Genomic DNA, 57,136 nt, shown 5'->3' with positions numbered 1-57,136 from the left:
GCGTACCAGCGCGCGGCCAGGGCCGTGTGGGAGAGCCCGCTGCCGATCATCGCTGCGGTGTCTGGAGTTGCCTACGGTGGTGCCTTCAACCTCGCTATCGCGTGTGACCTCGTCGTCTGTTCCAGGAGCGCCCGGTTCTGCCAGGTGTTCCTGCGGCGAGGGCTGGTGCCGGACTTCGGTGGGGCGTTCATACTTCCTCGCATCGTCGGGATGCAGCGCGCCAAGGAGCTGATACTGCTGGCGGACGAGATCGACGCGGTCGCGGCGTACGACCTGGGGTTCGTCAACGTCGTCGTCGACACACCCGACCAGGCGCGAAGTCACGCCCAAGGGCTGGCGCACCGGATCTCCGCCGAGTCGCGGTTGGCGGTTTCCCTGACGAAGAAGCTCCTTCACCAGAGCGCCAGCGGGTCGTTCCCGTCCGCGCTGGAGCTCGAGGCCTTGAGTCAGACGTTGGTGCTCGGCTCCGACAAGGCACGGTCGGCGTTCGAGGCCTTTCGGGAGCGCTGAGGGTGAGTCACAGCGTGACGTTGAGGATCCGCCGGCACATGATTTGCAGGTCCTGCTCGACCGAGCGGCGCCTGCGCAGGTGATCCGTACGAGTGACGTCGTTGACCACCGTGAGGACCGCGTGCACAAGGAAGCGGGCGCGTCGCTCCTCGATTTGGGGCCGGGTCTCGCGGACCAGTCGGATCCACTCCGCCACGTAGTCGTGCTGCGAGCGGCGCACCTGACGGCGGTGTTCCTCGGGCAGGTTGGTGACCTCTGCGACCAGGATGCCGACGAGGTCGTGGTGGACGAGAGCGAACTCGATGTAGGCGTCGAGCAGGTTCGTGACGCCCTCCGCGCTGTCGCGGGCCCGTCCGAGCGCCCGTGAAGCGCCGAGCTGGAGCGGTTCGGACGCACGTGCGATCACCGCGGAGAGCAGGTCTGACTTCTTGGCGAAGTACTTGTAGACCGCCGCACCGCTGATGCCCACGCTCTCTCCGACGTCCTCCATGGAGACGGCCTGGTAGCCGAACTGGTGGATGAGCGGGGTCGCCGCCGCCAGGATGGCCTCTCGCCGGCCATGCGGGCGCAGCCCGACGACTGTCGGGACGGGCTGCGGCTCCGCGCCATCGTCACTCCCGGTGAGGCTCGTGGTGCATACGGCGAGCGCCATGCGCTCGAGCATGTCGATGATGTCGTCCGGCTCCAGCTCCGTGCTGTGATAGGACGGACTGGTCAGCACGGCCAGGGCCGCCCAGGTGAGCAGGTCAGCCTGACCGGCGGACAGGTCGGGCCGGGCAGACCTGAGCTGTCGTGAGAACTCGTCGATGAAGGTGAAGAACCTGGCCCGCATGGCAGTACGGGCCTCGTCATCGAGGAAGCGCGCCTCGCGGTTCCACAGGACACCCATGTAGCGCCGCTCTCCAGCTGTGGTCGCAATGCCCGTGATGACCTCACCCAGGTCCTCGGGCGAGCCCTCGAGGACGAATCTCGTCGCCTGGTCGAACCCGTCGGTCAGCGCGTGGCTCAGCAGGTCCTGCTTGCCCTTGAAGTGTCGGTAGAGGGCACCTGCGGTGATGCCGACCTCCGCCGCGATCTGGCTGGTGCTCACATTGTGAAACCCATGTCGGTAGAAGAGATGGCCTGCCACCTCGACGATCCGTTGCTTGCGGTCCCGCGGCCGAGGGGTGCTCTTCAGTGGTGCACGTCGCAACTGCTCCGTCATCGCCCTCTCCCTGAGTGCTCCCGAGCCGCACTTTCCCACAGCATCAGGGTCGCTGACCTGATGGTTGCGCATGGTTTACTTATCCGCCAGTTTACGGCACATCCAAGGTGCTGAAGCCACCAGCCTAGACGATAGGCGTTTACTTGCTGTCGTCTTGGCGCCTGAGCGATGCAGTGTCTCGAGAGGTCGACGGGTGTCTCAGAGCAGACGGATCGAAGAGATCTTCCAGGTCCCGTCGGTGTTCCGCAGGTCAAGGGCGAACTGGGCCGGGCCGACGGCCGACTGGCCGGAGGGGGTTGAGGCTGCTTGGTCCGCGAAGACCAGGAGCTTGGCCCGTTCGTCTCTCAGCCACACGACTCCGACGTCGCGGACGGTGGTGGTGAGGGTGAGGCGCTGGGCCCCCGCGGCACGTAGATGTGATCCGTACAGCCGGTCGTACTGACCGACCGCGTCGCCCACGAGGGCCTCTTGTGCTCGTCGCCGGGTGGCGGCGACCTTTCCAGGTCGGATGGTGAAGACCTCGGCTGCCGTCGTTCTCCCGATCTCGAGGACCTCATCGGTGGCCGTACTGGAGACGAAGGCGACGTTGTGACCTGATGCCGGGGTGGAGCTGCCGGACTCGGTGGCCAAAGCGATGGCGACGCCGATGACGACGACCATCGTCAGCATCAGGACGGCGTGGGCGCGTCGTGGCCGAGGGACGGTGATCCTCATGTGCTGCTCACTGTCTCGAGATAGGTGATACGCCACGCCGAGTCGATGTGCTGCATCAGCATGCGGAGGCGTCGGACGGCGACGGTGGGCTTTCCATGGCGCGGCGTGGTGCGGACCTCGATGACGCTCAACACGGTCGCCCGGCCTGCGCTCGGGTCGAGAGCCGAGACGGCTGTCTCGAGGACCTTCGTGGCCGTCGCTGTGCCCTTGCGACGAATGTCTGCCGCGATCTGCGCGGGATGCCGCGCCAAGTCACGATGAAGCGCACCGCTCGACACCTCGAGCCAGTCGCCTACGGTCTGCTTGCTCTTCTGGGGATCAACCGTGTTGAGGGCGATGGCTGCCTCGGCGGCAGCCTCGATCGCGAGATCGCGGGCGCGAACGGCGTCGCTGTCGGCCTCGGTCATGCCGCTGCTGCTCCATGGGGACCATGCGAGCAGCCCGAGCACGACTGCGGTCGCGACGACCGCTGCCGTGACGGTCCTTCGGGCGAGGCCGAGCGTGTGCGGGTCGAAGTCGAGCCGCGGCGGATCCTCGGCCGGGTCGACCTGCTCCGCTGGCGGTGTCTCTCTCGTGCCCGTCACCAGTCCTCCTCGAGCCGTCCGCGTGCGTGTGTCCGGCGTGTCAATCCACTAAGTAAACCACGCATCACGTTCCGTAACCACGGCGTGATCCTTGCGGGGCGCCGAATACGTGGCTGGAATCGAGAGTTTCCCCCAGTTCAAGCATTCGAGGGCTTGACGAAACAATGTGGCGGACATCACTATGGGCTGCGAAGTAAATAGAGCGCAAGTTCCATCGACGTTGGGATGGAGATTCAAAGATGACTTCTGTGCGCTGCCCTGGCGCGAGTTCCGACCATTTGGGGGACGAGCTGGAAGAGCAACGGCGCGAGATCGCCGAGCGGCTCAGATCGCTGACCGCTGCTGCCGCGCTTTCTGCCTCGACTCCGGGCTTGGAGGCGCTGTCGGGCCCTGGCCTGCTGGGGCTGGACGGTTCTGTGCTCCAGCGACAGTCCAGTCTCTTCGCGGCCACCGAGGCCGCGTCTGCCGTCGTCGGTGAGCGCATTCGGCCGGCGCCGCTCTTGGCCGCCAGGCGGGTGAGCCTTGCTCTGGAACGCCTACAGGCGGGGACCGAGCTGGACGACGTCCTGCGCGCCGTCCCCTCCGAGCTCTGCTGGGCCGGTGACTTCGACCGCGTGCTCTTCTCGCGTGTGGAGAGTTCCTCGTGGTCGCCCCAGGCGTGGTTCACGGCCCATCCCGAGTCTGCCGTGGACGTGGCGTTCGGCAAGCTGGTCCGTGGTGCGACCTTCCCACTTGCCAGCGGGTCGATCGAGGCTGAGATCGTTCGCCGCCGTGTCACGGCCCTCGTGACGGATGCCGCCAGCGAGACGAGGACGTTCCCGCCACTCATCACGGTCGCCCACTGTGACTCATACGTGATCGCGCCGGTCGTCTCTGGGGGAGCGGTGGTCGGCTTGCTTCACGCGGATACCGGGGCCACCGGCACCCCCCTTGTGGAGGCGGACCGGGTGACCATGCGTGCGTTCGGTGACGGTTTCGGGTTGATCCTGGACTGTCTTGCGCTGCTCGGGGCGCTCGACGAGCAGCGCCGGCAGATCTCGGCCGCACTTGCCCGGGCCGGCCAGGCGGTGGGAGATCTGTGCGACGCTCCGCTCATCCTTGCGAGTGAGGCGACCGCGACCTTGCCGCCACCGCGCCAGCCGGCTGCCCGCGGGGCGATGAGCGGGCTCACCGCTCGCGAGCAGGACGTGTTCGCGTTGCTGGTCTCCGGAGCAACGAACCCTGAGATCGCCGATCGGCTGACGGTGTCGGAGACGACCGTGAAGTCGCACGTCAAACACATTCTGCGCAAGCTGCGGGTCAGCAACCGCGCGGAGGCGATCGCGAAGTATGTCCGCGGTGGCGGCCTCAACGGAGTTGCGTCATGAGCGAGCGCAAGCGAGCGACCGCGGGCCTCAGGCCGCCGGGTCCGTATTCTTCGCCCTTTCGTACGGAGGCGGTGGCATGAGTGTCGTCGCCCCCGCGAAGAGCGCCGTCTTCGCCTCCAGCGGACGGAGCGGGCGCCCACGGCTGAGCGGCTATCACCGAGCTCGTGCCAACGATCTGCGGAAGCTGGTGGCGGAGGCCCTCCGAGTCGAGCCCGACGTCCTCGTGGTCGGTGATCCTGGTGTCGACTACTCACCGGACCGGCTCACTGTGCTCGCACGGCTGTGCGTGGAGGAGGCCCAGGTCGAGGAGTCGGGGGACGAGAACCGAGCCCGCGATCTGTTCGGGCTCGCCCTGGAGCTGCAGGTCCTGGCACTTGATCTGCACGAGGAGAACCTGGTCCAGTGCAACCGGCGCCTGGCGGACTGTGCCGAGGGCCTTGCCCGGCTGAGGGGCCTTCCCACAGCACAAGACCTCGTGGCCGTGGTGTGCGAGGAGCTGGCTACGCGCTGCGGGTTCGGTCGGGCCACCATCTCCAGCGTGGAGAACAACGCGTGGAAGCCGCGCAAGGCGTTCTTCGCCGAGGCCGACGCGGCGTGGTTCGACGAGTGGGTGGGCCAAACGATCCCGCTTCACGGTCACACCCCTGAGGCCCGGCTGCTCACCGAACGGCGACTAGCCCTCGTCGTGGATACGGCCAGCACCCAGGTCCACGAGGACATCATCGTGGAGGCGGGCCAGTCCCGGTCCTACGTCGTGGCTCCCGTCTGCTCGCGCGGAACCGTCGTGGCCTTCATCCACTGCGACCACTTCCCGACCGCGCGGGCGTCGGACGAGGTGGACCGCGACCTCGTCTGGGCGTTCGCCGACGGCTTCGGCCGCCTCCATGAGCGGCTCGTACTCATGGAGCGGTTCCATGCGCAGCGCGCACAGGTCGGCACGATCCTGGATGCCGCGCTGCGCACCCTGCCGGAGTCCTTGGGTGTCGTCCCGCGCACCGGCTCGCTCGGCGCGGGCAACCACTTGGAGCTCCTGTCGGAGCTGACTGCTCGTGAGTCCGAAGTCCTGCAGCTCATGGTCGCGGGAGCGCCCAACCGAGTGATCGCCGAGCGCCTGGTCATTGCGGAGGACACCGTCAAGTCGCACGTCAAACAGATCCTCCGCAAGCTCGGCGTAGCCAACCGGGCACAGGCGATCGCCCGCGCTGCGGGCACCGCTCCCGCCTGAGGTGGATTGCCCCTGCGGGGGGTGGAGTAACCCCCCGCAGAGTGATGTGACGGATGCCACATCCTTCGTACGGTCGGAACCTGACTGCAGATTCCCCTACGGAGGCGCCATGTCCACCACAGATCGCCGTTCCAGCCACGCGTCGACCACGAAGGTGCCGAGGCATGTGGCCGCGCTGGTCCCACTGGTCGTCCTGTCGGTCGCATGGACCGCCCATGTGGCCAACCCGTACGCGTTCGTCAGCGGGAACGAGCCGCGGACCGCGCATCCCGAGGATGTCTCGGTGCCGACAGCGGCGCTCGAGGACCCGGCGAGCTACTCGCGACCCGCTGTCGTCGGGGTCGGTGTCCCGCAGAGGCGTGCTGCGCAGGTCGTGGCGGCTTCTTCGGCCAAGGGCATCCCGAGCGCCGCGCTCGCTGCCTATCAGCGCGCCGAGACGGTCATCAATGCCGCCGACGCGACGTGCAACCTCGACTGGCAGCTGCTCGCGGCGGTGGGCCACGTGGAGTCGGACCACGGCCGCTACAACGGCAACACGCTGGGCACCGACGGTGTCTCGCGTCCGGGCATCTACGGCATCCCTTTGGACGGGACGAACAAGACCCGGGCGATCGGGGACACCGATGCCGGGCAGTACGACCGTGACGAGGTCTGGGATCGTGCTGTCGGCCCGATGCAGTTCATCCCCACCACGTGGTCGTCCGTCGGCGTGGATGCCGACGGGGACGGGCGGCGGGACCCCCAGGACATCGATGACGCTGCGTTGGCGGCAGCGGTGTACCTGTGCTCGGGCCCCCGTGACCTTGGCGACGAGGCCGGTCGTCGTGCAGCGGTTCTTCGCTACAACCACTCGCAGTCCTACGCCGACATGGTGCTGCGCACTCGGGGGGCGTACGTCAAGGGCGGCTACACCGCTGTTCCCACCGACATCGCGCCTGCTGTGGCCGCCATGGACGGCTCGTACCAGTCGGGTCGCGGTGGGTCTGTTGATGGGCAGAAGGTGCCGAGCCCAAGGCGGCCGGCCCGCCACGGCGCCGGTTCCACCGATCACCCGAGCTCTGCTCCGGCGGATGCTGGTGACCAGACGGGCACGGAAGGCCAGCCTGAGGCCAAGCCGGAGCCGTCGGCTCCGCAGGAGGCTCCGGAATCGCCGCCCGAGCAGGTGCAGGAAGAGGTCGAGGGGACTCTCGAGAAGGTCGCCGAGCCGCTCCCGAGCCCTGTCGACGAACCGGTCGATCAGGTCTTGACCCTCACCCAGGCCATCACCCGGTGCACGGCGGAGGGTGTGAGCCGGCTCGACCTGCTGGCCTGGAACCAGTGCATCGACGACCTGGTGCAGTGAGGCGGCCACGCGGCGACCTGGGACCGGCCATGGGCTCCGGCACCGGCCGGGTGCTGCGCGAGACGGTGGCATGGCTGCTCGTCGCAGCCGGCGTCGCGGCCCTTGTCCTCCCAGGTCCCGGGCTGCTGATGACGTGCGCCGGCCTGACGCTGCTGGCTCGAGACCACGCCTGGGCCGAGCGCTGGCTCGCCCCGGTGCGACGACGCGCTCTCCAGGGTGCCGCCCACAGCGTCGCGACGTGGCCGCGCATCGTCCTCGCGGCGACCCTGGCCCTCGGCATCATCGGATGTGGGTTTCTTTGGGCCTGGAGTCCACCGGCGCCGTCCTGGTGGCCGGTCCCCGGGATCTGGTGGCTGCCCGGCGGCGTTGCTGTGGCCGTCACGCAGATCGTCGCGGGCATGATCGGACTGGGCACGATCGCATACTCCTGCTGCCGCTTCCGTGGTCAGCTGGACGCGCCCAGGCTCCCTACGCGGCAAGAGACTGCTGTCGAGGAGGCGGCAGCCTAGACCTACTTCCCCGTGACGTTGTGAACGCGGGCAGCGCCTTGCGGACCTGGAGGCCGGCGGCTCGGTCGAGCGGGGTCAACAGCGGGTTGGTTTGAGAACTTGGACGCGCCGGTCGAGTCAGCTACGCGGCTCAGGCGGATCCGGCCTGAAGTGTGACCACGCCGATCGCGACCAGGATGATCCCCGCCAGTTGGACAGGGCTCGGCCGCTCGTCGAACAGGACTGCGCTCAGGAGAGTGATGAGGGAGATCCCGATGCCGCACCAGATCGTGTACGCCGTGGCGACAGGCATCCCTCTCACGAGCGCCTGAGAGAGTGCATAGAACGAAAAGCTGTAGCCGACGACGACGACAACCGACGGCACGAGATTGGTGAAGCCCTGGGAGCTCCGCAGGCTCATGGTCGCGGTGACCTCGCTGCCGATGGCCAGTGCCAGCCACCCCCACATCAGCGCAGTGCCTTGCGTCGCTCGTGCCCGCGCAGGCGCGCGTGCTTGGACGCGAGAGCCTCGCGTCGAGGTGCTGCTGTGCGCCGTGTCCGGCTCATCCGTTCACTCCATCTCGTGAGTCTGTCAATGGACGGTAGAACCGAAGTCGTCGGCCAGCGTCACCTCGCGGGGGTGAGGTCCTCCTCCCTCCGGGTAGGACCGTGCCTACGGGCAGATACGAGGACATCCAGGTAATTCGCGGGCGGGCTCTTTCGGGTTCGGCTTCACGTGCCGCTAGGTTGAGCAGATGGATCCGATCGAGGAAGCGCACCGTCAGTGGGTGGCGCACGGCTGGGCCGAGGCTGCGGACGGGATGGCGATGGTGACCTCTCTGGTGCGCGTTCACCAGCTGATGATCGAGCGCATCGACGCCGTGTTGAGGACGTACGACCTGACCTTCGCCCGCTACGAGATCCTCCGGGTTCTGGCATTCTCGCGCGCCGGGCGGATGCCGATGACCCGGTTGGGGTCGCTCCTCCAGGTGCATCCGACCAGCGTGACCAGCGCGGTGGCCCGGCTGGAGAGACAGGGGTACGTCGCCCGAGTCCGTAGTGCCGAGGACGGCCGAGTCGTACTGGCGACCCTCACCGCGGCTGCCGTGCGCGTGGTCGAGGACGCCACGGCCGAGCTGAACGCTGAGGTCTTCACGGCGCCCGGCCTCGACCCCGACGGCGTCGAGACGTTGACCCGGCAGCTGGCGTTGCTGCGCGCGGATGCCGGGGACCCGGTCCGCTGACCAACTGGTGAGCGAACCACTACCGAAAAATGATTGGACGTCATAGTATCTTGGTGTGACCGAACTCCACACCGCCCGAAACCCCGTCCGGATCGTCACCGCGGCCGCCCTGTTCGACGGCCACGACGCGGCGATCAACATCATGCGCCGGATCTTCCAGTCGCAGGGCTGCGAGGTGATCCACCTGGGCCACAACCGCTCGGTGAAAGAGGTCGTCGACGCGGCGATCGAGGAGGACGCACAAGGGATCGCGGTCTCCTCCTACCAGGGCGGCCACGTGGAGTACTTCGAATACCTGGTGGAGTCGCTGCGCGAGCGCGGCGCCGGGCACATCAAGGTCGTCGGCGGTGGCGGCGGGGTGATCGTGCCGGAGGAGATCGCCCGGCTGCGCGCCTCCGGGGTCACCATCTTCTCCCCGGAGGACGGCCAGCGGATGGGGCTGGCCGGCATGATCAACTCGGTCGTCGCCGACCTCGACGTCGACCTGTGGGCGCAGCGGCCGGTGAGCGCCGAGGAGGTGATCGCCGGCGACCGTACCTCGGTCGCCCGGGCGATCACCGGCGCCGAGCAGGGTCGGCTGCCGGCCGACGTACTCGACAGGCTCGAGGCCGCCGCGGCTGACCGTGTCGTGCCGATGCTCGGCATCACCGGCACCGGAGGCTCCGGCAAGTCGTCGCTGACCGATGAGCTCGTGCGGAGGCTGCGGGTCGACCAGGAGGACAAGCTGCGCGTCGCGGTGGTCGCGATCGACCCCACTCGGCGACGCGGCGGGGGCGCGCTCCTGGGTGACCGGATCCGGATGAACTCGCTGGCCTCGGACGGTGTCGAGGGGCCGGTCTACTACCGTTCGCTGGCGACCCGCGGCGCCCACGAGGTGCCCGACCACCTGGCGGACGTTCTGACGATCGTCCGCGCGGCCGGGTTCGACCTGGTGATCGTGGAGACCCCCGGCATCGGCCAGGGTGACGCCGCAATCGTCCCGTTCCTGGAGGATCGCGGCACCTCGCTGTATGTGATGACGCCCGAGTTCGGCGCCGCCAGCCAGCTCGAGAAGATCGACATGCTCGACTTCGCCGACGTCGTCGCGATCAACAAGTTCGAGCGCCGCGGCGCCGACGACGCGCTGCGTGACGTAGGCCGTCAGCTGGTCCGCAACCGGGAGGACTTCGGGTCGAGCTGGGAGGACATGCCGGTCTTCGGCACTTCTGCGGCGACGTTCAACGACGACGGCGTCACGGCCCTTTACCAGCACCTCCGTGGCCTGTTGGCGAAGAACGGACTCGCCATCGCCGAGGGCACCATCGCCCCGGTCGCGGTGAAGCACTCCAGCGGCGCCCATGAGATGGTCCCCGGTGACCGGGCGCGCTACCTGGCCGATATCGCCGCGACCGTGCGTGACTACCACGCCGACACCGAGCAGCTGGTGGCCCAGGCTCGCCGGGCCCAGGCGTACGCACTGGTGGCCGCCGACCTCCCCGAGATCGGCGATGCGGCCGAGACGACCAGCCGAGACGTACCCGCCGAGATCGCCAGCCGGATCGCTGCCTGGCCGGGCATCGTGAAGGAGTACGCCGAGGAACCGGGCCGGATCTCACTCAGCGGCAACCGGGTGCCGCGGGTGGCGCTGCCCCGGTACGAGGACCACGGCGAGATGGTCCGGTTCTGGCGCCGGGAGAACCTGCCGGGTCACTTCCCGTTCACCGCGGGCGTCTTTCCCTACAAGCGGGCCAACGAGGACCCGGCACGCATGTTCGCCGGCGAGGGCGACCCCGCCCGTACGAACCGCCGTTTCAAGATGCTCTCCGAGGGCCAGCCCGCTGCACGGCTCTCGACCGCGTTCGACTCGGTCACGCTCTACGGCCGCGACCCTGATGAGCGCCCCGACATCTACGGCAAGGTCGGCACCTCGGGGGTCTCGGTGGCCACCTTGGAGGACATGAAGGAGCTGTACGACGGCTTCGATCTCCTCGCTCCCACCACGAGTGTCAGCATGACCATCAACGGCCCGGCCCCGACCGTGCTGGCGTTCTTCCTCAACACCGTGATCGACCAGGCGCGCGAGCGCGGGATCGACCCGGCGAAGGCGCTGCAGACGGTCCGCGGGACCGTGCAGGCCGACATCCTCAAGGAGGACCAGGGGCAGAACACCTGCCTGTTCTCCACGGAGTTCAGCTTGCGCTGCATGGCCGACATCCAGGAGTGGTTCATCGAGCAGGGGGTGCGCAACTTCTACTCGGTCTCGATCTCGGGCTATCACATCGCCGAGGCCGGGGCGAACCCCATCTCCCAGCTCGCCTTCACGCTGGCCAACGGCTTCACCTACGTCGAGTCCTACCTGGCCCGCGGGATGGACATCGACGACTTCGCGCCCAACCTGTCCTTCTTCTTCTCCAACGGGATGGACCCGGAGTACTCCGTCATCGGCCGCGTCGCCCGCCGGATCTGGGCGGTCGCGATGCGGGACCGCTACGGCGCCTCGGAGCGTTCGCAGAAGCTGAAGTACCACGTTCAGACGAGCGGTCGGTCCCTGCACGCGCAGGAGATGGACTTCAACGACATCCGCACCACGCTGCAGGCGCTGATCGCGATCTACGACAACGCCAACTCGCTGCACACCAACGCCTTCGACGAAGCCGTGACGACCCCGTCCGCCGATTCGGTGCGTCGGGCGCTGGCGATCCAGCTGATCATCAACCGCGAGTGGGGCCTGGCGATGAACGAGAACCCGCTGCAGGGCTCCTTCATCATCGACGACCTGACCGACCTGGTCGAGGAGGCGGTGCTGCGCGAGTTCGAGCGGATCTCCGAGCGCGGCGGCGTGCTCGGCGCGATGGAGACCGGCTACCAGCGCGGCAAGATCCAGGACGAGTCGATGCTCTACGAGCACCGCAAGCACGACGGCACGCTGCCGATCGTCGGCGTCAACACCTTCCGGCGCCCCGAGGACGGGGCCGACCACGTAACCGTCGAGCTGGCCCGTGCCACGGATTCGGAGAAGGAGTCCCAGCTGCGCCGGGTGCGCGACTTCCAGGACGCCCACCGGAGCGAGGCTGCCGAGGCCCTGGCCCGGCTCAAGGAGGCGGCAGCGAGCGGTGAGAACGTCTTCGCAGTGCTCATGGACGCCGCTCGGGTCTGCACCCTGGGCCAGGTCACCGAGGCGTTCTTCGAGGCCGGCGGGCAGTATCGCCGCAACGTCTGAGCGATCGGTCCCGTCGGCGGGCACGGGTCGGCTCCTCATCGTGTGGCCCTTCCTCGGGCGCAGCGCCAGGAATGGTGACTTCTCCATTCGCCGGGCCACGCGATGACGCGACCGGCCGACGTGCAAGTGGCACCATGGGCACCCAGTCACAGGAGGCCGCATGTCCAGCACCGCCACATTCATCTCGCCGACCGATGGTACGGCGCTCGCAGTCCGGACGTGGGGGGAGGAACTGCCCGCGCCGCGGGGCGTCGTGCAGGTCGCCCACGGCATCGCCGAGCACCTGCAGCGCTACGACCGTCTCGCCCGGGCCCTCGTCGCGGCCGGCTACGCCGTCCGAGCCGTCGACCACCGTGGCCACGGCGGGTCCGTCGCGTCGGCCGACCAGCTCGGGCACTTCGACTTCGAGGCACTGGTGGCCGACGTCGCTGCTGTGGGTGCCTCGCTGCGCGATGACTTCCCCGGCGTCCCGATGTTCCTCGTGGCGCACTCGATGGGATCCTTCGCGGCACAGACGGTGATCCTCGACCGGTCCGAGCTCTACGATGGCGTCGTGCTGTCCGGCTCGACCGCACTCGACGTGCTCGCCGCGGAGCTCTCGAAGGCCGAGGGCCCGATCGGACTGGAGGCGTTCAACGCCGGGTTCGAGCACCGGACCGGGTACGAGTGGCTCTCGCGCGACGAGGCCGAGGTCGATGCGTACGTCGCCGACCCGTTGTCCGGGTTCGACCTCCCAGACACCGCCGTGCCCCAGCTGTTCGGCGGTGCCGCGCGGCTGGGCGACGCGGCGGCCCTGAAGGGCATCCGCTCCGATCTGCCGATCGCGATCGTCTCCGGCGACGCGGACCCGCTTGCCGCAGGTGGGGCCCTGGTCGAGCTGCTGGGCCAGCGCTATCGCGACGCCGGGCTGACGGACGTGACGGTCACGCTCTACCCCGGGGCGCGCCACGAGATCTTCAACGAGACCAATCGCGACGCGATCACCGCGGACGTGATCGAATGGCTCGAGGCCCACTCCTGAGGCGTCACATTCAGGGTCTGTGCCATCGAGATCCGCGAGCTCACCGACGTGACCAGGCAGCGGCGAGAGATCCCGGCTTCCGCGGCGATATGCGAGATCGGACGTCCGGCGTCCACGCGCTCGCATAATCGGCGACGCGCTTCCGGCGTCAGCGGGGGCATTGGGGTGCCCCGCCACATCGCCCCTTCGCTGAACTCGGTGAGTGGGACGGGCTCTTCCCGGCGGCCGGGGTCTGAGATTGGAGCCTCAGCCTGCCCCGAGGCGGTTTGTGTGGCGCTGGCCCAGGCCAGGAGCCCGGTGCGGGTTGTTGTCTCACGCATCAGGGCTGATCCGAAGACGAGCAAGGCTAGGCGGACCATCCCGCGGAGTGTCCAGCCGAAGGTATTGATGGCGACGAGGCCGGCGACCTCACGACGTCATCGAGGTGGTCGGCGGCATCGAAGCTCTCGCGCCTTTCATCCTTGATCGTCGTCGATGTCCTTCCGCTGCGGTCCTGTTGGTGTGGTCGAGCGTGTGCTCCTCCGGCGTCTGAGCCCGGAGGACCTACATGATTCTGGAGTGAAAGGCCAATCACTTGGGATGACGAGGGTCATACTGGATTGGGACGCCCGCCCGTGACCAGAAGAGGCGCCGGGACGTGACTCCGCCGGGGCCGGTGCTCGCCAGATCAGCCCCGAGGCGTCCGGGCCGGATCCACGCCGAGGCAGGCGTGGGCCATCTGGCTGAGCAGTTCGGTGAGCCGGTCATCCGGCAGTTCGGGGTTGAAGTTCAAGATCGACTGGATGGCGCCGATGGCGGCGTGGACCGTGAGGCGCGCCTCCTGGTCGGTCAGATCGGATCGCAGCGGAGCGAGGACGTGGACCCATTCCTCGATGTACAGCCGTTGCAGCCGGCGCAGTCTCCGACGGTCCTCCTCGGGGAGGTTGTCGACCTCGCGGTGGTAGACCGCCAAGACGTTGCGATCATCGATGGCGATCCGAATATGGTCGCTGACCAGCGCAGACAGTGTCTCGCTGTCGTCGGTGGTGACCTTGGCGATGTCCTCGGCGCCGGAGCTGATTCGGTTCATCACGCGATCCAGCAAGGCGATGAGGATCGATGTCTTGCTGTCGAAGTGCCTATAGATGCCCGAGCCCACGATCCCGGCCTCCGCGCCGATGTCGGCCATCGATACGTCATGGAAGCTCGTGCGTCCGGCCAGGTCCGCGGCTGCGGCCAGGATGCGCGCCTTGCGGTCGGGGTCGCGTTGCCGCCGGGTCTCGTTGGTCATGGCGCCAGTGTGCACCGCGGCGCGGTGTTGTGGGGAGGGTGCCCTCGGCGATGTGGTCGGTGTCGCGATAGGCAGAGATCCGAAAGTGACCGGAATCACGATTTGTCCTTGAGAGTCTTGTCAGTTAGTGATTGGCGGTTTACATTGATGCTCCGGGCTCGGGCCTCAGTCAGGGCTTCGTTGCCCGCCAGCTCATCGGGAGATGACGTGACCCGCCGAACCACGATGGCTACGCCGTCCGAGAGGCCGATCGCCGCCGAGGCGGGGGAACTGGTGGTCTCGAATCTCGAGGTCGTCTACAACGACGCCGTCCTGGTGCTGCGCGGTATCTCCGTCTCGGTTCCGACCGGCTCCGTGGTGGCTCTCCTTGGTGCCAACGGCGCGGGCAAGACGACACTCCTGCGGGCCATCTCCGGGTTGCTGGACTTCCACCGTGGCGACATCACCAAAGGGAGCGTTGGCTTTGCAGGCGCAGACGTGACGAGCCTGAGCCCTTCACACCGTGTCACCCGGGGGCTGGCGCAAGTGATGGAGGGACGGCGCATCTTCCAGTCCTTGTCAGTGGAGGAGAACCTCCGGGCCGGGGCGATCGGAGCAAAGGGCACCACTGCGAGCGAGACCTTCGACCGGCTGCTCGACATGTTCCCGGTTCTCGCCAAGCGCCGACGCGACATCGCGGGATATCTGAGCGGGGGTGAGCAGCAGATGCTCGCCATCGGCCGAGCGCTGATGTCCGGACCCACGTTGCTCCTGCTCGACGAGCCGTCCCTGGGTCTCGCGCCGCGCGTGGTCGAACAGATCCGGGACGCCATCGTCTCCATCAACGGGCAGGGGACCAGCGTTCTGTTGGTGGAGCAGAACGCGACCATGGCCCTCTCGATCGCCAACCACGCCTACGTCCTCGAGCACGGCCGGATCGTGAGTGAGGGCTCTGCTGCCGCGCTCATGTCCGACCGCAACGTGGCGGACTTCTATCTCGGCGGCGGCGAGCACGCCGAGCGGTCATACCGCGACGTGAAGACCTATCGACGCCGCAAGAACTGGGGAACCTGACATGCCCACCACGAGACTCGAAACGCTCATGACGCCGCCCTCGACGGAGGGACGCCCGCTGCTCGAGGTCGCCAATCTGCGGCTGAAGTTCGGTGGTGTCACCGTCCTCAACGATGTCAGCTTCGATGTGAATCGCGGTGAGTTGTTCGCGATCATCGGCCCCAACGGCGCCGGGAAGACCTCGATCTTCAACTGTCTCTCCGCGGCCTACCGGCCCGAGGCCGGCAGCATCAAGATCGACGGACGCGAGCTCGTCGGCATGCGTCCGGCCCAGACGGTACGACACGGCATCGGGCGCACCTTCCAGAACCTGGGACTGTTCCCAGACCTCGATGTCGTCGAGAACCTTCTGCTGGGTCGCCACTCGCTCATGCGCACAGGCTTCCTGAGTGGTGCGCTCTGGTTCGGCCGGGCCCGCGGCGAGGAGCTCGCACACCGGATGGTGGTCGAGGAGATCATCGAGCTTCTTGCGCTCACGCCGTTCCGTCGGCAAGCGGTCGGAACGCTTCCATACGGCGTCCAGAAGCGGATCGAGCTGGGCCGGGCCCTTGCGATGCAACCGAAGGTGTTGCTCCTCGACGAGCCGGTGGCCGGCATGAACCTCGAGGAGTCGGAGGACATGGCTCGCTACATCGTCGAGCTGCGTCGGCTTCTGGGCGTCGCGATGATCCTGGTCGAGCACGACATGCGGCTCGTCATGGATCTTGCCGACCGCGTGATGGTGCTCGACTTCGGCACCCCGATCACCACGGGTGTCCCGAATGACGTCACGTCGCACCCGGGCGTGGTCGCCGCATACCTCGGAGGTGCGGCATGAGCCTGTCCGCCCACGTTCGACCTCCAGCCGCCGCTGTCGAACCGGACACGATCTCGACGCTGCCCGCTGCGCTGCTCTATCGAGCGCTCCGCTCCCCGCGCCAGGTCGCCCTCCGCAAGAAGCACTTGGGCGTGTGGCGCAGCTACACGTGGGGAGAGTACGCCGAGCGGGCCGCCGCCATCGGGATGGGGTTGCGCCGCCTCGGCGTGCAGCCCGGTGACCGAGTGGCGGTCCATGCCGGCAACCGACCGGCGTGGGTCATCGCCGACATGGGTATCCAGGCCATCGGAGCCGTTACCGTCGGCCTGTATCCCACGGCTGCTGCGGACGAGGTCGCCTACCTCTTGGAGCACTCCGAGTCGGTCGTCCTGATCGCCGAGGACGAGGAGCAGTACGACAAGACCGCCGCCGTACGTTCCGGGCTGGTGAGCCTGCGCAACATCGTCATCATCGATCCGCGGGGAGTGGATCTCGCCGACTCGATGCTGATGTCGTTCGACGACCTCGAGGCCGAGGGTCGGAGGTCATCCGACGACCTGCTGACGGACCTGGCGGCAGCGGTGGCAGAACTCGACCCGGCGCTGCCGGCGACCATCGTCTACACGTCGGGGACGACCGGCCCGCCGAAGGGCGCCATGCTCAGCCACGCCAACCTCGTCGCCGCTTCCCGCAACGGGGAGTCGTCCTTCGGCGTGGCGCCGGGGGACGAGGTCCTCTCCTACCTGCCCCTGTGTCACGTCGCCGAACGGCTGGTCTCGGTCGTGTGCGCGCTGGCCTCCGATTACGTCGTGAACTTCGGCGAGGACTCCGACACCTTCAACCAGGACCTGCGTGAGGTCCAGCCGACCTTCTTCTTGGGTGTGCCGCGCGTCTGGGAGAAGATGATGGCCTCCGCGACGATCAAGATCGGCGACGCCGGCTTGCTGAAGCGAAGCAACTACCGCTTGTGGCTCAGCATCGGTCGCGGCATAGCGCGGCGGCGGTGGGCGCGCGGCCGGCTCGGTCCTGTGGACCGCATGCTGTACGGATTCGGCTGGCTGATGCTCTATCGGCCACTGCGGGAGAAGCTCGGCCTCAGCCGTTGTCGCAGCGCGGTGTCGGGTGCGGCCCCGATCGCCCCCGAGGTCCTCGAATACTTCTGGTCGATCGGCATCCCGGTCGTCGAGGGCTACGGCCAGACCGAGAACACCGCCCAAGGCTCGATCGTCGCCGTCGACAACGTGCGGCTCGGCACTGTCGGTCGTGCCGTTCCCGAGACCGAGCTGCGGCTGGACCCCGGCACCGGCGAGATCCTCACGCGCGGGCCCGCGACGTTCCTCGGCTACTTCAAGGATCAGGAGGCCACCTCGGCTGCGATCGACGCTGACGGATGGCTGCACACCGGCGACGTCGGTGTGGTCGATGACGACGGGATGATCCGGATCGTCGACCGGATGAAAGACATCATCATCACCGCCGGCGGGAAGAACATCAGCCCGTCCGAGATCGAGAACAAGCTCAAGGTCTCGCCCCACGTGCGGGAGGCGATCGTCATCGGCGACCGTCGCAAGTACCTCACCGCACTGATCGGCATCGAGCTGGACACCGTCGGCGCGTGGGCGCAGTCGCGAGGTATCCCGTTCACCACCTACACGGATCTCTCGGCCAACCCTGCGGTCGTGGAGCTCGTCGGCCATTGGGTCGAGGAGGTCAACCAGTCGTTCGCGCAGGTCGAGACGGTCAAGCGCTTCGCCATGCTCCCCAGGGAGCTGGACACCGAGGAGGGCGAGGTGACCGCGACACAGAAGGTCAAGCGGCGGTCCATCGAGGCGACTTACGCCTCCCTGATCGAGGAGCTCTACACATGAGTACGACGGGCGTGGGCACCGAGGCCCTCATCGAGACACTGTTCTCGGGGATCGCCGTCGGCGCAAAGTACGCACTTGTAGCGCTCGGATTCGTCATCGTCTTCAAGGCGACGCGCGTCCTGAACTTCGCCCACGCGAGCTTCGTCCTTCTCGGCGGGTTCATCACCTGGCAGCTCGCCGCTGAGTGGGGCGTTAACTTCTACCTGGCACTTCCGCTCGCGATGGTGGCCGGCGCACTCATCGGCACGGCACTCCAAACCGCCCTGCTGCAACGCCTCTTGGGGGAGAGGCCGTTCTCGATCATCATGATGACGATCGGGGTGCTGTACGTCTTCGACAACGTCACCTCCGCGATCTGGGGGCCAGAGGACCGGGACCTGCCGGATCCGTGGGGCTCCAAGACGGTCGACCTCGGATCGGTCAATCTCGCCGTCGCGGACCTGTGGACCATCGGCGTGACGTCCGCTGCAGTCGGTGCCTTCTTCCTGTTCTTCCGATACTCCAGCCTCGGCCTCGGAATGCGGGCCACGGCCGACGACCAGGAGGCCGCCCTGGCCACCGGCATCGACGCACGCCGGGTCCATCTGGCTGCCTGGGCCACCGCGGGCGCTCTGGGCACCCTGGCGGGCGCCATGCTCTCATCGGGTGCGGGCTCGGTCGGCCCATCACTCGGTGCCGTCGCCTTCGTCGCCTTCCCCGCCATGATCGTCGGTGGGCTCGAATCACCCGTCGGCGCCGTTGTCGGCGGCCTGCTCATCGGACTCATCCAGCAGCTGACAGCACTTCTCCAGCCGGAGTACGCCGCCTGGCTGGGGTCCGGCTTCGACCGTGTGGCGCCGTTCGCCGTGATGGTCATCATCCTGCTCGTGCGGCCGTATGGGCTGTTCGGTGAGCCCGAAGTGAGGCGAATCTGATGTCGACAATGACCTTGTCCCACGCGTCCAAGCGCCGGGGACGTCCGTACCGGAACATGACACTCAGTCATGCGGCGGACCTGAGGACGATTCGCGGCCCCTGGCGCATCGCCTTCTCGGTCGTACTCGTTGCCGTGTTCTTTGCTCTGCCGGTCCTGATCTCCGACGCGACACTGGGCACCCTGATCCTTTGTGGGGCCTTCGCGATCGGCGCCATCGGCCTCAATCTGTTGATTGGACTGACCGGCCAGGTGAGCCTGGGCCACGCCGCCTTCGTCGCCATTGGCGCCTACTGCACCTCGTACCTCGGTGATGGACGCGGCTGGCCGTTCCTGGCCTACTTCGCCACGGCGATCGTCCTCGGACTCGTCGCCGGCGCGGTGATCGGGCCATTCGCGCTGCGACTGCGCGGAAACTACCTCGTGATAGTGACCATCGGCCTCGTCTTCGTGTCGGAGCATGTCCTGCGCAACTGGGAGAGCTTGACCCGGCCCGTCCGTGGAACCGCACCCACCCGCGACGCCGCGGTGGCGATCGGCCCGCTCGACTTCGGCGCCGGTCTCGACCTGGGTAGCGCGCTGTATACCCGTGAGCAGTCGATGTTCTGGCTCACCTGGGCACTCGTGGCGCTGGCGGCGGTGGTGGCGCACAACCTGACCCGCAGCCGGGTCGGCCGCGCGATGCAGGCAGTTCGAGATCGTGATCTGGCGGCCGAGGTCATCGGCGTGGAGCCGGGCCGCACCAAGATCGGCGCCTTCGCCGTGGCCAGCGCCATGGCGGCGGCAGCCGGCGTCATCTACGCGCTCGGTCTGGGCGCCATCGACTACCAGGAGCTCTCCGGTATCCACGGTCTGTTCATGTCGATCACCTTCGTCGCGATCATCATCCTGGGCGGCCTCGGCACCGTCCACGGGTCGATCCTGGGGGCCCTGCTCGTGGTCTACGGGCAGCGCCTCATCGCCAATGAGGGCGCCGCGATGCCGATCCTGGGCATCCCGGTCGAGCGCGGCTGGATGAGCACCGGCGAGCTCAACGGGGTCCTCTTCGGAGGTCTCATCATCGTCTTCCTGCTGCTCGAGCCACGGGGGCTCGCCGCGTTGTGGGCGAGGGTCCGGACCTGGTTCCAGGGCTGGCCGTTCGCCTACTGACTTCCCATCGCAAGCGCTGTCCCGACACCACACAATTCATGAGGAGCGTCACCATGCAACATCTACGCCGCCGTACCACGGCGGGGATCACCATCACTGCCCTCTGCCTGGCGGCCCTCGCGGCCTGTGGCCGGGCCGATTCCGGGAGCGGAAGCTCCGGGGGGCAGGGCTCTGCGGGAGCGCCGGCAGAGGCGCCCGGCTTCGACGGCACCACCATCACGGTCGGGGCACTCACCCCGACCAGTGGCCGCGTCGCCGTGATCGGCAACCCGGTCACTGTCGGCAACCAGATCTACTTCGACATGATCAACGAGTCGGGCGGTATCGCCGGCAAGTACCCGGTCGAGGTGCTGGTGCGTGACAGCAAGTACGAGTCGACGACCGCGGCCCAGGAGTACCAGGCCACCAAGGACGAGGTGTCCATGTACGTGCAGCTCCTGGGCACGCAGGTGGTGAGCTCGCTCCTCCCGGACCTTGCGCAGGACGGCATCGTTGCCTCGCCTGCGTCCCTCGACTCCTTCTGGGTTCGCGAGCAGAACCTGCTGCCCTGGGGTGGGCCATACCAGATCCAGGTCGTGAACGGCGTGGACTGGTACCTCACCGAGGGCGGCGGAGAAGGCGAGACGATCTGCTCGCTGACCCAGGACGACGCGTACGGTGCCACGGGCCGCGACGGCTTGGCGTTCGTCGCCGAGCAGCACGGGATCAAGCTCGGCAAGCAGGTGCAGTTCACCCTGGGGACGACGGACTACACGACCCACATCAACCAGCTCAAGGGCGCCGGCTGCGACGCCGTTCTGCTCACCGCGACGCCTGCAGACACGGCAGGAGCGCTGGGCAAGGCTGCCCAGGTAGGCTTCGAGCCGCAGTGGCTGGGACAGTCCCCGACCTGGCTGAAGCCACTCTTCGAGGGCGACCTGAAGGACTACGCGGAGAAGAACCTCGTGATCCTCGCCGAGGGCGGCTCCTGGGACAAGTCGGCTTCCAAGGGAATGGGCGACATGATTGCGGCCCTGGAGAAGTATTCCCCCGACACCCCGGCTGACTGGTACCTCACTGTCGGCTGGACACAGGCCCGCGCGACGCACCAAGTGCTCGAGGCAGCCGTCGAACGTGGCGACCTCTCCCGTGACGGGCTCATCGAGGCGATGAACAGCCTGGATACGATCACCGCCGACGGCATGTTCGGTGACTACGGGTGGGGCGCGCCGGAGGAACGCGAGCCGCCGCGTACCAGCACGATCTACGCCGTCGACATCGACGGGTCTCCGATGGGCATCACGCCCAAGGCACAGGACTACACCTCGGACGCTGCGGCCGAGTACTCATTCGACGACTGAACGACTTGCCCAGCATGCTGCCGAACACCGCTGCTCTCGGGGACTGGGGACTGGCTCGACCAGATCCGACAGATCCTCGAGAGCAGCGGTGCAGCAGGCAGGGCTTCCAGCACCCCGAGCAGAATGCCCACAGGAACCGCCGATTCTGTCGACGATCTCATCAGAACAGGCTCTTGGCGATGATCTCCCGCTGGATCTCGTTCGTGCCGCCGAAGATCGGCGGGGCCAGGGCACGACGGACCTGGTACTCCATTCCGAACTCGCGCGCGTAGCCGGCGCCACCCATGAGCTGCATGCCTTCGAGCGCGGCCCGCTTTGCGTCCTCGGTAGCCCGCATCTTGGCCATCGACGACTCCTTCGCGAGGCTTTCCTCGTGACCGTCGTCGACAGCCTGGGCGACGTCGTAGAGGAGTGCTCGTCGGCCGTTTCCAATACTGAACACCGCGATGATGAGGCGCTCGACCCCCAGGCCGCGCATCAGATGGTTCCAGCCCTGGTCCGGTTCACCGATCATCACTCGTTCGAGAACGAGGCCGACGCCTGCGCTGAACACGGCCACCAGGTCCCGGCCGAAGTCGTCGACGGTGTCGGTCTCGGTGCTCTGGTCAGCGCTGACGAAGGCGACAACGCCGGTGGGTGCCAGGACCGGGGGCGGCGACATAGGCGTGGGAGTGCATGACGGACTGGATGCGTGAATGGACCCGCGGATGGTCGAGTGCGTTGCGCACGATCGTCGGACGTCGTTGCGCACCGTCTCGCCCTTGAGCAGGTCTCCGATCGGGTGGTAGGGACTGCCCGCCTCCGACGGCGCGAGCCTCCTCCGGGCCGCTGTTGATGTGGAAGGCTGCCGGAACCCAGCGCCGGTTGTCGAGCCAGGAGAACAGCGTGCGGTCGAAGTCCATCTTGGCGGCCTCGTGCGGAACGTCGGCCACGAGCTCGTAAACGGTGTTGGCCGTGCGCAGCCGGCGTAGTGATTTGTGCAGGGCGTGCACCGACTCGGTTCGAAGTCTCAGGTCGAGGTAGCGGGTCGCGAGCTGCATCCTCCTCAGCTCGTCGAGCGCGATGGCGGCGCGCTCGGCGTCGCTGGTCCTCCCCATCTCCCAGGCGTAGTTTGGTGGGGATGGTCCCGGTGCGAGCGCGTTCACCCGAATTCCGTACGTCCCCCACTCGACAGCCGGCGACATCGTCATCGCGTGCACTGCCGTTTTCGCTATCGCCGACGAGACGACGTACGCCGACCCCGCTCATACCCAGGTTGTCTGGATCAAGAGGATGCTGCCAGCGAGCCCGTCTCGGATCCATCGCTTCCGGCCGCATGAGCGGTGTGGAAGGGCCGGCGCGGGTGCCGCTGTGAGCGGCTCGGCCCGAACAAGGTGGCGCTTCCTACACCGGCGCAGGTCCTTCGCGCGAGGTTGATGCCGACGTGTCGCCGCGCGGGTCACATCCTGGCGGCGCCCGTCTTGATCGCCTCACGCAAGCGAGGGTAGGTGCCGCAGCGGCAGATGTTGCGCAGACCGTCGAGGTCGTCGTCGGTGATATCGCGGCCCTCGGCCTTGACCCGACGGACCAGGTCGACGGCGGCCATGATCTGGCCCGGCTGGCAGTAGCCGCACTGGGCGACGTCCTCGTCGAGCCAGGCCTCCTGCATGGGGTGCAGGTCGGCGCCGACGGTCTCGGGCAGGCCCTCGATGGTCGTGATCTCGTCGTCGGAGCCGATGTCCTTGACCTGCACCGAGCAGGGGTTGAAGGCCTTGCCGTTGATGTGGGAGGTACAGGCCTTGCAGACGTTGATGCCGCAGCCGTACTTCGGGCCGGTGACCCCCAGCAGGTCACGGAGCACCCAGAGCAGGCGTACGTTGTCGGCGACATCGACACTGACTCGCTTGCCGTTGACGATGAAGGTGTGGGTGGGCATCTGCTCACTCCTGGAGGTAGGTCAGACCGTCAGTCGGAGACTGCGGCACGGGCGGGATGGTCGGCTTGACCTCGAAGTGCGACGGGTCGTGGTGGTTGATAGGGAACTCCGTCGGCGTCTTGCCGGTCGCCCGCGCGTAGGCGTTCGCGGTGGCCGCCATCGATGCGGCCACGGCGAGCTCGCCGGCGCCGCCTGGGTCCTCGGAGTCGTTCGGGACGATGATGACCTCGACGGTCGGTGGCGTGTTCCACTCGCGGGTGTAGGCGTAGTTGTCCCAGCTGGCCTCGAGGAAGTAGCCGTCACGCAGGTGCAGGCTGGACGTGAGCGTCTGGGCGATGCCGTCCATGGCGCCGCTCATCATCTGGGCGTCCAGACCGCGGGGGTTGACCACGAGACCGGCATCCACACCAATCACGACCTTCGTGACGCGCGGGCCGGTCACCCCCTCACGTACCTTTCGGTTGACTGTCTCAGGACGGCAGTCGATCTCGACGAGGCAGGCGGAGAAGCTGTGGTACTCGTTGTTGATCGCGATGCCCTGGGCCGTGCCCGCCGGCATCGCCCGGCCCCAGTGTCCCTGCTGTGCGACCGCGTCGAGCACCGTCTTCGCACGCTGCTCGCGGACGAAGGCCTGTCGGAATCGGTAGGGATCCTTCCCGACGGCCGCGGCGATCTTGTCAACGGTGAGCTCACGAGCCGTGGCGACGTCGGGGGAGTAGATGTTGCGCATGGCGCCGGTGGTGAAGCCGAGATCGATCTCGTTGAGCAGCTGTGTGCTGACGCCGAAGTCGTAGTGGTAGGCCTGGGTCAGTGCGAAAACGGTCTCGGAGAAGCCGAGGTCGGCGACCGGCAGCCGCGGGGCGGTCGCCGTGAGGACGTCGCCGAACCCGTGGGTGAAGTCGTTCTTGACGCCAGTGTGTCGAAGCTCCCAGGTCAGCACCTCCCCCGCCAGCACGGTCGCCCGGATCCGCGTGGTGGCCATGGGGTGCACCCGGCCCTGACGCGAGTCGTCGGCGCGGTGCCACATCAGCTTCACCGGCACCCCCATCGCTTTGCTCGCCTGCGCGGCCTCCACGGCAGCGTCTGGGAAGACCTTGCGCCCGAACGAGCCGCCACCGGTCACGACATGGATCGTCACCGATGTCGGTGGCAGCCCGAGGATCTCGGCGATCCGCTCCTGCGCGACGATCGGCGCCTTGAAGCCGCCCCACACCGTGGCGCGACCGGGGCGTACGTCGGCGATCGCGCAGTTGGTCTCCAGCGCGGAGTTCGAGCGGAACCAGAAGGTCGAGTTCGTCTCCACGGTCTTGGCCAGCAGCGGCACCTTCGGGACGGCCAGGGGGATCTCCGCGCGACGTACCCGTTCCAGGATGTCGGCGTCGCTGAGCCCGTCGACCGGGCCCGGACCCCAGGTGACGTCGAGGGCGCGGATGGCGTCGATGCACTGGCCGAAGGTCTCGGCTCGCACCGCCACCCCGGTAGGGATCTCCGCGACGTGGGTGACCCCCGGCATGTCCAGCACGGCCGCTCGGTTGCGCACCGAGTCCACTTTGCCGTTGAGCGTGGGTGGCCGGCACAGCATCGTCGGCAGGGCCCCGGGCACGTCCATGTCCATCGTGAACTGCTTGCGTCCGGTCACTGCGGCGCGCGCGTCGATCCGGTTGCGTGGTGTGCCGATGACGGTGAACTCGGCGGGCTCCTTGAGTTGTGCCTCGACCTCGACGGTCTCGTCCACCGAGGCTGAGGCCGCCAGCTCGCCGTAGGAGATCTCCACCCCGTTCGGCGCGAGCACCTTCCCATCGACGGTCTTCAATGCAGCGAGGGGCACGTCGCCGCCGAGCATGGTCGAGGCCGCGTCCAGCAGCCGCCTGCGCGCGATCGCGGCCGCTGTGCGGATCGGGAGGTACGTCGTCATCGTGGTGTTGCTGCCGCCTGTCAACTGATTCATCAGCAGTTCAGGGCGCGCATCGGCGAGGGTGATCTCGATCTTGTCCAGGCCGATGTCGAGCTCGTCGGCGATGATCATGGCCGTCGAGGTCGTGATCCCCTGGCCGACCTCCATCCTCGGCAGGGCGAAGTGCACGGTGCCGTCCTCGCGCAGGTCGAGCGAGATCAAGTTGGCCGTCGGCGCGACCGCCAAGAGCTGAGCGTCGCTCAGATCCATGATGTCCGCGACCCCCGGCGGGGTGATCACCTTGGCCGCCGCGCGCTGCTCCAGGCCGAGCGACACGGCCACCGACAGGGTCGGAGCCGCCACTAGATAGCCGAGCAGCGTACGCCGGCTGGTTCGTGGTCCATCGTATGTCGTTTCGTCCTGTGTCATTGCAGCCCTCTGCTTCCGGGAACCTTCGATCATGAGAGGTGATCTGGGCCACAACGTAGCTGCGGTTCAGCGCTGTTGCGAGAGTGGCGATGACCGGTTCATCCCATCGGACACCGGTTTCCTCCCAGGGGCTGACGTTCGAACCCGCGCCAACCGCGGTGGAGTCGCCTCGGTCCGGTAGCACCAGAACGTCGACACCCGAGTGCGCGCGCCCTGGTCGGTCGCCGATCCTCGATGTGATCGCGGGTTCACATCTCCGATTGCGACGCCTGGGACCCCTGGCCGCCTATGAGGGGCGCCACGAACCTTGACGAATGTGACTGATGTCGCAACAATTGCTGAGATAGTGAATCGCGATACACAAAAGGGTGGGTGGGCAGTGACCACACAAACGGTTGTCGGCGGCAGCGTCACATGGCCCGAGCTCGAGGATCCGGCCGGTTCCTCGGCGCGGTTGTCCGCGGTGGTGGAGAAGGCCGCATCGATGGCGACCGTCGGGTCGCTGGGGAGCCTTGTCGAGCTGGCGCCATGGCTGATCTGTGAGGCTGGCGGGTTGGACCGCGCGATGCTCTCCCGAGTCACCGGATCCGTCTGGACACCCCATGCCCTGGCGATCACGAAGGGTGAAGACGATCCCGTCAACACCGTGCTCGCCGAGAGCCTTGTGGGGCTGTCGATCCCGCTCAGTGGGTCCCTGGTGGAGACCGAGGTGCTGAGGCGGCGGCAGACGCTGCTCGTCGACCGTCCCAGGCCGAGATCCCATTCCTCGAGCGTGATGGGTGAGCTCTCCCACTCGCGGTCGTACGTGGTTGCCCCGATCGTCATCTCGGATCGGGTGTCCGGCTTCCTCCACGCCGACAGCTTCACGACCGGCCGTCCACTCGGGGAGACCGACCGTGTCCTGCTAGCGACCTTCGCCGGGATCTTCGGGCTGCAGTACGAGCGCTGCATCGCGGCAGATCGTCTCCGAGCGCAGAGCGAGGCGGCCGCGGCCGCCCTGAGCGCGGCCGCCTCGCAGCTGGTCTCGACAGTCAGACCTACCTTGCGACAGGCGGAGCCGAAAGCACCTGTCCGTCGGCGGGCCACCCCGGAGTCGGTGATGACGACCACCTCCGGGCTCACGTCGCGCGAGTTGGGCGTCCTGCGGTTGATCGCCACCGGCGCCACGAACACTCAGATCGCCTCGGCACTGGTGCTCTCGGAGAGCACCGTGAAGTCGCACGTCAAGCACATCCTGCACAAGCTCCCGGCCGCGAACCGCGCCGAGGCAGTGTTCAGGTTCAAGCAGTTGGAGCAGCAGGGACTCGCCTCATGAGGCTGGGCGAGCGGGCTCGTTCCGAGCCGCGACCTTCAGGGTGCTCCAGCGAGCATGTGCTGGGAGCCAGGATCTTGGACCTGGCGGACCGTCAGGCGGTAGGTGATGTCGACGCTACCGAGTGGGACCTCGGCCGCGAGATCGATGCGATCACGGGCGCCGTCGATCAGAACGATGCTGCGGTCCACGCGCAGCGGCTGATCGACACCTGCAGCGCCGTGAGGCGACTGAACGCGGTCCCGACGTCTCGCCGGCTGGTCGGCGACGCATGTGCCGAACTCGTCGAGTGCTGTGCCTTCGGGCGCGCGGTCCTCTCACGTGTCGAGCACGCGACCTGGCGACCTATGACCGGCCGCTTCGTCACGGGGCGCTCCGAATCGGAGTGGCTCGAGACATGGATCGACAGGCCGATCGAGCTGGACGAGATGCTGGTCGAGACCCGGGTGGTGCACGACCACCAGCCCGTACTCGTCGAGGACACTGCCAGATCGAGAGTCTATCGGCCCATGATCATCGATGCGGGCCGTTCCGGCTCGTACGTGGTCGCGCCTGTGGTGGTGCGCGGGGAGGTCGTGGCGCTCCTCCATGCGGACCACGGGCCGGTCTCGAAACGCTGCGATGGCGTCGACCGAGACGTGCTCTGGACATTTGCGCAGGGGTTCGGTCTCATCTACGAGCGGCTCCTTCTCGCCGAGGAGTACCGCGCGCAACGAACGCGTCTGCACGACGCTCTGGCGTCGACACAACATTTGCTGAGCTCCCCGAGCGGGGATCTGGTTCCGGATGGTATCGACGAAGGCGGCCCGCTGTGCGGGCCCCTCCTGGGCGGTGTCCTGGACGAGGTCGTTGGCCCGCAGGCCGTTGAGAGCGGTGCCGGAACCTTGGCAGAGGTCACCGAGGAGCCCCTCACCAGCCGGGAGCGTGACGTGCTCGAGCTGATGGCCGTGGGGGCGACCAACCCCATGATCGCGAGCGAGCTGGTCATCTCGGCGAGCACGGTGAAGTCCCATGTCCGCCACATCCTGCGCAAGCTCGGGGCCGTGAACCGCGCTCAGGCGATCGCGCGGTACCTCGGTTCGCCCGACTGATGGTCGCAGGCTCACCCCATCGGGCGGTGGTTTCCTCCCGCAGGCTGACGTTTGCAGTGACAGCGCTCACTAGGTTCGATGACAAGCCGCAGCCGCGGCCTCGGAGAGTGTGGCCAACAGGCTGAGAGGAACGACAGTGGCGTTGACCGAGTGGACCGACCGCCTACGTATCCCAGCCATCGCCGCCCCGATGACCGACGTGTCCGGGCCCGACTTGGTGGCCGAGGCGTGCTGCGCCGGAGTCGTGGGCGCGTTTCCGAGCCACAACGCGGCGAGCTCGTCGGAGCTGGAGCGGTGGCTCGCGGAGATCAACGAGCGACGCGCACACGTGGGCACGGGCACCCAGGCCGCGCCGGTCGCCGTCAACCTGGTCGTGCACCCGACGAACAGCCGGCTCGACTCCGACCTGCGTGCGGTGCTGAGCGGCGGCGTCGAGGTCGTGATCACCAGCGTCGGATCCCCCAGATCGATCGTCGGCCCGCTCCATGACGCCGGGGTGACGGTTCTCGCTGACGTCGCGAGCATCCACCACGCGCGCCGTGCGATCGATGCCGGTGTGGACGGCGTCGTCCTGCTCACCGCCGGTGCCGGAGGGCAGACGGGATGGGCCAACGCGTTCGCGTTCACCCGGGCTGCACGGGACGAGTTCGACGGGATGGTGGTGCTCGCCGGTGGGGTGAGCGACGGAGCCGGGATTCTGGCTGCGCGCGTGCTCGGCGCCGACCTGGCCTATCTCGGGACTCGCTTCATCGCGACCACGGAGAGCCTCGCGCCCGCGGCGTACAGGGCCGGAGTCGTCGCAGCGTCGCTGGACGACGTCGCCACGACCACGCAGGTCACCGGGCTCGCCGCCAACGTGCTCTCGGAGTGGCTACGAGGTGTGGATCCGGCCATGGGCGGCGGGCACGACAGCGAGGCGGGCTTCTCGGTGGACCGGCTCCTGTCCCAACGCGGGGTGTGGGCGGCGGGCCACTCCGTCTCGGGGACCGATCGCGTGCTGCCCGTGGCCGAGCTGGTCGCGCTGCTTGACCGCGAACTGCGCGAGGCGCGGTCGCGCCTGCTCGCGGCGGCATTCACCCAAGTCGAGAACGACTGAGTCAGAACCGGAAGCTGGAGGTCAAACATCATGTGGGGAACACTTCCCGAAGTCTTCGACCGGGTGTGCGCGAGCTACCCGGAGCGCACCGCGATCCTGGACGGCGACCGGTCACTCACCTACCGTGAGATGCACGAGCTCGCGAACCGCATCGCCAACGGGCTCGGCTCGATGGGCGTCGCGAGCGGCGAGCGGGTCGGGCTGCTCCTGCCCAACACGCTGGAGTTCATTCCTGTGCAGCACGGCGTCTGGAAAGCCGGCGCGGTGCTGGTGCAGATGCCGACGCGTGCCGCGGCGAGCGTGCACCGAACGAACCTCGAGCAGACCAACGCTATGACGCTGATCTATCACTCCGACTTCGACTCGGTCGCCGAAGAGCTCGCCGGCAGCCTGCCGGGGCTCAAGAAGCTGATCAGGGTGGCTCCCAGCGCAGCAGAGGGCGGGCCCGCGGGGTCGGTCGATCTCGGCGAGATGACCGCGGCGCAGCCGGCGACACCTCCGGACGTCGTCGTGCAGGAGCACGACGAGGCGTACGTCCTGTTCACCTCGGGCAGCACGGGCGACCCGAAGGGCGTCGTGAACTCGCACTTCACCTGGGCGCACTACAGCATCACCGCCGGCCTAGAGATCGGAGACACCCGGCCGGGTGAGATCTTCGCGCACGGCGCCCCGCTGACGCACTTCACCCAGGTCTTCGTGATGCCGACGTTCATCCGTGGGGGCACCAACGTGATGCTCCCCGGTCTCGACGTGGAGGTGCTGCTCAGCTCGATCGAGAAGTATCAGGTGACCGCGACGGCCCTGGTTCCGACGATCGTCTACCTGTTGCTCGACCACCCGCGCCGGGCCGAGGCCGATCTGTCGAGCCTTCGCACCGCGGTGTACGCCGGCGCCCCGATCGCTCCCGACCGGCTCAAGGAGGCACTGGACGCCTTCGGCCCGATCTTCGTCCAGACCTATGCCGGCACCGAGCCGGGCTACATCTCGGTGCTGCGGAAGGAAGACCATCGCGTCGACAGCGACGAGGCGGTCCGGAGGCTGGCGTCGGCCGGCCGGCCGATCCCGTACGTCGGGGTCAGCATCCAGGACGTGAACGACACTCCGCTTCCGGCCGGCGAGGTCGGCGAGATCTGCTCCAAGCAGCTCGGCCAGATGCTCGGGTACGTCGACGCGTCCCGCAACGCCGAGGCCCTACGGGACGGGTGGGTTCACACCGGCGACCTCGGCTACCTCGACGACGACGGCTACCTCTACATCGTCGACCGTAAGAAGGACATGGTCATCAGCGGCGGGTTCAACGTGTTCCCGCGGCAGGTCGAGGACGCGTTGCTCACCCACCCCGCGGTCGCGCAGACGGCCGTGATCGGCGTACCGCACCCGAAGTGGGGTGAGGCGGTCCACGCCTTCGTCGTGCTCAGGCAGGGAGCCGAGGCTGCCCCCGAGGAGCTGATGTCAGTCGTCAAGAAGGAGCTCGGCAGCGTGTCCGCGCCGAAGACCATCGACTTCCTCGACAGCCTTCCTGTCAACCCGGCCGGAAAGCTGGACAAGAAGACCCTCCGAGCGCCCTTCTGGTCGGGACGCGACAGGCAGGTCGGATGATGACGTCCACAGCAACCACCGGCGACCCCACGTTCGACGAGAACCGTCGCGCACATCTGGCAGCCATCGCGGAGCTGGACGAGCAGCTCGACCTCGTCCGACAAGGCGGGGGAGAGCGCTATGCCGAGCGGCACCACAAGCGTGGACGTCTGCTGGTCCGCGAACGTCTCGAGCTGCTCCTGGACCGCGACACCCATTTCCTCGAGCTGTCGTCGCTGGCGGCATGGGGCAGTGCGTTCACCGTCGGGGCCAGCATCCTGACCGGCATCGGTGTCGTGTCCGGCGTCGAGTGCGTGATCATCGCCCACGACCCGACGGTCCGCGGTGGCGCGATGAATCCGTTCACGCTCAAGAAGAACCTGCGTGCGCTCGACATCGCCAGGATCAACCGACTTCCCGTGGTCTATCTCGTCGAGTCGGGCGGTGCGGACCTGCCCACCCAGTCCGACCTCTTCGTCGACGCAGGCAAGATCTTCCAGAAGCTCACCCAACTCTCTGCCGAGGGCATCGCCACCATCGCGCTGGTCTTCGGCAACTCGACCGCAGGCGGCGCCTACGTGCCGGGGATGTGCGACTACGCGGTCTTCGTCGACGGCCAGGCCAAGGTCTTCCTCGGCGGGCCGCCGCTGGTCAAGATGGCGACCGGCGAGGACGCTGACGACGAGTCCCTCGGCGGCGCCCGGATGCACTCCGAGGTCTCGGGTGTCTCCGACCAGTTCGCCGTCGACGAGCCCGATGCGATCCGCATCGGCCGACAGATCGTGGCTGACCTCGGCTGGCGCAAGCTCGGGCCAGGTCCGAGCCTCCCGGCCGACCCACCGAAGTACGATGCCGAGGAGCTGCTCGGCATCATGCCGGCCGACTTCCGGGTCCCCGTCGACCCGCGTGACATCCTCGCCCGGATCGTGGACGGCTCGCGCTTCAGCGAGTACAAACCTCGCTACGGGACCAGTCTGGTGACTGGCTGGGCCTCGGTGCACGGGTTCCCGATCGGCGTGCTGGCCAACCACCGTGGCGTCCTGTTCAGCGACGAGGCCAAGAAGGCGACCGAGTTCATCCTGCTCGCCAACCAGAGCGACACGCCGCTGCTGTTCCTGCAGAACACCACCGGCTACATGGTGGGCACGGCGTACGAGCAGGGCGGGATCATCAAGGACGGCGCGAAGATGATCAACGCAGTCGCCAACTCCACCGTCCCGCACATCACGATCAACATCGGAGCATCGTTCGGCGCGGGGAACTACGGGATGTCGGGTCGTGCCTACGACCCGCGCCTGATGTTCGCCTGGGTGGGCGCACGGCTCGCGGTGATGGGCGCGGCGCAGCTTGCCGGAGTGCTCTCCATCGTCGGTCGGCAGGCGGCCGAGTCCAGTGGCCGTCCCTTCGACGAGGCCGCCGACGAGCAGCGTCGCCACGAGATCGAGGAGCAGATCGAGAACGAGTCGCACTCGTTCTTCACCAGCGCACGGATCTACGACGACGGGGTCATCGACCCCCGCGACACCCGCAGCGTCCTCGGTGTGGCGCTGTCCGCGATCCATTCACAGCGCGTCGAGGGCCGTCGTGGCTTCGGCGTCTTCCGGATGTAGGAGCAGGCCGATGCCAAGGATCAAGAAACTGCTCGTCGCGAACCGCGGCGAGATCGCCACCCGGGTGATCAGGTCCGCGCGCGAGCGTGACGTCGATACGGTCGCCGTCTACTCCGAGCCCGATGCCGACGCCACCTTCGTCCATGCCGCCGACCAGGCGGTTCCCCTTCTCGGCGCCTCACCCGCGGAGACGTACCTGCGGGCCGACCTGGTGATCGCGGCGGCGAGGCATGTCGGCGCGGACTCGGTCCACCCGGGCTACGGCTTCCTCTCCGAGAACGCCGACTTCGCCGAGGCGTGTGCCGAGGCCGGCATCACCTTCATCGGACCACCTCCGGCCGCGATTCGGGCGATGGGCTCGAAGACCGCTGCCAAGCAGCTGATGGCGGAGGCCGGTGTCCCGGTGCTCCCCGGGATCGTGATCGACGAGAACCAGGAGTTCGGTGCGGATCTCGCCGAGCGGGCCGCCGGCGATATCGGCTTCCCGCTGCTGGTGAAGGCGGCGTACGGCGGTGGCGGCCGTGGCATGCGGATCGTCGAGTCGGCCGACGAGCTCGAATCGACCGTGGCCGCGGCGAGACGAGAGGCCGTCAGCGCCTTCGGGAACGGCGCGGTCTTCCTCGAACGCCTCGTCATTCGGCCGCGACACATCGAGGTGCAGGTCTTCGCCGACTCCCAGGGGCAGGTCGTGCACCTCTTCGAGCGCGAGTGCTCGATCCAGCGGCGCTACCAGAAGATCATCGAGGAGGCACCGTCTCCCGTCGTCGACGAGGAGCTCCGTTCGGAGCTCGGTGCGGCCGCGGTGGCCGCGGCGAAGGCGATCGGGTATGTCGGGGCAGGCACCGTCGAGTTCGTGATGGACCCCAGCGGTGAGTTCTACTTCCTGGAGGTCAACACCCGACTCCAGGTGGAGCACCCGGTCACCGAGCTCGTCACCGGGCTCGACCTGGTCAAGCTGCAGATCGCCGTTGCCGAGGGTGAGCCGTTGCCGCGCAGCGTGACCGAGGCGCGACTCAGCGGCCATGCGATCGAGGCGCGACTCTATGCCGAGGACGTTGCGGCCGGCTACCTGCCCGCCACCGGCGACCTGCACCTCTTCGAGGTGCCGCAGCTTCCCGGGCTCCGGGTGGACTCGGGGGTCCGCTCGGGAAGCCAGGTGAGCGTCCACTACGACCCGATGCTCGCCAAGGTCATCGCGTACGGAGCCACCCGCTCCGAGGCCGCTCGCCTGCTGTCGCGGGCGCTCTCGGAGGCACGCGTCCACGGTGTGGTGACCAACCGGGACCTGCTGGTCGGCGTCTTGCGTGAAGAGGAGTTCCTCGCAGGCCAGATCGACACGGGCTATCTCGAGCGGCACTCTGCAGCCGACCTGATGGCCGCCGACCCGCATCGCGACCAGATCCACGCCGCCGCGGTGGCGTTGGCCGACCAGGCGGCTCGCCGCGCGGCCGTGGCGGAGCTGCCCGGCCTTCCGTCGGGTTGGCGCAACGTACCGAACGCTCCGCAGTGGGCCTCCTACGCGCCCGCCTCGGCCGGTGATCAGGACGCGGAGCTCTCGGTGTCGTACCGGATCACGGGCTCATCGGCCGACGTCACCGTCGCCGGCGTGCCTCTGGGGAACGTGGTGCTGCACTCGTGCACCCGCGACCAGGTCGACCTCGTCGTCGATGGCACCCGCCATCGCGTGCTGGTCGCGCGAGCCGGTGACGAGCGCTTCGCGGACTCTCGCCTGGGCGCAAGCCACTTCATCGAACTGCCCCGCTTCCCGGACGCCGCCGATGAGGCAGCGGCTGGGTCGTTGCTGGCGCCGATGCCCGGCACCGTGGTCCGGGTCGAGGTCGAGGCAGGTGCCGCCGTCGAGACCGGCGAGGTCCTCGTCGTCCTCGAGGCGATGAAGATGGAGCACGCCGTCCGGGCCCCGCAGGGCGGCGTCGTGGCCGAGGTCAAGGTGGCCGCGGGCGACACCGTCGACCAGGGCACCCTGCTCGCGGTCGTGAAGGAGGCCGAGGGTGACTGAGATCATCAGCTCCGAGTCGGTCGACGGACAGGTCCGCTACGAGCTCGAGGACGGCGTCGCGTGGGTGCGGATGGACCGACCCGAGGCGCGCAACGCGCTCAACAAGCGGGTCCGGGACGGCCTGCACGCCGCCGTGAAGCGGTTCAACTCCGACGAGGAGGCCAAGGTCCTGGTACTGACCGGAGAGGGATCGGCGTTCTGCGCCGGCGGGGACCTGAAGGAGATGGCCGAGACCGCCCTCCAAGTGCCGCCGGTCGACTTCGTCCCGCAGCTCGGCCGCACCATACCGGTCTTGAAGCCGACGATCGCCGCGGTGAACGGTCTCGCTCTCGCCGGAGGCTTCCTGCTGGCGCAGAACTGCGACCTGTGCGTGGCGGGGGAGTCGGCGAGGTTCGGCATCACCGAGGTCAAGGTGGGCCGCGGTGCGCCGTGGGCGGCGCCACTGCCGTGGCTCATCCCGCCGCGGGCTGCCATGGAGATCCTGCTGACCGGCGACCTCGTCGACGCGGCGAGGGCCGAGCGGCTGGGTCTGGTCAACCATGTGGTGCCCGATGCCGACCTGCACGACTTCGTGCAGGCGCTCGCCCGGCGGATCGCCGAGAACGCTCCGCTCTCGGTGCAGGCCGGCAAGCAGACCGCCCGCCTGGTCGCCGAGCTGCCGCTCTCGGAGGCGTACGAGCGCGCCGAGCGCATCTGGGAGCCGGTCTACCTCAGCCGCGACGCGCAGGAAGGGCCCCGCGCGTTCCGAGAAAAGCGAGCCCCACAGTGGGAGGGACGATGACGATGTCGGACAAGGCAGCCGCATTGGCAGGAATCTGTGCCGACCTGAAGGCCGAGGGAGACACTCTGCTCGAGACGCTCCGGGGTCTCGACGAGGAGGACTGGGGGCGGGACACGCCGGCGGAAGGTTGGACCGTCCGCGATCAGGTCACTCACCTGGCGTTCTTCGACGACGCCACGGTCCTCGCCCTGCGCGACCGGGCGGGCTTCCTCGCTCAGCGTGAGGAGCTCCTCGCACTGGGGCCGAGATTCCCGGACGTCGTGGCCGAGCGGGCCGGCTCGCTGGCGCCGGATCAGTGCCTGGACTGGCTGCGGCGATCGCGGGCCGAGCTGCTCGAGGCCTACGACGCCGCCGACCCTTCGGTGCGACTGCCCTGGTACGGCCCGGACATGGGCGTGCTGTCGTCGGCGACCGGTCGCCTGATGGAGACCTGGGCCCACGGCCAGGACGTTCGGGACAGCTTCGGCATCCCGCCGGTGTCGACGCCGCGGCTGCGGCACATCGCCGACATCGGAGTACGCACGTACGCCTTCAGCTTCCAGCTGCACGGCCGCGACGTTCCGACGGCGCCGGTGAGGGTCGAGCTCGCGGGGCCGGACGGGAGCGAATGGGCCTGGGGTCCTGAGGGCGCGGACGACGTCGTCGTCGGCTCGGCCCTCGACTTCTGCCTCGTGGTCACCCAGCGGCGCAACGTCCTCGACACGGGGCTCACGGTCAGTGGTCCCGCTGCACAGGCATGGATGCAGGTCGCCCAGGCGTTCGCCGGGCGACCCACCGAACCCAGACCGGCAGGCCACCTCGCCACCCAGGGGGTGGCACGATGACCGCGCCCAGGCGCCCTGTGCGCATCGGGAACGCGTCCGGCTTCTATGGCGACCGTGCGGCCGCGATGCGGGAGATGGTCACCGAGGGACCTCTCGACGTCGTGACCGGCGACTACCTTGCCGAGCTCACGATGCTCATCCTGTGGAAGGCGCGGAGGAAGGATCCGTCGGCCGGATACGCCCGCACCTTCCTGGCGCAGATGGAGGAGGTCCTGGGAGGGGCATTGGACCGTGGCGTACGCATCGTCACGAACGCCGGCGGCCTGAACCCCGCGGGGCTTGCCGAGAGGCTCGGTGAGCTTGCCGAGAGGCTCGGTTTGGCCCCCAGGATCGCCTGGATCGAAGGCGACGATCTCTCGACGCGTGTCGAAGACCTCCTGGCGGCGGGGCACGACCTCAAGCATCTGGACACCGGACGGTCGTTGGCCGACGCCGGTGTCCGCCCGGCGACCGCCAACGCCTACCTGGGCGGCTGGGGGATCACCGAGGCGCTCCGCGCAGGGGCAGACATCGTGGTGTGCCCGCGGGTCACCGACGCCTCGCTCGTCGTCGGACCGGCGGCCTGGTGGCACGGCTGGAGCCCGGACGACTACGACGCCATCGCCGGAGCCGTCGCAGCGGGGCACGTGATCGAGTGCGGTCCGCAGGCCACGGGCGGCAACTACCCATGGCCCGAGGAGATCGTCTCGCCCGGCTACCCCGGATACCCGATCGCCGAGGTCGCCGCCGACGGCTCTGCCGTCATCACCAAGCACCCGGATACCGGGGGAGTGGTCTCGGTGGGAACCGTGACCGCGCAGCTGCTCTACGAGATCGCCGGCCCGGACTACCCCAACCCGGACGTCGTGGCTCGCTTCGACACCGTGCGCCTGAGCCAGGAAGCACCCGACCGAGTGCTGATGAGCGGGACGAAGGGCGCCGCCCCGTCGGGACTGCTCAAGGTCGCCCTCAACTACGTCGGCGGATACCGCAACACGATGACCTTGGTCATCACCGGGCTCGACGTCGAGGCCAAGGCAGCGGCGGCCGAGGTGATGCTCTTCGACATCCTGGGGGGCAAGGAGCAGTACGACGAGGTCGACGTGCGGCTGATCCGATCCGACAGGCCCGACGCACCGACGAACGCGGAGGCGCAGGCACACCTCCGCATCACGGTCAAGAGCCACGATCGCGACGTCGTCGGACGCAGGTTCTCCAACGCGGTCATGGAGCTCTTCCTCGGCGGGTATGCCGGATTCCATGCCACGACACCGCCCACCGACGCCACCGAGTTCGGCGTCTACTGGCCCGCGCTGCTACCGGCCGAGACCGTGACCCAGACCCTGCACCTCGCCGATGGTCCCGTCGCCGAGATCCCGCACGCGGCTCCGCCGTCCCCGTCCACACCGGAGTCGTACTCACCACGGCCTTCGGTCGCGAGCGGGCCGAGCGCGCAGACGGGGCCGACCGGTCCCGCCGCGGCGGCGGTCAGAGCACCGCTCGGCGCCGTCGCCGGAGCTCGCTCGGGGGACAAGGGCGGCAACGCCAACGTCGGCATCTGGGTACGCACCGACGAGGAGTACGCCTGGCTCGAGGCGCACCTGAGCATCGACGAGTTCCGTCGACTGCTTCCCGAGGCCGACTCCCTCCCCGTGCATCGCTACGAGCTGCCCAACCTGCGTGCGCTCAACTTCGTCGTGGTCGGTCTGCTGGGCAACGGGGTCGCCGACGCCACCAGGCCAGATCCGCAGGCCAAAGGTCTGGGCGAGTACGTCCGCTCGAGGCTCACCGACATTCCCGAGGCGTTCGTCACCGCCCGTGCCGCGCAAGAGGAACCACAACGACCAGGAGGAGGAGCACCATGGCCGGAGTAGCAGCGAGCGAGTGGCGTGGCGCCGACCCGCTCGACCCGAGGCGTACGCTGCATGGCGTGCCGAGCCCCGAGACCGCGCCTGGACCACGGCGAGGTCCACGCACCCGGGACCCTGCCCGCAAGCAGCGCATCCTCGCCGCGGCGGCGGACCTCATGGCGACCAACGGGTACCACGCCGTCTCCATGGAGGACATCGGGTCGGCGGTCGGGATCACGGCATCGGCGATCTACCGCCACTACGGCAGCAAGAACGCCGTGCTCGTGGCGATGTTCGAGTCCGTCATCGACGGTCTCCTGGCGCAGGGACAGCAGCTGGCCGCCGACCACGGCGCCGACCCCTTGCACGCACTCACCCAGCTGATCGAGGGCCAGATCGACTTCGTCGTCGGGCAGCGCGAGGTCGCCCAGGTCTACTTCCGCGAGATCGCCAACTTGCCCGATGACGACCGTCGCGGCCTGCGCCGCAAGCAGCGCCTCTACCTGGAGGAGTGGGTTCATCTACTCCTCGAGCTGCGACCCGACCTGGACGACACCTCGGCGCGGGCGATCGTGCACTGCGCGATCGGCGCCATCCAGTCGACCCTGCAGCACTCCGCCGGCCTGCCTGAGCCCCGTCTGCGGGCTCTGCTCGGGGCATCAGCACTGGCCGTGCTGACCTCCGCACCCTCGAACTGACTCGCCCGGCCCCATCGGGGCCCAACCTCGCGCCGGCCACCGTTCCGGCAACTCAGGAGATCCCTAATGAGCACTGTTTTCATCTATGAGGCCATCCGCACACCACGAGGCAAGGTCAAGCGTGGCGCGCTCAACGCCACCAAGCCTGTCGACCTCGGGGTCGGTCTCGTCAACGAGCTGCGGGACCGACTGCCCGGTCTCGACTCCTCCTACATCGACGACCTGATCCTCGGCGTCGTCTCGCCGATCGGTGAGCAGGGCGGTGACCTGCCCAAGGCCGTCGCCCAGGTGGCCGGGCTCTCCGAGACCGTCGCCGGCGTTCAGGTCAACCGCTACTGCGCATCGGGTCTCGAGGCGACCAACCTCGCCGCGGCGAAGGTCGCCTCCGGCTGGGACCGGCTCGTGCTGGCCGGAGGGATCGAGTCGATGTCCCGCGTACCCATGCTCTCCGACGGCGGGCCGCTGTTCAATGATCCGACCACGACCTACGACGAGTACTTCGTGCCCCAGGGCATCGGCGCTGACCTGATCGCCACCATGGAGGGCTTCAGCCGCGAGGACGTAGATGCGTACGCCGCCGAGTCCCAACAGCGCGCCGAGAGCGCCTGGACCAACGGCTACTTCAAGCGATCGCTCGTCCCCGTCGTCGACCAGAACGGCGTGCTCGTCCTCGATCATGACGAGCACCGCCGACCCGGCTCCACCGTCGAGAGCCTCGGCACTCTCAAGCCGTCGTTCGAAGGTCCCGGCAAGCTCGGCTTCGACGCCGTCGCGCTGCAGAAGTACCACTGGGTGGAGCGGATTGACCACGTCCACACCGGGGGCAACTCCTCCGGCATCGTCGACGGCGCCGCGCTGGTCCTGGTCGGCAACGAGCAGGCAGGCAAGGACCTGGGGCTGGAGCCCCGCGGCCGGATCGTCGCGACGGCGATCACCAGCTCAGAGCCGACCATCATGCTGACCGGGCCCCGCCCGGCGACGGAGAAGGTCCTGGCGACGGCCGGCTTGACCCTGGACGACATCGACCTCTTCGAGCTCAACGAGGCCTTCGCCTCGGTGGTGCTCAAGTGGATGAGTGACCTGCACATCCCGCACGAGAAGGTCAATGTCAACGGCGGCGCCATCGCGATGGGCCACCCGCTCGGGGCAACCGGCGCGATGCTCGTCTCCACCATCCTCGACGAGCTCGAGCGCCGCGGGTTGCGGCGCGGTCTCGTCACGCTGTGTGTCGGCGGCGGCATGGGCATCGCCACGATCGTCGAGCGCCTGTGAACCGTGTCCGAGTCGAACCACGCCCGCACTGAAGGAGCCCCAATGAACGAGACCACCATCATCGGCTGGCAGCGCGACGAGGACGGCATCGTGACCCTCACGATGGACGATCCCGCCGGCTCGGCCAACACCCTGTCCGAGGCGTTCGTCGCCGAGCTGGTCGACACCGTCGCGCGGCTGCAGCATGAGCGCGACGACATCACCGGCGTCATCCTCACCTCGGCGAAGCGAACGTTCTTCGCCGGAGGCAACCTCAACGAGATCGTCCGGCTCGAGCCCGAGGACGCCACCCGGTTCACGGCGCATCTGGACCTGATCAAGGCCCAGCTGCGCTCATTGGAGACACTCGGGCGGCCGGTCGTCGCCGCGATCAACGGCGCCGCTCTGGGCGGCGGCCTCGAGCTCGCCCTCGCCACCCACCACCGCGTCGCCGTGGGCGGCCGGAACGTGCGCATCGGACTGCCCGAGGTCGGCCTCGGTCTGCTTCCCGCCCTCGGTGGCGTCACCCGGACCGTTCGGCACCTCGGCGTCACCACTGCGCTGGACAAGATCCTTCTCTCGGGCAGGGCCTACACCGCCGAGCAGGCGGCTGACCTCGGCCTCGTCGACGAAGTCGTCCCGACCGCAGAGGAGCTCGTGCCTGCCGCGAAGCGGTGGATCGCACAGAATCCGGATGCCGCGCAGCCATGGGACCGCAAGGGCTTCGCCGTCCCGGGAGGTACGCCCTCCAGTGGCCCGCTCACCGGTCAGCTGGCGTTGCTCTCGGCCGGCCTGCGCGCCCGCACCCATGGCTCCCCGGCGCCGGCCGAGCGGGCCATCCTCGCCGCCGCGGTCGAGGGGTCGGGGCTCGATCTGGAGACAGCTACCAAGGTCGAGTCGCGCTACTTCGTCGAGATCGCGACCGCGCAGATCGCCAAGAACCGGATCAACCTCACCTTCTTCGACACGCAGGCGATCAGGGCCGGGGCGAGCCGGCCAGAGGGCGAGCCCCCGTTCACCTCCTCCCGGCTCGGCGTCGTCGGTGCCGGAATGATGGGCGCCGGCATCGCCTACGCCGCGGCGAAGGCGGGTATCGAGGTCGTCCTTGTCGACGTGTCCCGCGAGGGGGCAGAGAAGGGCAAGGCCTACTCGGCGAAGCTCGAGACCAAGGCCGTCGACTCTGGGCGCCGCACCCAGGCCGACGCCGATGCGCTCCTGGGCCGCATCCACCCCAGCGACTCGGTCGACGACCTCGCCGACGTCGACTTCGTCATCGAGGCGGTCTTCGAGAACGCCGAACTCAAGGCCGACGTCTTCGCTCGCGTCGAGAAGGTCGTCGGCCGCGACTGCGTCCTGGGGTCGAACACCTCCACTCTCCCGATCGGGTCGCTGGCCGCCGCGGTGAGCCGCCCCGAGGACTTCGTCGGTGTGCACTTCTTCTCGCCCGTGGACCGGATGGACCTCGTCGAGATCATCAAGGGGCAGAAGACCTCGCCGCGGACACTGGCCCGCGCCTTCGACCTCGTCCGGCAGCTCGGCAAGACTCCGATCGTGGTCAACGACAGTCGTGGCTTCTTCACCAGCCGGGTGATCATCGCCCGCCTGAACGAGGCTGTCGCCATGGTCGGGGAGGGCATCGCGCCGGCCAGCATCGAGCAGGCATCCCTCCAGGCCGGCTATCCGGCTGGTGCCCTGCAGCTGCTCGACGAGCTCACGCTCACCCTGCCGCGGGCCGTGCGTGAGGAGGCCAAGGCCGCGGCGGCCGAGGCGGGCCAGGTGTGGCAGTCACACCCCAGCCACGACGTCTTCGACCGCCTCATCGACGAGCACGGTCGCGCCAGCCGTGCTTCCGGGGCCGGGTTCTACGACTACGACGAGTCCGGCCGGCGCACCGGCCTGTGGCCCGGACTCGCGGAGGTGTATCCCGTGGCGGAGGACCAGCCGCCCCTTCGCGACCTCGTCGAGAGACTGCTCTTCGCCGAGGCACTGGAGGCGTGGCAGGCGTACGCCACCGGCGTCATCACCCAGCAGGCCGACGCCAACGTCGGCTCATTGCTCGGCATCGGGTTCCCAGCCTGGACCGGTGGCGTGCTGCGCTACCTGGAGCAGTACGACGGAGGGATCGCCGGTTTCGGTCGCCGGGCCGACGAGCTGGCCGAGTCGTACGGTGAGCGCTTCCGTCCTCCGGCCTCGCTCGTGGAGGCGGGCCATGCGGATTGACGCCAACATCGGCGGCAGCGTCGATGGGACCGTGGGTGCGTCGTACGCCGAGCTGGTCGACCAGGTCCGCGACGTGGAGGCGGTCGGCTACTCAGGTGTGTGGTCCACCGAGGTGGCCCGCGACCCGTTCTTCCCGCTCCTCCTCGCTGCCGAGCACAACGAGAGCCTGACCGTCGGCACCGGCATCGCCGTGGCCTTCGCACGCTCCCCGATGACGATGGCCGCAGCAGCCTACGACCTGCAGACCTTCAGCAGAGGGCGGTTCGTCCTGGGCCTGGGATCGCAGGTGCGGGCACACATCGAACGCCGGTTCAGCATGCCGTGGTCGGAGCCGGCGGCCCGGATGGCGGAGTTCATCGGGGCGCTTCGTGCGATCTGGGGAAGCTGGCTCGACGGGGAGCGACTCCAGTTCGAGGGGCGCTTCTACCGACACACGCTGATGACCCCCATGTTCACTCCGCCGCATCACTCCTGGGGCCCTCCGCCGATCATGCTCGCAGCCGTCGGGCAGGCGATGACCAAGGTGGCGGCCACCCGCGCTGACGGTCTGATCGTGCACGGGTTCACGACCGAGCGCTATCTGCGCGAGGTGACCGTGCCGCTGGTGGAGCAGGGCCTGCGGGAGTCCGGCCGGAAGCGGTCGGAGTTCACCGTCATCTATCCGGGCCTGGTGGCGACCGGGAGCGACGACGCCCAGCTCGAGAAGGCCACCGCGGCCGTACGCAAGCAGCTCGCCTTCTACGGCTCGACGCCTGCCTACAGCAGCGTCCTGGACCTGCATGGCTGGGGCGATCTTCACGCCGAGCTGCACGCCCTCTCCGTCCGCGGGGACTGGGACACCATGACCGGCCTCATCGATGACGACGTACTCACGACCCTCGCCGTCGTCGGCTCTCCGGAGGAGGCAGGCGCCGAGATCCACCGGCGCTACGGCGATCTGGCGGACCGGTTCACCCTCTCCTCGCCGTACCCGATCCCCGTCGAGACCCAGGGGCGGCTCGTGGCCGCCGCTCGCGCCACCCAGGAGGCCTGATGGACTTCACCATCACCGAGGAGCACCGCGCACTGCGAGAGGCGGTGAGCGCGATCAGCCGCGAGTTCGGCAACGGCTACTACACCCAGAAGGCCGAGGCCCGGGAGTTCACTCTCGAGCTGTGGGAGGCCCTGGGCAAGCACGGCTTCGTCGGCGTCAACATCCCCGAGGAGTACGGCGGCGGCGGAGGTGGACTCGTCGAGCTGGCCATCGTCTGCGAGGAGACGGCGGCCGCGGGATCCCCGCTGCTCCTCCTCCTGGTGGCGAGTGCGATCAGCGGCGAGGTGATCAGCACCTTCGGCACGCCCGAGCAGCGCCAGGAGTGGCTGCCCAGGCTCGCGTCCGGGGCGGGACGTGTGGTCTTCGCCATCACCGAGCCCGACGCCGGCTCCAACACCCACCGGATCTCGACCGCTGCGGTCAAGGACGGCGACGGCTACGTGCTGCGCGGCCAGAAGCACTTCATCTCCGGGATCGATGTCGCCGACGCCGTGCTGGTGGTGGCTCGCACGGGCACCGACGATCGCGGGGACGCCGAGCTCTCGCTCTTCGTCGTCGACACCGACGCCCCGGGCCTGACCGCCCAACCACTCCCGGTCGCCGTGGCACTTCCGGAGAGGCAGTACACCCTCTTCCTCGACGACGTGCACGTCTCTGCGGACCGGCTCATCGGCACCGAGGGCGCCGGCTTCAAGCAGGTCTTCCACGGCCTGAACCCCGAGCGGGTCACCGGCGCCGCCCTGCTCGTCGGCATCGGCCGCTACGCCCTCGCCCAGGCCGCCGACTACGCCAACCAGCGCCAGGTCTGGGACGTGCCCATCGGATCCCACCAAGGCGTCTCCCACGCGCTGGCGAAGGCCAAGATCGAGGTGGAGGCGGCTGCCCTCGTCACCGCGAAGGCAGCCTGGCTGCACGACCAGGGGCTGCCCGCCGGCGAGGCTTCCAACATGGCCAAGTACCTGGCCGCCGAGGCCGCGCTGTCCGCACTCGATGCCGCGATCCAGTGCCACGGCGGCAACGGCGTGGCCAGCGAGTACGGCCTGATCCCGCTGTGGGGCCTGGCCCGCCTGCTCCGGATCGCGCCGGTCAACCGGGAGATGATCCTCAACTTCGTGGCCCAGCACTCATTGGGTCTGCCCCGCAGCTACTGAAGTCTCCACCCGCACAGGAGGTACGACGATGGCGTCGTCAGCACAAGATCTCGGTCGCAACCTCATCCAGCGTGTCAACGTCGGTGACAGCCTGACCCGGGCGGCCGCCCGGTACCCCGACCGGCTGGCGCTGGTCGACGGCGAAAGGCGCCTCGACTATCGCGAGCTCAACGCCCTGGTCAACCGGTTCGCCCACGGTCTCGTCGCCGCCGGATATGCGCGCGGGGATGCCCTCGCCCTCGCCTCCGGGAACAGCATCGAGTTCCTGGTGACGTACTACGCCTGCGCGAAGCTCGGCGTCGTCTGTGTGCCGATCAACCTCGGCTGGCGCAGCGACGAGATCTCCTATGTCCTGGGCCACAGCCGCGCTCGCGGCATCGTCGTCGAGCGGCAGCTGATCCCGAGTGTCGCCGAGGCGGTTGCCGAGCACCCGGCGGTGAGCCACGTCGTGGTCGTGCCGGGAACGGGCCTCGAGGGCGGCCAGCCGGGCCACACCCTGGTCGGGGCCGTCGAGTTCGGGGACCTCGTGGCAGCGGGTGAGGAGTCGGAGCCGGAGGCGTACGTAGCGGACCGTGATCCGCTGAGCTACCTCTACACCAGCGGGACGACCTCGTTCCCCAAAGGCGTCGTCGGCAACCACACGGCGATCTATCTGGAGTCGATGTCGATGGCTCTGGAGGCACGGTTCGACGAGACCGACCGGTTCGTGGCGCTGATGCCGATGTTCCACACCGCCCAGCTGAACTGTCATTGCACCGCCGCCGTCATGGTGGGCGCAGCCCTGTTCATCGAGCGGGGATTCGACGCCGGCCGGCTCCTGGACCTCATCGAGACCGAGAAGATCACGCAGATCTTCGCCCTCCCGATGATGTATCGGGAGATGCTCGATCACCCCGACATCGACCGCCGAGACCTCTCCAGCCTGCGCCGAGCGCTCTACGCCATGGCGACCATGCCGGAGGCGCAGCTGCGGCGATGCTTGGATGCCTTCGACTGCGACTTCTATCTCCTCTTCGGTCAGACGGAGATGAGCCCCACCGCGACGCTGTTCCGTCCTGAGCACCAGCTCAGCCACGCCGGTGCGGTAGGTACGCCGGTCACCAATGTCCAGGTGGCCGTCATGGACGAGGACGGCACACTGCTGCCCGCCGGCCAGGACGGCGAGATCGTCTACCGCGGGCCGCACGCGCTCACCGGCTATCTCGACAACCAGGAGGCCACCGACGAGGCCTTCGCACACGGTTGGTTCCACTCCGGCGACGTCGGCCACTTCGACTCCGACGGCATCCTCTGGTTCACCGATCGTCGCAAGGACGTCATCAAGACCGGAGGCGAGAACGTCGCTTCCATCGAGGTGGAGAAGGCGCTCTACGCCGCCGACCCGAACATCGCCGAGGCTGTGGTGGTCGGGCTGCCGCACGAGCGCTGGACCGAGGCGATCACCGCCATGGTCGTGCCCGCGCCGGGTGCGCTCGTCGACCCTGAGGTGCTCCGTGAAAAGCTCCGCGGTCACCTCGATGCGTACAAGATCCCGAAGACGATCGTGGTCTCCGACGGGCTCCCGAAGACCTCGACAGGGAAGATCCAGAAGAACGTCCTGCGCAAGAGCCACTCGGGCCTGTACGCGCCGGACGGCGACACCGAGCCCAGCATCTGAGCACACGCTCCCGCGTGGCCCACACGAGACGCCGCCCCTGTCTGGGCATCTAGCCCAGGCAGGGGCGGCGTGTTGCGTGACGAGGTCTGCGCGGTCAGACGTTGCGTCGGTACTGCCCGCCGACCTCGAAGAACGCCTCGGTCACCTGCTGGAGGGTGCAGACTCGGGCGGCGTCCATGAGGACCGCGAAGACGTTGTCCCCGGCGACGGCCGCGTCCTTGAGGCGGGCGATGGCCTTGGCGGCCTCGTCGCGGTGCGTCTCCTGGAACTGGTGTACGCGCCGCAGCTGGGAGTCCTTCTCGGCCTCGGTGGCGCGTGCCAGCTCGATCTCGACGGGGGAGGCGTCGGAGTCGGGCTTGACGAAGGTGTTGACGCCGATGATGGGCAGCGTCCCGTCGTGCTTGCGGTGCTCGTAGAGCATCGACTCGTCCTGGATCTTGCCGCGCTGGTAGCCGGTCTCCATCGCGCCGAGCACGCCGCCGCGTTCGTTGATGCGGTCGAACTCGGTGAGCACGGCGCTCTCCACCAGGTCGGTGAGCTCGTCGATGATGAACGAGCCCTGGAGTGGGTTCTCGTTCATGGCGAGGCCCCACTCGCGGTTGATGATGAGCTGGATCGCGAGCGCTCGGCGTACGGACTCCTCGGTGGGTGTCGTGACGGCCTCGTCGTAGGCGTTGGTGTGCAGTGACTGGGCGTTGTCGTAGATCGCGATCAGGGCCTGCAGCGTGGTGCGGATGTCGTTGAAGTCCATCTCCTGTGCGTGCAGGGACCGGCCGGAGGTCTGGACGTGGTACTTCAGCTTCTGCGAGCGCTCGTTCGCGCCGTACTTCTCCTTCATCGTGATCGCCCAGATGCGGCGTGCGACGCGGCCGAGCACGGAGTATTCGGGGTCCATGCCGTTGGAGAAGAAGAAGGACAGGTTGGGTGCGAAGTCGTCGATGTCCATGCCGCGAGCCAGGTACGCCTCGACGTAGGTGAAGCCGTTGGCGAGCGTGAACGCGAGCTGGCTGATCGGGTTCGCCCCGGCCTCGGCGATGTGATAGCCGGAGATCGAGACCGAGTAGAAGTTGCGGACCTGCTGCTGGATGAACCATTCCTGGATGTCGGCCATCATCCGCAGCGAGAACTCGGTGGAGAACAGGCAGGTGTTCTGGCCCTGGTCCTCCTTGAGGATGTCGGCCTGCACGGTCCCGCGCACGTTCGCCATGGCGTACGCGACGAGCTCGTCGTGTTCCGCCTTGGACGGCTGCCGGCCCTCCTGATCGACGAACCTGGCGACCTGCTGGTCGATGGCGGTGTTGAGGAAGAACGCCAGCACGGTCGGCGCGGGTCCGTTGATGGTCATGGACACCGAGGTCGTGGGGGAGACGAGGTCGAAGCCGTCGTAGAGCACCTTCATGTCGTCGAGCGTCGCCACCGAGACGCCGGAGGTGCCGACCTTGCCGTAGATATCCGGGCGCAGATCCGGGTCGCGCCCATAGAGAGTGACCGAGTCGAACGCGGTGGAGAGGCGGGTCGCGTCGCCGTCCTGGCTCAGGATCTTGAAACGCCGGTTGGTACGCGCCGGGTCACCCTCGCCGGCGAACATCCGCGCCGGGTCCTCGCCGTCGCGCTTGAACGGGAACACCCCGGCGGTGTAGGGGAAGTAGCCGGGAAGGTTCTCGCGACGCCAGAAGCGGACGAGCTCACCGTGGTCGGTGAAGCGCGGGAGCGCGACGCGGGGGATCTGGTTGCCCGAGAGCGACTCACGGGTCAGGCGGGTATGGATCTCGCGGTCGCGCACCTTCACGACCTGCTCCTCACCCGAGTAGGAGTCCACGATCGCCGGCCATGCCTCGATCTGGTCGGTGACCTCGTGGGGCAGGTCACGGTGCGCGGACTCGAGGAGGTCGTCGACGCCCGAGGTCTCGCTGTCTGCGGCGACGAGCTCGCCCTGGACGATCTCCAGCCGCTGCACGCGTCCTGCCGCGGCGGCGAGCCGCTCGGTCTGGGCATGGAAGCCGCGGACGGCCTCGGTGATCTCGGCCAGGTAGCGCACCCGGTCGGTGGGTACGACCTGGCGGATGCCGGAGGAGTGGCGGACGTCGACCTCGGTGAGAGCTCCCTCGGTGACCGGCAGGCCACGGCTCGCCAGGTCGTCGCGGAGGTGCTGGTAGAGCGCGGTCACGCCGTCGTCGTTGAAGGTCGCGGCCGAGGTGCCGAAGACGGGCATCTGGTCCGGCTGCTGGTCGAAGGCCTCACGGTTGCGCACCAACTGACGCCCGACGTCCCGCATCGCGTCCATCGCGCCGCGGCGCTCGAACTTGTTGATGGCGACGGTGTCGGCGAAGTCGAGCATGTCGATCTTCTCGAGCTGCGAGGCAGCACCGAACTCGGGAGTCATGACGTAGAGGCTGGCGTCGACGTAGGGCACGATCGCCGCGTCGCCCTGGCCGATGCCGGGCGTCTCCACGATGACCAGGTCGAACCCGGCAGCCTTGATGACGTCGATGACATCGCTGAGGTGCTCGGGCACCTCGTGGGCGCCACGGGTTGCCAGCGAGCGGAAGAAGATGCGGTCTCCGTCGAGGGAGTTGGCTCGGATCCGGTCGCCGAGCAGCGCGCCGCCGCCCTTGCGTCGCGTCGGGTCGACGGCGATGACCGCGATGCGGAGCTTGTCCTGCTGGTCGACCCGGAAGCGGCGTACCAGCTCGTCGGTCAACGACGACTTGCCGGAACCGCCGGTTCCGGTGATGCCGAGAACGGGCGTACGTCGCGCGGCGGCTGCCGACTTGAGGGTGGAGAGGACGTCGTCGGGCAGCTGGCCGGCCTCGGCACCCGTGATGGCGCGAGCGATGGCGAACCTGTCGCCCGAGACGACGCTGTCGGCCGTGACCGCCTTGGCCGCCCAGACGCTGGTGGGGTGCACCTGGAGGAGCGACCCCAGGCGCGTCATCGGCATTGGTCCCGAGCGCGAGAACGACAGCAGCCGCAGGACCTCGTAGCGAGCGAAGGTCAGGTCCAGAGGCCGCAGCACGGTGTCGATGCGCTCCATGAGCAGCTGCTGCACGCGCGCGACCGACGTCACCATCGCCATCCCGTCGGCGGCGTCGGCCCAGTCGTGACTGACCCACTGCCTGTGTGCCTCACGGATGGGATCTTGGTCGGCGCGCATGCAGACAGGTTACGACAACGTAGTTGGACGTCCTGGGGCTCGGGAGCTACCTCCGGCCGGGCGGCCCTTCCGGGCGGGGTGGAACGAGCGGCGCCTGCGGTCCGCCTCGGCCTGGAGAAGCTCGTCGAAGGCAGCGACGCAGCGCGGGCATCGGTTGCCGAGGACAGTGGCGAAAGGAACCTCCCAGAACTTGAACCAGGTCAGCGCCGACTGGCCGCAGAGCGTCGTGATGGTCCCGGTCTTCTTGGCGTGGACCTCTGAGATGGGTACGTCGGTCGCCCGGCCGCCGACGTACCCAGGGTGCGAGAAGGCGGCAGTGGTGATGACGGTGGCGGTGCTCATGCGCTGAGTAGCTGGCGCGCCATCACGACGCGCTGGATCTGGTTGGTGCCTTCGTAGATCTGGGTGATCTTGGCGTCACGCATCATGCGTTCGAGCGGGAAGTCTTGGGTGTAGCCGGAGCCGCCGAGGAGCTGGACGGCATCGACGGTGATCTCCATCGCCGCGTCGCTGGCGAAGCACTTGGCGGCTGCGCCGAAGAAGCTCAGGTCGCTGGCGTCTCGCTCCGACTTGGCGGCGGCGACGTAGACGAGCTGGCGGGCGGCCTCGAGCTTCATGGCCATGTCGGCGAGCATGAACTGGATCCCCTGGAAGTCCGCGATGCGCTTGCCGAACTGCTGGCGTTCCTTGACGTAGTCGGTCGCGTGATCGAGGGCGCCTTGGGCGATACCGACGGCCTGGGCCGCGATGGTGATGCGGGTGTGGTCGAGGGTGCGGAGCGCGAGCTGGAGGCCGGTTCCGGGTTCGCCGATGATGCGGTCGCCGGGGAGGTAGACGGCGTCGAAGGTCAGCTCGCAGGTGGGGGAGCCCTTGATGCCGAGCTTCTTCTCGGGGGCGCCGATGGCGAATCCGTCGTCGCTCTTTTCCACGACGAAGGCGCTGATGTTGGAGCCGCGTCGTCCGTCGGGGTCGGTGACGGCGAGGACGGTGTAGTAGTCGGAGATGCCCGCGTTGCTGATCCATGACTTCTGGCCGCTGAGCACCCAGTGGTCGCCGTCCTGGACGGCACGGGTCTTCATGGACGCTGTGTCGGAGCCGGCCTCGCGCTCGGAGAGGGCGTAGGAGAACGTGGACTTTCCGGCCGCGAGCGGTGCCAGGTAGCGCTGCTTGATGTCCTCGGAGCCGGCGAGGATCAGCGGGAGGCTGCCGAGCTTGTTGACCGCCGGGATCAGTGACGAGGAGGCGCACGCACGCGCGATCTCCTCGATGACGATGCAGGTGGACAGGGCGTCAGCGCCGTCGCCGCCGTACGCCTCGGGCACGTGCGGTGCGTGGAGTCCGGAGGCGACAAGGGCGTCGTAGGCCTCGGTGGGGAACCTCGCGGCGGCGTCTACGTCGGCGGCGTAGGGGGCGATCTTGTTCGCAGCGAGCGAGCGTACGGCGTCGCGGAGGTCGTGGTGGTGGTCTGCGAGCTGAAGATAGGGAAAGTCGTCGGTCATGATGAGTCCTTGGGTGGGGTTCAGTAGTGGTAGAAGCCGCGGCCGGCCTTGCGGCCCAGCAGGCCGGCGTCGACCATGCGGGCCAGGAGCGGCGGCGGGGCGTAGAGCGGCTCCTTGAACTCCTCGTAGAGCGACTCGGCCACGGCCTTGGTCGTATCGAGGCCGATGAGGTCCGCGAGCGCCAGCGGCCCCTGGGGATGGGCGGCGCCGCGTACGAGGCCCTGGTCGATGTCCTCGGCGGTGGCGAACCCGGACTCGAGCATTCGGATCGCGGAGAGCACGAACGGGATCAGCAGTGCGTTGACCACGAATCCTGCGCGGTCCTGGGAGTCGATGGGGTGCTTGCCGAGGTCCTTCTCGACGAACTCCCGAGCCCGATCGGTGGTGGTCGGTGCGGTCAGCAGGCTGGGCACCAGCTCCACCAGCGAGAGGACCGGGACCGGGTTGAAGAAGTGGATCCCGAGCACCTGCGCCGGCCGCTGCGTGGCGACGGCGAGCTTCATGATCGGGATGGAGGAGGTGTTGGAGGCGAGCACGGCCTCGGGGTCGGTGACGATCGAGTCGAGCCGGGCGAACAGTGCCGTCTTGGCGGCTTCGTCCTCGATGATCGCCTCGATGACCAGGTCGCGGTCGGCGAGCGCCTCGAGGTCGCTGCCGACGGTGATGCGCTCCAGGATCTCGGCGACCCCGGTGATCTTCCCGCGCTCCTCCGCCCGCTCGAGGGAGGTCCGCAAGCGGTCGCGGCCGGCCTCGGCGGCAGCGGGGTTGGCGTCGATGAGGACGACGTTCTTGCCGGCGCGTGCGGCGACCTCGGCGATGCCTGCGCCCATCAGTCCTGCGCCGACGACGCCGATGTTGTTGAACCCGTTCATATGCACCCTTCCCTATATTGGTACGCCGTACCTTATCGACGGAACGGCGTACCATCAAGTAACTTCGAGTCATGACCGAGACGCCCCGACCCGCGACGACCAAGGAACGCCTGGTCGCTGCGGCGTACGAGCTGTTCGAAGAGCGAGGCTTCGACGCGACCAAGGCCGAGGACATCGCGCGGCGCGCCGGGGTGGGACGTACGACGTTCTTCCGGGCCTTCGGATCCAAGGACGACGTGATCTTCCCTGAGCACGACCTGCTGCTCGGCCGCATCGACGGACGTCTGGCCGCAGCGACCCCCGCCACGCGAACCGTCGCGCTGAGCGAGGCCGCCCGGGTCGTGCTGCGCCACTATGTGGCCGAAGGGGAGATGGCGCGCGCGCGGTATCGCCTCGTCGGTTCGGTGCCTGCTCTTCGCGCCAGGGAGACGGGCGGGATCCAGCAATATCAGCGAGTCTTCACGCGATGGCTCCGCGACTGGATGTCCGACCTACCCGACGGCCACCTTCGCGCCGAGCTCTTGGCCGCAGACCTCGTGACCGCACACAACTATGTGCTCCGGCGCTGGCTCCGCGACCAGACCTCCGACCCCGAAGGTGAGTTCGACCAGGCGATGCGGGTGGCTCTCGAGCGCTATCAGCCGGTTGGCCTCGAGTCCGCCTCGACGGTGGTTGTCCTGCGTACTACGGCCACCCCTGCTGCCATCCAGGCGCAGCTGCAGCCGCTGCTTGACGACGAAACGCCTTGACGGGCCGGGGCCAGGCGCGTCAGGAGGCAGGGCGTCGGCTCACCATGATCCCGATCGCGCCTTGCTGCAGGACAGTGCCGCCCTGGTTGAACATGGTCAGCTCTCGTTCGAGGATTCCGACGTTGCTCGATCTGGCGGCGCGAACATCGGTGATGCGAAGCGTGCAGTGGACGGTGTCACCGACGAAGATCGGGTGCTTGAAGGTCCAGCCGTTGATACCGAGGAGTGCGACCGAGCAACGCTCGAAGACGCCAAGGCGGGATACCAGCCCCATTGCGACCGACAGGCCCAGGACGCCGTGGGCGATGGGCTGACCGAACCGGCCGTGCTCGCTGTGCTGTGCGTCGGTGTGCACAGGATTGGTGTCCCAGCTCCACCCGGCGAAGGAGACGAGGTCGGTCTCTGTGATGGTCCTGCCCTGCGTACGGAACACCTGGCCGGCGGTGAAGTCCTCGAAGTACCAGTCGGCAGGCGAGGTTGTCTCGTGTGTCATCCGCCGAGCATGTCCGCCGACGGGCTGTCGGTGAAATCGAGCGTTCCGTCCGGCGGGATAACGCGTAAACACGACCCTGCTCGATCGCAACTCGATCCGAGCGCCTTCGACGGCAATTGACGGTGCTCGATGGTCTCGAGAAGTAGGCCTCAATGAGGGGGTGCATCCCTTCAAAACGGTCAGCACGCATGCTATGCATTTCCGAAGGAAAACCGATGATGACCTGCAGTTATGCGGTTGTCGATGGTTGGTGACGGAGGTGCGTCGGGCGTGCATGGTGGGGTGAAGTTCTACACCGGGCGTGCGGTCGATGCGCGGCGCTATGTGGAGGCGGACAGCTTCGGGGCTGACGACTACTACCTGGGCGAGGGCTCGGGGGTGGCCGACCGCTATGTCGTTTCTGGTCGCCTGGTCGGGCGGGCGCCGGCGATGGGTGCGGAGACGTACGAGAGGTGGGTCGGCGGCTTCGACGTCAAGACGGGAGAGGCGAAGGGACGGCCGCGTAAGGAGGGCGTGAAGTTCGTCGAGGTCACGGTGAACGGGCCGAAGTCGTGGTCGCTGGCCGCGGCGCTGCATCCCGATGTGTCATTGGAGTACGACACGGCTCAGCGACGCGCGGCGGAACAGATCCTGTCGTGGGTGGGGGAGCACGCGACGACGCGGGTGGGTCCGATGGGGCGACAGGTGCAGGTGCCGGTGGAGGAGCTGGAGGCGGCGGTGGTGACGCATCGTACGTCGCGGGCAGGGGACCCGCACTGGCATCTGCATCTCCAGGTCAATGCTCGCGTGTGGGCGGCGGGGAAGTGGCGGGGACTGCACACGGTCGGGTTCCGAGAGAGCATCGCGGCGATCAACGGGATCGGGCATGCGGCGGTGATGACCGATCCGGGGTTCAGAACGGCGCTGGCCGCGCACGGCTACCACCTGGATCCGGGGTCGGGCGAGATCGTCGAGCTCGAGGCGTACGGGGAGGCGTTCTCGGCGAGGTCGAAACAGATCGGGCACAACATCGATCGGTACGAGACCCAGTGGCGACGGGAGCATCCGGGAGAGGAACCGGGACCGAGACTTCGGCAGGCGTGGGACCGTCGGGCGTGGGCGGATGAGCGTCCGGACAAGGTGATGCCGACCTCAGGTAAGGCGTTGGAAGAGCACTGGTGCGACGAGCTCACCGAGCTGGGCTTCCGCGCACCTCGCCGTGCGGTCGAACTGCTGACACCGCGGTCCGGGATGCTCGATCGTGACGAGCTGGCGATCGAGGCACTGTGTCGGTTGGGCGCTCGTCGGTCGGCGTGGAGCCGGGCAGATTCTCGGGGCGAGGCTGAGCAGCTGATCGGAGAGAGCGGGCTTGTTGTGACCGCCGGCTTCCGAACCGAGCTCGCTGAGGACCTGACCGCTCGGATCGTCGCGGCCTCGGTGCCGCTACTCGGTCGGGAGGACGTGCCTGTCGACGTACGTGCGTTGACGTCGCCGCGGGTGGTGGCGGTCGAGCGGCATCTTGTTCGCCGCTTCACCGGCCGGGCTGAAGGGGCGGGGAAGCCTGTCGATCTGAGACGAGCACGACGCACGATCGCCGGGTTGGGACGCGACCAGACGGCGGCGGTGGCATGCCTCGCAGGCGGCGACCAGTTGGTGGTCGTCGAGGGCGCAGCAGGCGCGGGGAAGACGGCGGCGCTCGTGGCAGCGCGGAGGATTCAGGAGCTGCAGCGGCGGCGGATGCTGGTGGTCTCGCCGACGTTGAAGGGTGCCAAGGTTGCTGCTGGTCAGGTGGGCACGCCGGCGTATTCGGTGGCCTGGCTGCTGCGGCAACACGGCTTCCGATGGGACGACCAGGGGCATTGGCACCGTGTCGAGACGACACCGCACCGGGCGGCGTGGCTGCGCCGAGGTGATCTACTGGTGGTCGACGAGGCGGGCATGCTGGATCAGGACAGCGCGGTGGCGCTGGTGCAGATAGCCGACGTGACCGGAGCTCGCCTGGCGTTGGTCGGTGATCGGCATCAGCTGCCCGCGGTAGGTCGGGGTGGCGTACTCGATCTCGCCTGTCGCTACGCCAAAGACAGTCTTGTCGATCTGGACTCGGTGCGCCGGTTCGCGGACCCGGAGTATGCCGAGCTCAGCCTCCGGATGCGCGCCGGGCAGCGGCCGGACGCAGTCTTCGACCGGCTGCTCGCGCGTGGAGAGATCGTCGTACACGCCTCCGAGGTCGAACAGATCGCCGCGCTGGCCGACATCGCAGCGGACACCGAGGAAGGGGTCGCGGTGGTCGCCGATACCCGCGACCAGGTCGCCAGGATCAACGCCCTCGCCCACCGAGAACGGGCCGCTGCGTACGGCCCACTGGGCAGGTTCGGCACGAGGTCGGGGGAGCGGATCGAGGTCGGCGACCGAGTTGCGACCCGTCGCAACGACCCTGATGCGGACGTTGCGAACCGGGAGACCTGGACCGTATGCAAAGCCGACCGGAAGGGCGTCGTCCTCCGAGGCCAAGTCGATGGCCGGGCCGTCGGCCGCCGCGTGTCGTGGGACTATGCCCGAGAGCATCTCGAACTGGCCTACGCGACCACGACCTACGGCGTCCAGGGCGAGACCGTCTCGGTCGCCCACGTCGCGGTCGGCACCCACACGAGTGCCTCCTCCGCCTATGTCGGCATGACGCGGGGCCGCGACCGCAACGTCGCCCACATGGTCGCCGAATCAGTCGAGGAAGCCCGTAGCCAATGGGTCCAGGTCTTCAGTCGCGACCGCGCCGACCTCGGGCCTGCCCATGCAGCACAGCGGGCGGCCGAGGACATCGAACGCTACGGTCCGCGCGCGAGGCAGCGTGCGTCGGCCGGCCTCTACGGTTCGAGGGGCGCGGCGCGGCGACCGGTGGAGATGCCTGGACTCGATCAACCTGCCTCGACGTCAGGTTCGATGCGCGGTCCAACTGTCGGTATGTAGTCGAGGCTGGTGTTCGATCAATACCGAACACCGAACAGGCAGGCAATCATGCGCACAGCGCAGCCGGCGTTATCCCCACGGATGGCCGTTGAGGGGATCGACCCGACGCTTGCGGCGCCGCGTGGGCTTTTGAGGCTGTGGCGGCAACGCCTCGAATCTGCGGACCTCGGCATTCTCCGTACCGTCAGGGCCGAGAACGCGTGAGAAGGAGAAGTCGAAGATATCGACGGTCTTGGTGGGGGTCGCGTGAACGATCGCCGGGGTCCAGCAGGTCCGGATCTCCTCGGGCAGGTCGAGCTCGTCCCAGAGGTCGACGAGCAGAGCGCCATCGAGCCAGCGGAGCATCGCTTGGGGGAGTCCCCAGCGGATCAGGATCTCGTACGCCCGGGCACGATCGACCCGGTCGCTGAGGTCCCAGTCGATCTGGCTGGTGTGGTTGACCATGTCAGGAACGTGGAGAATGACGAAGCATGTGGGCGGACCCACGTTCCAGAGCATGCTCGGAACCCAAAACGGTTCGATGCCGGGCACTGAGCGTTCTTTGAAGTCGACGTGGGCCCGGACCGAGAGCTCGAGTCCGGTGGCGTGAAGGATCCGCTCGGCGACCTTGAGGGCCGGAGACTTCGCGCCGCGTTCGTACGCCGACAGGGTGGCCTGGGACGTGCCGGCCTGCTCGGCGAGCTCGGCCTGGGAGAGGCCGGCAACCCGTCGGGCCGCCTGAAGAAGTCTGGTTCCCTCGATCGGACCAGAATATCCGATCGGACCTGCACATTCGATCGGATCTAAATCAGGGGTCCGCTGGGGACCCCTGCACACCTACCTCCTGCACACGAGTGCCGCTGCCATCCGGGCAGCGGTCATCGATGACAGGAGATGAACATGACGACAAGTCAGATCCCGTTCTCGGAGCGGGACACCGAGGAGATCCTGACCTTCGCTGAGGCGGCGGAGATCCTGCGTACCTCGGAGAACACCCTGCGCTGGTGGCGCCAGTGCAAGACCGGGCCGAGGTTCTTCAAGATCGGCCGCCGGCTGGTGACCACCGTCGGCGACCTGCGCACCTTCATGCGCGATCAGCGCCGAGCCGCAACGCCGCTGATCCGGTGATCCCCAACAGGTAAGCGTCGTCTCGAACGACTGTTCGGGAGGGCGCCTACCCTGAGGGACATGGATAAGAACGCCAACCACGAGGAGAGTAGGTGAGTTATGGCCACGATCCGCAAGCACACCGCGAGATGGACGACCAAGGAAGGAGAGGTCAGGACCAAGGTCCGCTGGCGTGCGGTCTACGTCGACCGAGCCGGCGAGGAGCACGTCAAGCACTTCGACCGAAAGACAGAGGGTCAGGACTGGATCGACGAGCAGACCGCGGGCCTGGTCCGCGGCGACTGGGTCAACCCCGAGCTCGGTAAACAGACCTTCAAGGCGTACGCCGAAGCGTGGCGTGCACGCCAGGTCCATGCCGAGTCGACCAGAACGACCTTCGAGATCGCCCTCAACGCCCACATCTACCCGAAGATCGGTGACTGGCGGATCGACTCGATCCGGCAGGCCGACGTCCAGGAGCTGGTCGCCAAGTGGTCAGCCACCGCGGCGCCGACCACCGTGCACCTGCGCTACGGAGTGCTCGCCATCGTCATGAAGGCGGCCGCCAAGGAGCGAGTGCTCGCCGGCTCACCCTGTGAGGGCACCCGGCTGCCTCGCCTAGACCCGAAGTCGGCGCTGGTTCCTATCACCACTGACGTGGTCAAGG

General features: G+C 68.1%; 48 protein-coding genes and 1 pseudogene (2 of these 49 only partly in view). 33 read left to right on the top strand and 16 right to left on the bottom strand.

Features of this window, described 5'->3' with window-relative positions; translation table 11 throughout:
- Nucleotides 1–510: the 3' portion of an enoyl-CoA hydratase/isomerase family protein gene (locus BJ988_RS14465; protein WP_179658605.1), read on the top strand. 258 nt of this gene lie to the left of the window's left edge; the window shows 510 of its 768 coding nt (coding positions 259–768); the start codon falls outside the window, past its left edge; its stop codon occupies nucleotides 508–510.
- Between the two features lie 7 nt (nucleotides 511–517).
- Here the strand turns inward: BJ988_RS14465 and BJ988_RS14460 are convergent, their stop codons facing one another.
- The 3 genes from BJ988_RS14460 to BJ988_RS14450 all read right to left on the bottom strand — a co-directional run bounded on the left by BJ988_RS14460 (nucleotide 518) and on the right by BJ988_RS14450 (nucleotide 3,012).
- Complete coding sequence (locus BJ988_RS14460) at nucleotides 518–1,714, bottom strand: TetR/AcrR family transcriptional regulator (protein WP_179658604.1); 1,197 nt, start codon at nucleotides 1,712–1,714, stop codon at nucleotides 518–520.
- Nucleotides 1,715–1,912: 198 nt separating this feature from the next.
- Nucleotides 1,913–2,428 carry a hypothetical protein gene (locus tag BJ988_RS14455; RefSeq protein WP_179658603.1) on the bottom strand — a complete coding sequence of 172 codons (516 nt, stop codon included), beginning with the start codon at nucleotides 2,426–2,428 and terminating at the stop codon, nucleotides 1,913–1,915.
- Nucleotides 2,425–3,012, bottom strand: coding sequence for a hypothetical protein (locus BJ988_RS14450; RefSeq protein WP_179658602.1), 588 nt, complete (start codon nucleotides 3,010–3,012; stop codon nucleotides 2,425–2,427). Before BJ988_RS14450 ends, BJ988_RS14455 begins: the two co-directional genes overlap by 4 nt.
- Nucleotides 3,013–3,251: 239 nt before the next feature.
- Between BJ988_RS14450 and BJ988_RS30155 the strand changes: the two genes are divergently transcribed.
- From BJ988_RS30155 to BJ988_RS14430, 4 genes are all read left to right on the top strand, one after another.
- Entirely contained in the window at nucleotides 3,252–4,379 is a 1,128-nt protein-coding gene (locus BJ988_RS30155) for a helix-turn-helix transcriptional regulator (protein WP_218860873.1), read from the top strand.
- A gap of 76 nt (nucleotides 4,380–4,455) precedes the next feature.
- Nucleotides 4,456–5,604 (top strand): helix-turn-helix transcriptional regulator, encoded by a 1,149-nt coding sequence (locus BJ988_RS14440; RefSeq protein ID WP_179658601.1) that lies wholly within the window; start codon nucleotides 4,456–4,458, stop codon nucleotides 5,602–5,604.
- Between the two features lie 109 nt (nucleotides 5,605–5,713).
- A complete protein-coding gene (locus BJ988_RS14435; RefSeq protein ID WP_179658600.1) occupies nucleotides 5,714–6,946 on the top strand; it encodes a lytic murein transglycosylase in 1,233 nt (410 codons plus the stop codon).
- A gap of 29 nt (nucleotides 6,947–6,975) precedes the next feature.
- Complete coding sequence (locus BJ988_RS14430) at nucleotides 6,976–7,455, top strand: PGPGW domain-containing protein (RefSeq protein ID WP_179658599.1); 480 nt, start codon at nucleotides 6,976–6,978, stop codon at nucleotides 7,453–7,455.
- A 130-nt stretch (nucleotides 7,456–7,585) separates the two neighbouring features.
- Here BJ988_RS14430 and BJ988_RS14425 read toward each other — a convergent pair whose 3' ends face one another.
- A complete protein-coding gene (locus BJ988_RS14425; protein WP_179658598.1) occupies nucleotides 7,586–7,903 on the bottom strand; it encodes a DMT family transporter in 318 nt (105 codons plus the stop codon).
- Nucleotides 7,904–8,189: 286 nt separating this feature from the next.
- Here BJ988_RS14425 and BJ988_RS14420 point away from each other — a divergent pair, with 286 nt between their 5' ends.
- The 3 genes from BJ988_RS14420 to BJ988_RS14410 all read left to right on the top strand — a co-directional run bounded on the left by BJ988_RS14420 (nucleotide 8,190) and on the right by BJ988_RS14410 (nucleotide 12,898).
- Nucleotides 8,190–8,678, top strand: a complete 489-nt coding sequence (locus BJ988_RS14420) for a MarR family winged helix-turn-helix transcriptional regulator (RefSeq protein WP_179658597.1) — start codon at nucleotides 8,190–8,192, stop codon at nucleotides 8,676–8,678.
- A gap of 55 nt (nucleotides 8,679–8,733) precedes the next feature.
- Nucleotides 8,734–11,877: a fused isobutyryl-CoA mutase/GTPase IcmF gene (gene icmF / locus BJ988_RS14415; protein WP_179658596.1), complete on the top strand. Its 3,144-nt coding sequence runs from the start codon at nucleotides 8,734–8,736 to the stop codon at nucleotides 11,875–11,877.
- A gap of 160 nt (nucleotides 11,878–12,037) precedes the next feature.
- Nucleotides 12,038–12,898, top strand: a complete 861-nt coding sequence (locus BJ988_RS14410; protein WP_179658595.1) for an alpha/beta fold hydrolase — start codon at nucleotides 12,038–12,040, stop codon at nucleotides 12,896–12,898.
- Nucleotides 12,899–13,565: 667 nt separating this feature from the next.
- Here the strand turns inward: BJ988_RS14410 and BJ988_RS14405 are convergent.
- The gene (locus tag BJ988_RS14405) at nucleotides 13,566–14,168 is read right to left on the bottom strand and encodes a TetR/AcrR family transcriptional regulator (protein ID WP_179658594.1); all 603 of its coding nucleotides are present in this window, start codon (nucleotides 14,166–14,168) and stop codon (nucleotides 13,566–13,568) included.
- A 207-nt stretch (nucleotides 14,169–14,375) separates the two neighbouring features.
- Here BJ988_RS14405 and BJ988_RS14400 point away from each other — a divergent pair, with 207 nt between their 5' ends.
- Genes BJ988_RS14400 through BJ988_RS14375 form a run of 6 tightly spaced genes read left to right on the top strand, consistent with a single transcriptional unit; the run spans nucleotide 14,376 to nucleotide 21,287 of the window.
- Nucleotides 14,376–15,221, top strand: coding sequence for an ABC transporter ATP-binding protein (locus BJ988_RS14400; protein ID WP_425490862.1), 846 nt, complete (start codon nucleotides 14,376–14,378; stop codon nucleotides 15,219–15,221).
- Between the two features lies 1 nt (nucleotide 15,222).
- Nucleotides 15,223–16,038 (top strand): ABC transporter ATP-binding protein, encoded by an 816-nt coding sequence (locus BJ988_RS14395; protein ID WP_179658593.1) that lies wholly within the window; start codon nucleotides 15,223–15,225, stop codon nucleotides 16,036–16,038.
- Nucleotides 16,035–17,885, top strand: a complete 1,851-nt coding sequence (locus BJ988_RS14390) for an AMP-dependent synthetase/ligase (RefSeq protein ID WP_008357866.1) — start codon at nucleotides 16,035–16,037, stop codon at nucleotides 17,883–17,885. The genes BJ988_RS14395 and BJ988_RS14390 overlap by 4 nt, the downstream gene beginning before the upstream one ends.
- Nucleotides 17,882–18,799, top strand: coding sequence for a branched-chain amino acid ABC transporter permease (locus BJ988_RS14385; RefSeq protein ID WP_040755028.1), 918 nt, complete (start codon nucleotides 17,882–17,884; stop codon nucleotides 18,797–18,799). The genes BJ988_RS14390 and BJ988_RS14385 overlap by 4 nt, the downstream gene beginning before the upstream one ends.
- A gap of 56 nt (nucleotides 18,800–18,855) precedes the next feature.
- The gene (locus BJ988_RS14380) at nucleotides 18,856–19,947 is read left to right on the top strand and encodes a branched-chain amino acid ABC transporter permease (RefSeq protein WP_008357862.1); all 1,092 of its coding nucleotides are present in this window, start codon (nucleotides 18,856–18,858) and stop codon (nucleotides 19,945–19,947) included.
- Between the two features lie 53 nt (nucleotides 19,948–20,000).
- On the top strand, nucleotides 20,001–21,287 hold the full coding sequence (locus BJ988_RS14375; RefSeq protein ID WP_008357860.1) for an ABC transporter substrate-binding protein: 1,287 nt from the start codon (nucleotides 20,001–20,003) through the stop codon (nucleotides 21,285–21,287).
- Nucleotides 21,288–21,447: 160 nt separating this feature from the next.
- On the opposite strand, the gene BJ988_RS14370 is transcribed toward BJ988_RS14375, so the two are convergent.
- From BJ988_RS14370 to BJ988_RS14355, 4 genes are all read right to left on the bottom strand, one after another.
- Nucleotides 21,448–21,948, bottom strand: coding sequence for an acyl-CoA dehydrogenase family protein (locus BJ988_RS14370; RefSeq protein WP_008357858.1), 501 nt, complete (start codon nucleotides 21,946–21,948; stop codon nucleotides 21,448–21,450).
- Entirely contained in the window at nucleotides 21,893–22,501 is a 609-nt protein-coding gene (locus BJ988_RS14365; RefSeq protein ID WP_343051842.1) for an SDR family oxidoreductase, read from the bottom strand. The genes BJ988_RS14370 and BJ988_RS14365 overlap by 56 nt, the downstream gene beginning before the upstream one ends.
- A gap of 224 nt (nucleotides 22,502–22,725) precedes the next feature.
- Complete coding sequence (locus tag BJ988_RS14360; protein ID WP_008357853.1) at nucleotides 22,726–23,202, bottom strand: (2Fe-2S)-binding protein; 477 nt, start codon at nucleotides 23,200–23,202, stop codon at nucleotides 22,726–22,728.
- Nucleotides 23,203–23,206: 4 nt separating this feature from the next.
- On the bottom strand, nucleotides 23,207–25,525 hold the full coding sequence (locus tag BJ988_RS14355; RefSeq protein WP_008357851.1) for a molybdopterin cofactor-binding domain-containing protein: 2,319 nt from the start codon (nucleotides 25,523–25,525) through the stop codon (nucleotides 23,207–23,209).
- Nucleotides 25,526–25,904: 379 nt separating this feature from the next.
- Here BJ988_RS14355 and BJ988_RS14350 point away from each other — a divergent pair, with 379 nt between their 5' ends.
- The 15 genes from BJ988_RS14350 (at nucleotide 25,905) to BJ988_RS14280 (ending at nucleotide 45,673) form a co-directional block, all read left to right on the top strand.
- Nucleotides 25,905–26,840: a LuxR C-terminal-related transcriptional regulator gene (locus tag BJ988_RS14350; RefSeq protein ID WP_179658592.1), complete on the top strand. Its 936-nt coding sequence runs from the start codon at nucleotides 25,905–25,907 to the stop codon at nucleotides 26,838–26,840.
- A gap of 74 nt (nucleotides 26,841–26,914) precedes the next feature.
- Nucleotides 26,915–27,928, top strand: coding sequence for a helix-turn-helix transcriptional regulator (locus BJ988_RS14345; RefSeq protein WP_050800654.1), 1,014 nt, complete (start codon nucleotides 26,915–26,917; stop codon nucleotides 27,926–27,928).
- A 136-nt stretch (nucleotides 27,929–28,064) separates the two neighbouring features.
- Nucleotides 28,065–29,024 carry an NAD(P)H-dependent flavin oxidoreductase gene (locus BJ988_RS14340; RefSeq protein ID WP_008357841.1) on the top strand — a complete coding sequence of 320 codons (960 nt, stop codon included), beginning with the start codon at nucleotides 28,065–28,067 and terminating at the stop codon, nucleotides 29,022–29,024.
- A 30-nt stretch (nucleotides 29,025–29,054) separates the two neighbouring features.
- On the top strand, nucleotides 29,055–30,623 hold the full coding sequence (locus BJ988_RS14335) for an AMP-binding protein (protein ID WP_008357839.1): 1,569 nt from the start codon (nucleotides 29,055–29,057) through the stop codon (nucleotides 30,621–30,623).
- Nucleotides 30,620–32,212, top strand: a complete 1,593-nt coding sequence (locus BJ988_RS14330; RefSeq protein WP_008357837.1) for an acyl-CoA carboxylase subunit beta — start codon at nucleotides 30,620–30,622, stop codon at nucleotides 32,210–32,212. Before BJ988_RS14335 ends, BJ988_RS14330 begins: the two co-directional genes overlap by 4 nt.
- 10 nt (nucleotides 32,213–32,222) lie before the next feature.
- Nucleotides 32,223–34,229 carry an acetyl/propionyl/methylcrotonyl-CoA carboxylase subunit alpha gene (locus BJ988_RS14325; RefSeq protein ID WP_179658591.1) on the top strand — a complete coding sequence of 669 codons (2,007 nt, stop codon included), beginning with the start codon at nucleotides 32,223–32,225 and terminating at the stop codon, nucleotides 34,227–34,229.
- Nucleotides 34,222–35,010 (top strand): enoyl-CoA hydratase/isomerase family protein, encoded by a 789-nt coding sequence (locus BJ988_RS14320; protein ID WP_008357833.1) that lies wholly within the window; start codon nucleotides 34,222–34,224, stop codon nucleotides 35,008–35,010. Before BJ988_RS14325 ends, BJ988_RS14320 begins: the two co-directional genes overlap by 8 nt.
- Entirely contained in the window at nucleotides 35,007–35,834 is an 828-nt protein-coding gene (locus BJ988_RS14315) for a TIGR03084 family metal-binding protein (RefSeq protein ID WP_218860867.1), read from the top strand. The genes BJ988_RS14320 and BJ988_RS14315 overlap by 4 nt, the downstream gene beginning before the upstream one ends.
- Entirely contained in the window at nucleotides 35,831–37,687 is a 1,857-nt protein-coding gene (locus BJ988_RS14310; RefSeq protein WP_040755024.1) for an acyclic terpene utilization AtuA family protein, read from the top strand. The genes BJ988_RS14315 and BJ988_RS14310 overlap by 4 nt, the downstream gene beginning before the upstream one ends.
- A complete protein-coding gene (locus BJ988_RS14305) occupies nucleotides 37,675–38,361 on the top strand; it encodes a TetR/AcrR family transcriptional regulator (protein WP_008357826.1) in 687 nt (228 codons plus the stop codon). The genes BJ988_RS14310 and BJ988_RS14305 overlap by 13 nt, the downstream gene beginning before the upstream one ends.
- Before the next feature lie 66 nt (nucleotides 38,362–38,427).
- Nucleotides 38,428–39,633 carry an acetyl-CoA C-acetyltransferase gene (locus BJ988_RS14300; RefSeq protein ID WP_008357824.1) on the top strand — a complete coding sequence of 402 codons (1,206 nt, stop codon included), beginning with the start codon at nucleotides 38,428–38,430 and terminating at the stop codon, nucleotides 39,631–39,633.
- Between the two features lie 42 nt (nucleotides 39,634–39,675).
- Nucleotides 39,676–41,832 (top strand): 3-hydroxyacyl-CoA dehydrogenase NAD-binding domain-containing protein, encoded by a 2,157-nt coding sequence (locus BJ988_RS14295; protein ID WP_008357822.1) that lies wholly within the window; start codon nucleotides 39,676–39,678, stop codon nucleotides 41,830–41,832.
- Complete coding sequence (locus BJ988_RS14290) at nucleotides 41,822–42,865, top strand: LLM class F420-dependent oxidoreductase (RefSeq protein ID WP_008357821.1); 1,044 nt, start codon at nucleotides 41,822–41,824, stop codon at nucleotides 42,863–42,865. The genes BJ988_RS14295 and BJ988_RS14290 overlap by 11 nt, the downstream gene beginning before the upstream one ends.
- Nucleotides 42,865–44,016, top strand: a complete 1,152-nt coding sequence (locus tag BJ988_RS14285; protein WP_008357818.1) for an acyl-CoA dehydrogenase family protein — start codon at nucleotides 42,865–42,867, stop codon at nucleotides 44,014–44,016. The genes BJ988_RS14290 and BJ988_RS14285 overlap by 1 nt, the downstream gene beginning before the upstream one ends.
- A gap of 28 nt (nucleotides 44,017–44,044) precedes the next feature.
- Nucleotides 44,045–45,673: an AMP-binding protein gene (locus BJ988_RS14280; RefSeq protein WP_008357816.1), complete on the top strand. Its 1,629-nt coding sequence runs from the start codon at nucleotides 44,045–44,047 to the stop codon at nucleotides 45,671–45,673.
- A gap of 94 nt (nucleotides 45,674–45,767) precedes the next feature.
- Here BJ988_RS14280 and icmF (BJ988_RS14275) read toward each other — a convergent pair whose 3' ends face one another.
- Genes icmF (BJ988_RS14275) through BJ988_RS14260 form a run of 4 tightly spaced genes read right to left on the bottom strand, consistent with a single transcriptional unit; the run spans nucleotide 45,768 to nucleotide 51,198 of the window.
- Nucleotides 45,768–48,827, bottom strand: coding sequence for a fused isobutyryl-CoA mutase/GTPase IcmF (gene icmF / locus BJ988_RS14275; RefSeq protein ID WP_008357814.1), 3,060 nt, complete (start codon nucleotides 48,825–48,827; stop codon nucleotides 45,768–45,770).
- A 9-nt stretch (nucleotides 48,828–48,836) separates the two neighbouring features.
- On the bottom strand, nucleotides 48,837–49,169 hold the full coding sequence (locus BJ988_RS14270; protein ID WP_008357811.1) for a hypothetical protein: 333 nt from the start codon (nucleotides 49,167–49,169) through the stop codon (nucleotides 48,837–48,839).
- Nucleotides 49,166–50,326: an acyl-CoA dehydrogenase family protein gene (locus BJ988_RS14265; protein WP_008357808.1), complete on the bottom strand. Its 1,161-nt coding sequence runs from the start codon at nucleotides 50,324–50,326 to the stop codon at nucleotides 49,166–49,168. Before BJ988_RS14265 ends, BJ988_RS14270 begins: the two co-directional genes overlap by 4 nt.
- Nucleotides 50,327–50,346: 20 nt before the next feature.
- Nucleotides 50,347–51,198 carry a 3-hydroxybutyryl-CoA dehydrogenase gene (locus BJ988_RS14260; RefSeq protein WP_040755023.1) on the bottom strand — a complete coding sequence of 284 codons (852 nt, stop codon included), beginning with the start codon at nucleotides 51,196–51,198 and terminating at the stop codon, nucleotides 50,347–50,349.
- A 71-nt stretch (nucleotides 51,199–51,269) separates the two neighbouring features.
- Between BJ988_RS14260 and BJ988_RS14255 the strand changes: the two genes are divergently transcribed.
- Complete coding sequence (locus BJ988_RS14255) at nucleotides 51,270–51,947, top strand: TetR family transcriptional regulator (RefSeq protein WP_008357805.1); 678 nt, start codon at nucleotides 51,270–51,272, stop codon at nucleotides 51,945–51,947.
- A 19-nt stretch (nucleotides 51,948–51,966) separates the two neighbouring features.
- Here the strand turns inward: BJ988_RS14255 and BJ988_RS14250 are convergent, their stop codons facing one another.
- A complete protein-coding gene (locus BJ988_RS14250) occupies nucleotides 51,967–52,440 on the bottom strand; it encodes a MaoC/PaaZ C-terminal domain-containing protein (protein ID WP_008357803.1) in 474 nt (157 codons plus the stop codon).
- A 270-nt stretch (nucleotides 52,441–52,710) separates the two neighbouring features.
- On the opposite strand from BJ988_RS14250, the gene mobF reads away from it, so the two are divergent.
- Entirely contained in the window at nucleotides 52,711–55,383 is a 2,673-nt protein-coding gene (mobF, locus tag BJ988_RS14245) for a MobF family relaxase (protein WP_040755192.1), read from the top strand.
- Between the two features lie 69 nt (nucleotides 55,384–55,452).
- On the opposite strand, the gene BJ988_RS30470 is transcribed toward mobF, so the two are convergent.
- Both BJ988_RS30470 and BJ988_RS31575 read right to left on the bottom strand, forming a co-directional pair.
- Nucleotides 55,453–55,827 (bottom strand): hypothetical protein, encoded by a 375-nt coding sequence (locus BJ988_RS30470; protein WP_050800652.1) that lies wholly within the window; start codon nucleotides 55,825–55,827, stop codon nucleotides 55,453–55,455.
- A gap of 120 nt (nucleotides 55,828–55,947) precedes the next feature.
- A pseudogene (locus BJ988_RS31575) lies at nucleotides 55,948–56,199 on the bottom strand (helix-turn-helix domain-containing protein); the annotation flags it as partial.
- 63 nt (nucleotides 56,200–56,262) lie between these two features.
- On the opposite strand from BJ988_RS31575, the gene BJ988_RS14235 reads away from it, so the two are divergent.
- Both BJ988_RS14235 and BJ988_RS14230 read left to right on the top strand, forming a co-directional pair.
- On the top strand, nucleotides 56,263–56,490 hold the full coding sequence (locus BJ988_RS14235) for a helix-turn-helix transcriptional regulator (protein WP_008357797.1): 228 nt from the start codon (nucleotides 56,263–56,265) through the stop codon (nucleotides 56,488–56,490).
- Between the two features lie 99 nt (nucleotides 56,491–56,589).
- Nucleotides 56,590–57,136: the 5' end (the start) of a tyrosine-type recombinase/integrase gene (locus tag BJ988_RS14230; RefSeq protein WP_008357796.1), read on the top strand. The gene runs 602 nt beyond the window's last position; 547 of the gene's 1,149 nt are visible here — the first part of the coding sequence; it begins with the start codon at nucleotides 56,590–56,592; its stop codon lies off the right edge, out of view.

The sequence above is a fragment of the Nocardioides panzhihuensis genome (assembly GCF_013408335.1).
Taxonomy (GTDB): Bacteria; Actinomycetota; Actinomycetes; order Propionibacteriales; family Nocardioidaceae; genus Nocardioides; species Nocardioides panzhihuensis.
This window is presented reverse-complemented; position numbering and strand designations above follow the sequence as displayed.

Bases quoted from the DNA above. Each gene is read 5' to 3' on its own strand.
- BJ988_RS14460 (WP_179658604.1), bottom strand. From the start codon at position 1,714: ATGACGGAGCAGTTGCGACGTGCACCACTGAAGAGCACCCCTCGGCCG.
- BJ988_RS14360 (WP_008357853.1), bottom strand. From the start codon at position 23,202: ATGCCCACCCACACCTTCATCGTCAACGGCAAGCGAGTCAGTGTCGAT.
- BJ988_RS14270 (WP_008357811.1), bottom strand. From the start codon at position 49,169: ATGAGCACCGCCACCGTCATCACCACTGCCGCCTTCTCGCACCCTGGG.
- BJ988_RS14315 (WP_218860867.1), top strand. From the start codon at position 35,007: ATGACGATGTCGGACAAGGCAGCCGCATTGGCAGGAATCTGTGCCGAC.
- BJ988_RS14395 (WP_179658593.1), top strand. From the start codon at position 15,223: ATGCCCACCACGAGACTCGAAACGCTCATGACGCCGCCCTCGACGGAG.
- BJ988_RS14290 (WP_008357821.1), top strand. From the start codon at position 41,822: ATGCGGATTGACGCCAACATCGGCGGCAGCGTCGATGGGACCGTGGGT.
- BJ988_RS14235 (WP_008357797.1), top strand. From the start codon at position 56,263: ATGACGACAAGTCAGATCCCGTTCTCGGAGCGGGACACCGAGGAGATC.
- BJ988_RS14255 (WP_008357805.1), top strand. From the start codon at position 51,270: ATGACCGAGACGCCCCGACCCGCGACGACCAAGGAACGCCTGGTCGCT.
- BJ988_RS14285 (WP_008357818.1), top strand. From the start codon at position 42,865: ATGGACTTCACCATCACCGAGGAGCACCGCGCACTGCGAGAGGCGGTG.
- BJ988_RS14380 (WP_008357862.1), top strand. From the start codon at position 18,856: ATGACACTCAGTCATGCGGCGGACCTGAGGACGATTCGCGGCCCCTGG.
- icmF (WP_008357814.1), bottom strand. From the start codon at position 48,827: ATGCGCGCCGACCAAGATCCCATCCGTGAGGCACACAGGCAGTGGGTC.
- BJ988_RS14390 (WP_008357866.1), top strand. From the start codon at position 16,035: ATGAGCCTGTCCGCCCACGTTCGACCTCCAGCCGCCGCTGTCGAACCG.
- BJ988_RS30155 (WP_218860873.1), top strand. From the start codon at position 3,252: ATGACTTCTGTGCGCTGCCCTGGCGCGAGTTCCGACCATTTGGGGGAC.
- BJ988_RS14250 (WP_008357803.1), bottom strand. From the start codon at position 52,440: ATGACACACGAGACAACCTCGCCTGCCGACTGGTACTTCGAGGACTTC.
- BJ988_RS14295 (WP_008357822.1), top strand. From the start codon at position 39,676: ATGAACGAGACCACCATCATCGGCTGGCAGCGCGACGAGGACGGCATC.
- BJ988_RS14265 (WP_008357808.1), bottom strand. From the start codon at position 50,326: ATGACCGACGACTTTCCCTATCTTCAGCTCGCAGACCACCACCACGAC.
- BJ988_RS14375 (WP_008357860.1), top strand. From the start codon at position 20,001: ATGCAACATCTACGCCGCCGTACCACGGCGGGGATCACCATCACTGCC.
- BJ988_RS30470 (WP_050800652.1), bottom strand. From the start codon at position 55,827: ATGGTCAACCACACCAGCCAGATCGACTGGGACCTCAGCGACCGGGTC.
- BJ988_RS14455 (WP_179658603.1), bottom strand. From the start codon at position 2,428: ATGAGGATCACCGTCCCTCGGCCACGACGCGCCCACGCCGTCCTGATG.
- BJ988_RS14310 (WP_040755024.1), top strand. From the start codon at position 35,831: ATGACCGCGCCCAGGCGCCCTGTGCGCATCGGGAACGCGTCCGGCTTC.
- BJ988_RS14420 (WP_179658597.1), top strand. From the start codon at position 8,190: ATGGATCCGATCGAGGAAGCGCACCGTCAGTGGGTGGCGCACGGCTGG.
- BJ988_RS14325 (WP_179658591.1), top strand. From the start codon at position 32,223: ATGCCAAGGATCAAGAAACTGCTCGTCGCGAACCGCGGCGAGATCGCC.
- BJ988_RS14440 (WP_179658601.1), top strand. From the start codon at position 4,456: ATGAGTGTCGTCGCCCCCGCGAAGAGCGCCGTCTTCGCCTCCAGCGGA.
- BJ988_RS14335 (WP_008357839.1), top strand. From the start codon at position 29,055: ATGTGGGGAACACTTCCCGAAGTCTTCGACCGGGTGTGCGCGAGCTAC.
- BJ988_RS14330 (WP_008357837.1), top strand. From the start codon at position 30,620: ATGATGACGTCCACAGCAACCACCGGCGACCCCACGTTCGACGAGAAC.
- BJ988_RS14385 (WP_040755028.1), top strand. From the start codon at position 17,882: ATGAGTACGACGGGCGTGGGCACCGAGGCCCTCATCGAGACACTGTTC.
- BJ988_RS14370 (WP_008357858.1), bottom strand. From the start codon at position 21,948: ATGTCGCCGCCCCCGGTCCTGGCACCCACCGGCGTTGTCGCCTTCGTC.
- BJ988_RS14425 (WP_179658598.1), bottom strand. From the start codon at position 7,903: ATGTGGGGGTGGCTGGCACTGGCCATCGGCAGCGAGGTCACCGCGACC.
- BJ988_RS14430 (WP_179658599.1), top strand. From the start codon at position 6,976: ATGGGCTCCGGCACCGGCCGGGTGCTGCGCGAGACGGTGGCATGGCTG.
- BJ988_RS14355 (WP_008357851.1), bottom strand. From the start codon at position 25,525: ATGACACAGGACGAAACGACATACGATGGACCACGAACCAGCCGGCGT.
- BJ988_RS14305 (WP_008357826.1), top strand. From the start codon at position 37,675: ATGGCCGGAGTAGCAGCGAGCGAGTGGCGTGGCGCCGACCCGCTCGAC.
- BJ988_RS14410 (WP_179658595.1), top strand. From the start codon at position 12,038: ATGTCCAGCACCGCCACATTCATCTCGCCGACCGATGGTACGGCGCTC.
- BJ988_RS14300 (WP_008357824.1), top strand. From the start codon at position 38,428: ATGAGCACTGTTTTCATCTATGAGGCCATCCGCACACCACGAGGCAAG.
- BJ988_RS14280 (WP_008357816.1), top strand. From the start codon at position 44,045: ATGGCGTCGTCAGCACAAGATCTCGGTCGCAACCTCATCCAGCGTGTC.
- BJ988_RS14405 (WP_179658594.1), bottom strand. From the start codon at position 14,168: ATGACCAACGAGACCCGGCGGCAACGCGACCCCGACCGCAAGGCGCGC.
- BJ988_RS14435 (WP_179658600.1), top strand. From the start codon at position 5,714: ATGTCCACCACAGATCGCCGTTCCAGCCACGCGTCGACCACGAAGGTG.
- BJ988_RS14260 (WP_040755023.1), bottom strand. From the start codon at position 51,198: ATGAACGGGTTCAACAACATCGGCGTCGTCGGCGCAGGACTGATGGGC.